The sequence below is a fragment of the Streptomyces sp. NPDC050658 genome (genome assembly GCF_044457025.1).
Lineage (GTDB): Bacteria > Actinomycetota > Actinomycetes > Streptomycetales > Streptomycetaceae > Streptomyces.
The window spans coordinates 160,411-216,314 of sequence record NZ_JBITGM010000008.1; the positions used below are offsets into that span (position 1 = coordinate 160,411).

A 55,904-nucleotide genomic window follows, 5' to 3' on the forward strand; every position below is an offset into this window, starting at 1 on the left:
ACGGCCCGGATCCCGTCGTAGCCGATGGCGCCCCAGCGCTCCCACAGCCCCAGGAACGTGGACGAGTCACCGGCGATCTTCGAGGCCAGCGGATAGAGCTTGCCCAGGGCGTCGTCGTGCCGCGAGTAGCAGGACACCAGCGGTCCGTCGATCCGCTTCTGTACGCCGTGCAGCGCGCCGCCCCTTCGCGGGTCGTGCGGCAGCCGCTCGGCGAACGCGTAGTGCGAGAAGGCCCCTTGGAGCAGCGTCGTCGACTTCACCCCGCGCACCGAGGCGGGCATCCCGCGCAGCGCGAACGACACGAGCCGCGCGCCGAAGCTGTGCCCGATGAGATGCACCCGCAGCTCGGGCGCCTCCCGCGCAAGGAGGCCGACCGTGGGGCCGAGGCCGAGCTGCCCCACCGAGCCCGCCCTGCGCTTCATCCCGTAATAGCTTGCCTGGCGCAGGAGTTCATGGGCCCCGTTCCACAGCCGTTTGCGCAGGCTCCCGAAGAGTTCCTGCTGCCCCGTGCCCTCCATCGCCGCGGCCAGCAGCTCGCACACCTCGACCGCGTCGTCGGTCAGCATGGCGGGCTCACCGCCCCAGATGTCGTCCGCGAACCGCCGGGCGGGGCTGCCTTCGCGTACGGCCACGAGATCGCGGACGAGGCGGCCGTACTCGTAGAGCCGGGACCGCACGGCGGAGCGCTCGGCCAACAGGGCGCCGATGCGGTCGAGTTCGGCGTCGTGGCCGGGGAACGTGCGGCCCAGCAGCCGCCGGGTCGGATCGTCGAGCAGAGGTCCGGCGCCCGCGCCCGCGACGGTGACCGAAGGCTCGAAGTCCGGGATGCGCTCGTCGGGGAAGCGGATCGCGGGCCAGATCACGCCCACGTATCCCATGCGCACGCCCCGGCCCGCCAGTTCCCGGCAGGGCGCGAAGAACCGCCGGTAGAGGGCGGTCGCCATGTCCTGGTCGTTGTTCCAGCCGTGCGCGAGGACGAGCAGATCGGTGACGCGCTCGCGGGACACCTCGCCGAGGAGGCGGTCGCGCTGCGCGGTGTCGACGTCGCCGTCGGCGTCGAAGGTCAGTTCCCAGTAGGGCTCCACGCGGGCATCGTCCTGCGGGCCGGGGGAGCTGACCAGATGTCCGGCGCCGCGCACCTGCCGTCCGTACGCGATGGGGCAGGTGCCCGTCCCCCGACGGGCACCTGCCCCATGCGGTCACCGGCCGTCGGCTAGCCGGTGGCCTTGCGCCCCCGCGCGAAACGGTTGACCGGCGGCAGCCAGCACAACACGATCGCCGCGACGGCCGTCAGGAGGGCGACGAGGCTCGTCATGACCACCGCGTCGGGCTCGTAGTCGCCCATGATCAGGATGTGCGGGAAGACCGCGATCACGGCCGACACCGTGATCAGGACACGGGCCCAGGTGGCGGCGCCCTTGCGGGCGGCGAGCGCGAAGATCAGCAGGCAGACCGCGGTGAATATCGCGAAGCCCGCGCGCGCCGACAGTGTGCCGGCCCGGTCGCTGACCATCTCGTCCCAGAGCGGACCGGACAGCGCCTTGATGTCCGCCGCGGTCGTCCCCGAGGGCAGCCCGACGATGTCCGGGTGGTCGTGGATGACGTCGTTGATGTTGTCCTCGGCCATGTCCTCGCCGCCGGCGAAGACCATGACCGCGCCGATGATGGCGGCGACCGCGGAGAGGACCGTTGTCCACACCAGGGCGGTGAGGGTGCCGGGTCGCCTGACCGCGCGGCCCGCACGGCCCTGCGGGCCCGCGGGGTGGGGGCCGGGGTGCGCGGGTGCGGCCTGGTATTGGCTCACGAGCGTAAGTCTCCTTGCAGAGATGTCGGGGTGATCGGGATTGGCTCGACCATTCCACGGGTACCGGGAACGCATCCAGGTTTTTCTGGAAGAAATCGCCAGATAATTTGGGGTGTTCTCCGGATCAGTTTCCGCGGCGGCTATGCTGCAATGCCGTAAAACACAAAGGAGTCGGAGAGCGAGTCGCCGAGCATGGCCTTATCCGGTCCGCAGCAGTACCCCACGGAGCTGCTGGACACCACGATGGATCAATTACGTACGCTGCTCGCCGTGCACGAGACGGGCACGGCACTCGCCGCCGCCCGGCAGCTGGGCCGCGAGCAGTCCAGCGTGCAGAAACAGCTGGACACGATGAACCGCACCTTCGGCGCGCTGTGCGGCGAGGCCCTGGTCCTCAAGCGGGGGCGCGGCAAGGACGTCCTGTTCACCCCCACCGGCGAGACCCTCGTCGACCTGGCGCGGCGCACGCTCGGCCAGTGGACCGACGGTCTGCACGACGCGCGCCGCCGCCTGGGGCGTACCCTCTCGGTCGGCTCCACCCGCTACACGCTGGGGTTTCTCCTCGACGCGGTGGAGCGGGTGAGTGATGCCTACGAACGCCGCGGCGTCGACCTGAAGGTCACCCACGTCCGCACCGGCGATCTCTTCGCCAAGCTGCGGTCCAAGGAACTCGACCTGGTCTGCGGCAGCGTGGTCGTCATCGAGGGCGAGGAGGCGGAGCTCGATCCGTACGAGGTCATCGAGTGGCGGCGCAGCGGACTCTCGCTGCTCACGAACCTGCCGGCCGACCGGCTTCCCGGCCCCGAGGTCGGCGCGAGCGCCCTGCCCGAGCTGCCCCTTGTGGTGTCGGCGGGCGGTCTGATCGGGCGTTTCCTCACCTCCTGGTACGGCGCCGACTACCGCAAGGAGCTGTCCATCGCCGCCGAGATAGAGGCGGCGCACTACGGCTTCGAGCTGCTGCGCTCGGGTGTGGTCAGCGGGGCGATGCTGGTCACGCGGGGGATCGCGGAGGCCGCCGAGAGCGGCAGCCTCCCGGAGGCCGGGGGGCTGCGGCGGCTCGACGTGGTGGGCGACACCGGTCCGCGGACCGAGGTGCTCGTGGGTGTCTTCACCCGGCGCGGCGACCGCGATTCCTGCGAATCCGGACATCCCCTGAACCTGCTCTGGGACGCGCTCGCCAAGGACAATGAACGATGGTGGCTCAGTCCCTGAATTCTCCATTCCGGATATGACCGGAGTATGTGGTCTAGACGTGTGGAGAATTCATGTCCCGAGCCCTTCGTATTGTCTTTATTCGGTTATGCAAGGTCCCGTTCACGGGTTTCCGGCAGCGCGAGTACACACAGCACGGACACAACGGCCATGGCGCTCACGTACCAGCCGACGGACGAGGAGCCGAAGGCGGACTGCAGCCGCGTCGCCACCAGCGGCGAGACCGCACCGCCGAGGACCCCGCCCAGGTTGTACGCGAGCGAGGCGCCCGAGTAGCGCACGTTCGTGCCGAACAGCTCCGGCAGATAGGCGCCCATCGGCCCGTAGACCACGCCCATGCAGAAGAGCGCGCCGCCGATGGCCAGCGCCATGAGCACCGGCTGCTCGGTGTCCAGGAGCGGGAAGAGCACCAGGCCCCACACCACCGCGAGCCCACTGCCCGCGAGGATCAGCTTGCGGCGCCCGGCGCCGTCGGAGCGGGTCGCGGCGAGCCAGGTGCCGGCCGCGAGGAAGAGACAGGCGACCAGCGAGAGGCCGAGCATGGTGTTGCGGGAGACGCCCAGATTGCCGGTGGCGTAGGAGAGGCAGTACGTCGTCGCCGTATAGAAGAGCCCGTACGCGACGATCATCCCGCCCGCGCCGAGCAGCAGTTCGCGCGGATGGCGGCGCAGCACGTCGAGCGCGGGGACCTTGCTGGCCTCCTGGGCGTCCATGACCTTCGCGAAGACCGGCGTCTCGCTGATCCGCAGGCGCACGAAGAGCCCGACGCCGACGAGCAGGAAGGAGAGCAGGAACGGCACACGCCAGCCCCAGGTGCGGAACGCGTCGTCGGAGAGCACGGCGGACAGCAGCCAGAAGACCCCGGTCGCCGCGAAGAACCCGACGGACGGGCCGAGTTGTGGGAAGGCGGCGTACAGTCCACGCTTCTTCTTCGGCGCGTGCTCCACCGCGAGCAGCGCGGCCCCGCCCCACTCGCCGCCGAGCCCGATGCCCTGCAGGAAGCGCAGCAGGATCAGCAGCAGCGGCGCCCAGATGCCCAACGTGTCGTAGCCGGGCAGGAGTCCGACGAGCGCGGTCGAAAGCCCCATGAGCAGCAGCGAGGCCACGAGCACGGACTTGCGCCCGACCCGGTCGCCGAAGTGCCCGAAGACGACCGACCCGATGGGCCGCGCCGCGAACGCCACCGCGTATGTGGAGAAGGAGGCGAGCGTGGCGTTGACCGGGTCCAGGGTCGGGAAGAACGCCTGGTTCAGGACGAGGGCGGCCGCCGTGCCGTAGATGTAGAAGTCGTAGAACTCGATGGCCGTCCCGATGAAGGAGGCGACGGCCACGCGGCGCAGGCTCTCGGGACTGCCGTCCTGCTCGGGCCCGGCGTCCTGCTTGGGCCCGGCGTCCTGCGGAGTCTTCTCCGGTGAGATGTCGTCTGGTGAGATTTCGCTGTGCACGAGCGGCACTCTCACGTTGGATGTATGGGCCAGTCAATAGGTGGGACGGCGCGTCTCGATCACTGAGACTGGCGGTGAGCTGCGGTGACCCGGTTCAGATGGATGAGGATGTCGTGCGAGGGCGCGAGCCGGATCTGGTACGGCCCGTCGGGCCACCCGGAGCCGATGCTGCGGGTCACCCGGGCCCTGCTCAGCCAGGCGCGGGAGGGTCCCGGCAGGGCGCGCATGTCGACGAAGTAGTCGTCGAAGCGGACCCTGTCGAGCGTGTGCTCGTTCATGCCGCGCGTGGCCGGGCCCACCGAGACGGACTTCCACGGGCCGTTGTCGGGACCCTGTGCCATGAACGCCCCCCGGCCGAACGTGAACCCCATGCTGACGTACCGCCTCCCGAACTGCTCACGCAGGAAGGCGCCCTGCATCTTCGGGTAGCGCGGGTCATAACTCTCGTACGCCACATGGGCGTTGTGCGCCGAGAGGAGCACCTTGTCGCCGGTGAACCGCTGCCACCAGGCGGTGTTCGCCGCCATGATGCGATCGCGGTACAGCATGGCGTCCTTCGATCCCTCGGGGGTGTCCAGGGCGAAGGCGTAGAGGTCGGCGGTCTGGGAGACGGAGCGAGCGTGCTGGAGCACGAACTGCCCGTCCTTGCCTGAGGGGTGACGCTTCTTCAGGAGCCGGTACGCCTCCTGCGCCCGCGCGGCCAGCTCGCGCCGCTCCTTCAGCGGCCGGGCCATGTAGGTGTCCCCGTCCGCGAGGCGGCGGATCGGGGCGTACAGCTTCGTGAGGCGGGGGAGCAGATCGGGTTCGTGCGCGCGGGCGTAGTCCGCGATCCCGTCGAACAACTCCCCGCCCAGCTCGGGGTAGTTGAGATCATTGCCCATGAAGCGGAGCTGCCGGTCGGGGTGCCGGTCGTTGTACGCGCGCATCCAGCGCAGCAGCTCGACGTGCTCCTCGGTGTCCCAGGGCGTCTTGGCGAGCTCGTCGTGCACGAGCCCGCGCACATCGCCCTTCCCGCCGCGTACGTACGCGTCGAAACGCAGGCCCGTGGTCCAGCTCACCTCCTGGGCGAAGGTGGTGAAGCCCTTCTCCTTCACGAGGTGGCGGAATACGCGGTCCTTCATGGTGAAGAACTCGTGCGAGCCGTGCGTCGCCTCTCCGAGGCCCACCACCGTCGCGTCGCCGACCATGTGGTTCAGCGGTCGCAGGTCGCGGGTGTCGCCGCCGGGATCCGTGGAGCGCAGGGGGTGGGCGGCGCGCTCGATCGCCGGGACGGGGTCCGTCGCCGCGACGGCCTGCGGGGCGACCAGCGCCGCCGCTCCGGCCAGCAGCAGGGGGACCGCCGCCCTGCGCGTCATGGGTGCCATGCGGAACTCCTCAACTCCGGTGGGACGAGCCGAGGATCATGTTCTCCGCCGGCCGGGCGGGGGCGCCATCCGGTGGGCACCCCTCTCCCCGGTAGGGCCTGCACCCCCTCAGCGGTACTGCAGATACCGCCTGCGCACCTCACGGAACCGCGTCAGATCGTCCTGCCAGGCGGCGGTCACCTCGTCCGTGCTCGCGCCCGCGTCGATCAGCGTGCGGACGCTCGTCGAGCCCGTCAGTTTGTCGATCCAGTTGTCGGAGCGCCAGGCGAAGCCGCTCCAGGTCTTCTTGGCGGTCACGAGCAGCGCGATGCCGGTGCGTACCGGGTCGTACGACTCCCGGTCGTGGACGTGGAGTTGGACGCCGCCGATGGTCTTGCCCTGGAACTTGGAGAACGTCGGCGCGAAGTAGGCCTCTCTGAAGTGCACGCCGGGCAGCCTCAGTTCGTTCGCGGCCGCCGCCCACCTGCGGTCGATGCCCTCCGCGCCGAGCAGTTCGAAGGGGCGGGTCGTGCCGCGCCCCTCGGAGAGGTTCGTGCCCTCGAACAGGCAGGTGCCGCTGTACACCAGGGCGGTGTCGGGGGTCGGCATGTTCGGGCTCGGCGGCACCCACGGCAGCTCGGACGCGTCGTGGAAGTCCCCGCGCTTCCACCCCGTCATCCGCACCGTCTCCAGCTCGACGGGCCGCTCCAGGAACTCGCCGTTGAAGAGCAGCGCGAGCTCCGTCACCGTCATCCCGTGCGCCTGCGAGATCGGCTGCCGCCCGACGAACGTCGCGAACTCCTTGTGCAGGACGGGCCCGTGGGCGCCGCGCCCCGTCACCGGATTGGGCCGGTCGAGCACCACGAACCGCTTGCCCGCCAGCTCCGCCGACTGCATGCAGTCGAAGAGCGTCCAGATGTACGTGTAGAAGCGCGCCCCCACGTCCTGGATGTCGAAGACGATCGTGTCGACGCGCGCGGCCGTGAAGATGTCGGCGAGCGCCTGACCGCTCTTCTGGTACGTGTCGTAGACGGGAAGGCCGGTCGCCGGGTCGTCGTGGCGCCCTTCTGAACCCCCGGCCTGCGCCGTCCCCCGGAAGCCGTGCTCGGGGCCGAACACGGCGACCAGGTCCACGCGCTCGTCGGCGTGCATCACGTCGACGATGTGGCGTACGTCTCTGGTCACGCCGGTGGGGTTGGTGACGACACCCACCCGCTCGCCGTCCAGAAGCGCGTATCCGTCGGCGGCGAGCCGCTCGAAGCCGGTCCGCAGCGGCCGCCCGTGGCCGGAGCCGCCGCCGGCCGCGGAGGCCGGGGCGGCCGAGGTGAGGGCGGCGGTGGTCGTGGCGGCCAGCAGGCCGCGTCTGGACAGACTGCGTCGGGACAGGTTCATGCAGAGACCTCCGTGAGCGCGGTGGCTGTCATGGCCACGCACGCTAGCGCGCGGGCCCCCGACGGGGAACGAACCGGGCTGAGCGGCCCCCTTCCGTCACGGCATACCGACTGGTTAGTCTGCGATCACCGCGGAGCCGCAGTCGAAGGAGACCCATCGTGGAGACCCTGCAGGACAAGGGAGTTGTCGTCACCGGCGCCGGAGGCGGGATCGGGGCCGCGCTGGCCCGCCGTTTCGCCGCGGCGGGGGCGCGCGTCGTGGTGAACGACCTGGACGCCGGCAAGGCGAAGACGGTGGCCGGCGAGATCGGTGCCGTCGCCGTGCCGGGGGACGCGTCCACGATCGTGCCTGCGGCGATGGAGGCCCTTGGCGGCACCGTCGACGTGTACTGCGCCAACGCGGGCCTCGGCTCCGGGGGATCGGAGGGCGCGCCGGAGGAGGTCTGGGCGGCGGCCTGGGACGTCAATGTCATGGCCCACGTCCGCGCGGCGCACGCGCTGCTCCCCGACTGGCTGGAGCGCGGCAGCGGCCGGTTCGTCTCCACCGTCTCGGCCGCCGGGCTGCTCACCATGATCGGCGCCGCGCCCTACAGTGTCACCAAGCACGGCGCGTACGCCTTCGCGGAATGGCTCTCGCTCACGTACCGCCACCGGGGCATCAAGGTCCACGCGATCTGCCCGCAGGGCGTCCGCACGGACATGCTGGCCGCCACCGGCAGCGCGGGCGACCTGGTCCTCACCCCCACCGCGATCGAGCCGGACGACGTCGCGGACGCCCTGTTCACCGGTATGGCGGAGGACCGCTTCCTGATCCTGCCGCACCCCGAGGTCGCCGAGTACTACCGCGTCCGCGCCGCCGAGCCCGACACATGGCTGACGGGAATGAACCACATCCAGCAGAAGTGGGAGGCGAGCGAGCGATGACCGACACGACCCCCGCCCCCGCCCCCACCCCCTCCATCTACGCCGCCAAACCCTGGCTCCCCCGCCTCAGCGCGGCCCAGCGCGGCCCCGTCCGGCCCGCCGACTCCGTGGTGCACGCCTTCCGTGCCGCGGTCGGCCGGGCGGGCGAGCACACCGCCCTCGCCTACTTCGACGGGCGGCTCAGCTACCGCGAGGCCGACGCCCTCACCGACTCCGTCGCCGGGTATCTCGCCGCCCACGGGGTCGCGCGCGGGGACCGGGTCGCGATCCTGCTGCAGAACACGCCGCACTTCGTCATCGCCCTGCTCGGCGCCTGGAAGGCCGGGGCCACCGTCGTGCCGGTCAACCCCATGTACAAGTCGGCCGAGGTCGCCCACGTCCTCGCGGACGCCGACGTGACCGCGCTGGTCTGCTCGGACCGTGCGTGGGAGACGTATCTGCGCGAGACGGCCGCCCCCTCTCCCGTACGCGTCGTGCTCACCGCATGCCAGCTGGACCTGCAGACGCGCGGCGACACCCGCGTCCTCGACTTCGAGCGGCTGCCGCAGGCCGCCGACGCGGAGGACCTGGTGGCCGTCGCCCGGCAGGGGCTGCCCGCCCCCGAAGGCCGTGAACTCGGGCCCGGCGACGTCGCGTTGATCAGCTACACCTCCGGCACGAGCGGCACCCCCAAGGGCGCCATGAACACCCACGGCAACATCACCTACAACGCCGAGCGGCAGCGCACCGGCTCCGGCATCCCCGAAGGCGCCTGCTACTTCGCGATGGCGCCGCTCTTCCACATCACCGGCATGGTCGCCCAGATCGCCGGCTGCATCGCCAACGCCGGCACCCTCGCGCTCGCCTACCGCTTCGACGCGGGAGTCGTCCTCGACGCCTTCGCCGAGCACAAACCCGCGTACACCGTCGGCCCCTCCACCGCCTTCATGGCCCTGGCCGCCCACCCCGCCGTCACCCGCGAGCACTTCGACTCCTTCGTGATGATCTCCTCCGGCGGCGCGCCGCTGCCGCCCGCGCTGGTGGAGAAGTTCCGCGCGGGCTTCGGGCCCTACCTCCACAACGGCTACGGCCTCACCGAGTGCACCGCGCCCTGCGCCGCCGTACCGCCGGGACTCCAAGCCCCGGTGGACCCGGCGTCCGGCACCCTCGCCGTCGGCGTCCCCGGCCCCGAGACCGTCGTACGCATCGTCGGCGACGACGGCGAGGACGTCCCCTTCGGCGAGCACGGCGAGATCGCCGTCCGCGGCCCGCAGGTCGTCCCCGGCTACTGGAAGCGGCCCGACGCCACCGCCGAGGCCTTCCCGGAGGGCGAGCTGCGCACCGGCGACATCGGCTTCATGGACCCCGACGGCTGGCTCTACGTCGTGGACCGCAAGAAGGACATGATCAACGCCTCCGGCTTCAAGGTCTGGCCCCGAGAGGTCGAGGACGTGCTCTACACCCACCCGGCGGTCCGCGAGGCCGCCGTGATCGGCGTGCCCGACAGCTACCGCGGGGAGACGGTCAAGGCGTACGTCAGCCTGCGCCCCGGCGCCGAGGCCGCACCGGAGGAGCTCGCCGCGTACTGCAAGGAGCGGCTGGCGGCGTACAAGTATCCGCGCGCCGTCGAGATCCTGCCGGAGCTCCCGAAGACGACAAGTGGGAAGATCCTCCGGCGGGAACTGCGTTCCGGTACAACCAACGGCAAGTGACATTCGGAAGGAAGGTGGCGGCAGTGGCCAGGACGACGGACGGTGACGGTACGCCCGTCCCTCAGCGGCTGCTCGCCGCCGCCACGCGGCTCTTCGCCGAGCGCGGCTACGACCGCACGTCGGTGCAGGAGATCGTGGAGTCGGCAGGCGTCACCAAGGGCGCGCTCTACCACTACTTCGGCTCCAAGGACGATCTCCTGCACGAGGTGTACGCGCGTGTGCTCCGCGTCCAGCAGGAGCGCCTCGACGCCTTCGCGGACGCGGACGCGCCGATCGAGCAGCGGGTGCGGGAAGCGGCGGCGGACGTGGTCGTCACGACCATCGACAACCTCGACGACGCCTCGATCTTCTTCCGCTCCATGCACCACCTCAGCCCGGAGAAGAACAAGCAGGTGCGGGCCGAGCGGCGCCGCTACCACGAACGCTTCCGCGCGCTGATCGAGGAGGGTCAGCAGTCCGGCGTCTTCTCCACGGCGACCCCGGCGGACCTGGTGGTGGACTACCACTTCGGTTCGGTCCACCACCTGTCCACCTGGTACCGCCCGGACGGCCCGCTCACCCCGCAGCAGGTCGCCGATCACCTGGCGGACCTGCTGCTGAGGGCGCTGCGGCCCTAGGGCCTACAGGTACTTCTTCAGCTCCCGCCGCGCCAGCGACCGCTGGTGCACCTCATCCGGCCCATCGGCCAAGCGCAGCGTCCGCGCCGCCGCCCACAGCTCCGCCAGCGGGAAGTCCTGGCTGACGCCGCCCGCACCGTGCAGCTGGACGGCCTGGTCGAGGATGCCGACGACCGTCCGCGGCGTCGCGATCTTGATGGACTGGATCTCCGTGTGCGCGCCCTTGTTGCCGACGGTGTCCATCAGCCAGGCGGTCTTCAGGACGAGCAGCCGCAGCTGCTCCACCGCGACCCGCGCGTCCGCGATCCACTCCTGTACGACGCCCTGCTGGGCGAGCGGCTTCCCGAAGGCCGTCCGCGCCACGGCCCGCCGGCACATCAGCTCGATGCCCCGCTCGGCCATGCCGATCAGCCGCATGCAGTGGTGGATGCGCCCCGGACCGAGCCGCGCCTGGGCGATGGCGAAGCCGCCGCCCTCCTCGCCGACCAGGTTCGCGACGGGGACGCGTACGCGGTCGAAGACGACCTCCGCGTGACCGCCGTGGTAGTGGTCCTCGTACCCGTACACCCGCATGGCGCGCCGCACTTCGAGGCCGGGAGTGTCGCGCGGCACGATCACCATCGACTGCTGGCGGCGGATGTCGGCGCCGTCCGGGTCGGTCTTGCCCATCACGATGAAGACCTGGCAGTCCGGGTTCATCGCCCCGGAGATGTACCACTTGCGGCCCGTGATGACGTACTCGGAGCCGTCTGCGGACCGCTCGATGAGCGTGGTGATGTTCGTGGCGTCGGACGAGGCCACCTCCGGCTCGGTCATCGCGAACGCCGAGCGGATCTCACCGGCCAGCAGCGGCTGAAGCCACCGCTTCTTCTGCTCCTCGGTGCCGAACTGGCTCAGCACCTCCATGTTGCCGGTGTCCGGCGCCGCGCAGTTCAGCGCGGTGGGCGCCAGCTGCGGGGAGCGGCCGGTGATCTCGGCGAGCGGCGCGTACTGGAGGTTGGTGAGCCCGGCCCCGTGCTCGGCGTCCGGGAGGCTGTGCTGGTCTACAAAGAAGAGATTCCACAGGCCCTGCCTGCGGGCCTCGGCCTTCAGCTCCTCCACGACCGCGGGCGTCTCCCACGGCGAGGCCAGCCCGGCCCGCTGTTCGTCGGCGACCGCCTCGGCCGGGTAGACGTACTCGTCCATGAAGGCGAGCAGCTTGGCACGCAGTTCCTCGGTGTGCGCGTCGTAGGCGAAGTCCATGGCCGGCTCAGCCTTCCTTGTGGTTCCGGAGCGTGGTCAGGCCGTGCTCGATGAAGACGGGGACCAGCTCCCCGATCCGGTCGAAGCCCGCGCCGACCGTCTGGCCGAGCGTGTAGCGGTAGTGGATGCCCTCCAGGATCACGGCGAGCTTGAACCAGGCGAACGCCGTGTACCAGTCGACCGCCGACACGTCGCGCCCCGAGCGCGCGGCGTACCGCTCCACGAGTTCGGCCGCCGCCGGATGCCCCGGAGCACCCGCCGTGGTGCTGATGGGGGAGTCGGGCAGTTCGAGCCGGGTGCTGTACATGACGAGCAGACCCAGGTCGGTGAGCGGATCGCCGAGGGTGGACATCTCCCAGTCGAGGATCGCCCTGATCCTGTCGTCCGGGCCGATCAGGACGTTGTCGAGGCGGTAGTCGCCGTGTACGACGGTGGCCGCGGGGGAGGCGGGCAGCTTGCGGCCGAGCGCCGAGTGCAGCTCGTCGATCCCGGCGAGGTCCCGGTTGCGGGAGGCGTCCAGCTGCTTGCCCCAGCGGCGCAGCTGCCGGTCGAGGAAGCCCTCGGGCCGCCCGAAGTCGCCGAGGCCGACCGCCGCGGGGTCCACCGCGTGCAGGTCGACGAGGGTGTCGACGAGGCCCTCGACGGCGGCGCGGGTGCGCTGGGCGCCCAGCGGCGCCAGCTCGTCGGCCGTGCGGTACGGGGTGCCCTCCACGAACTCCATGACGTAGAAGGGCGCACCGAGGACGGAGTCGTCCTCGCAGAGCAGCACGGGCGTCGGGACCGGTACGTCGGTCGGGTGCAGCGCGCTGATCACCCGGTGCTCGCGCTTCATGTCGTGCGCGGTCGCGAGGACATGCCCGAGCGGCGGGCGCCGCACCACCCAGCGGGCGGTGCCGTCCGTCACGGAGTAGGTGAGGTTCGACCGGCCGCCCTCGATGAGCCGGGCGGTGAGCGGTCCGCCCACGAGCCCCGGCCGTTCGCGGTCCAGATGGCCGCGCAGCCGGTCGAGATCGAGGCCGGGCGGGTGGGCTGAGCTCATCTTCGCTCCTGATCGGACGGTCGACGTCGATTGCTGTACTGGTCCTCATGATGCCGACCAGTCGGTATGCCGTCCAGAGCGCAGCGGGAACGTGATCAGGATCGCGGCGGCGCGGGCCGCCCCGGACATGCCGATCCCCCGCCACAGACTGCCAGTTGGCGTCCGTGCGGGGGAAGGCGGCAGGTCCGTCCGGGGCCGGGTGGGGTCTCGGCGAGCCTCAGTGGTCGTCCCAGTGGCCCTCGTGCGGGGCGTGCCGGTGCCCGTCGTGCAGATAGTCGACGTGGTCGCCGTGCAGCACCGAGGCGTGGCCGCAGCCGTCGCCGTGCCGGTGGTCGTGCCCCTCGTGGATGGCGTGGCCGCTGGGCTCGCACTCGTCGTAGTGCCCGGAGTGCAGACGGTGCAAGTGCCCGTCGTGCGCGTAGTCGACATGGTCGCCATGCGGCACCTCGGGGTGTCCGCAGGCCGGACCGTGGATGTGCTGGTGCACGGGGTGCTCGTGATGCAGCGTGCTCATGACGCGTCCACCTTCTGTGGGAGGGGGTGACCCTCTCAGGCTAGTCCTCGATGCCCGTTTGATGGGGATATGGAACCGTTGTTGATGTTTCCATCACCGCACCACGGCACACCCCGCAAGGGCGATCCACGAAGGCGATCCCATGAAGGCGATCAGCTACCGCTCGTACGGCGGACCCGAAGTCCTCGAGTACGGCGATGTCCGCGACCCGAAGGTCGGTCCCGACTCCGTCCTGGTCAAGGTCCGCGCGGTGTCCGTGAACCCGGTCGACTGGAAGTGCCGCGAGGGCTACCTCGACACGATCATCGACCCCGTCTTCCCGGTGATCCCCGGCTGGGACGTCGCCGGTGTGGTGGTGCAGCCCGGTGCCGCCGTCCCCGAGTACGCGGTGGGGGACGAGGTCATCGGGTACGTCCGCGAGGACTTCCTCTCGCGCGGCACCCTCGCCGAGTACGTCGCCGCCCCCGTGCGCACCCTCGCCCGCAAGCCGCGCAATCTGACCTTCGAGGAGGCGTCGGGGCTGCCGCTCGCCGGGCTCACCGCCTACCAGGTGATCAACAAGGCCCTCGCGGTGACGGAGGGCGACGTCGTCCTCGTGCACGCGGCGGCCGGCGGCGTCGGCTCCATCGCCGTCCAGCTCGCCCGGCACGCGGGCGCCCGCGTCATCGGCACCGCCAGCGAACGCAACCACGACCACCTGCGCGAACTCGGCGCCGAGCCGGTCAGCTACGGGGACGGGCTTGCCGAACGGGTGCGGGCGCTTGTCCCCGAAGGGGTGGACGCCGCCTTCGACACGGTCGGCGGCGAGACCCTCAAGGTCTCCGCCGAACTCCTCGCGCCCGGCGGCCGCCTCGCGTCCGTCGCGGACGGCGCGGTGATCGGCCTGGGCGGCCAGTACTGCTGGGTGCGCCCCGACGCCGACGACCTGCGGCGCCTCTCGCTCCTCGCCGAGCAGGACGTCGTGACGGTCCATGTCTCCGAGACGTTCCCGCTGGAGCGGGCGGCCGACGCCTACCGGCTGAACGCGGAGGGCCGCACGCGCGGCAAGATCGTCGTTACGGTGGACTGGGCGGACCAGGGCGGCGCCGAAGGGACTGCCGGGGCGGACTGAATCCGGCGGTCACCGGGGTTCAGAGCACCATCGCCATCGCGCACACCGCGAGCGCCATCGTGCACAGCGTCGCCGTCGCCGCCGCGCGCGGCGCCAGCGGGCGCGGCCTGTTCGTGGCGGCCAGGGCCGTCAGCCTCCGGTGCGCCACGGCGAGGAACCCCAGCCAGAGCAGCAGACACAGGGCGCAGGCCAGGACGGAGAGCGTGGTCGTGCCGTGGTGCAGGGCGGCCCGTGCGGCGAGGATCGCGGCGACCGTGCAGGACAGCGTCGTACGCCGCCACGCGAGCCGGGTGCGCTCCGGCTGCAGCCCCGGATCGCGTTCCTGCGGCCGCTCGGTCACCCCTCCCACCCGAAGAGCACGACGACGACCATGGCGAGCGCCACGACCGCCACGGCCAGGCTCAGCAGCGTCGGGAAGCGCGACGCGGGCAGATCATCGCCGCGCCGCATGGCCCGCTCGCAGCGCACCCAGTGGTTGACCGCCCGCAGCGAGCAGAGCACGCCCGCGCCGAGCAGCGCGAGGGCGAGCCCGATCCGCCAGCCCCAGCGCAGGTCCGGCAGGAACTGGTCCACCGCGAAACCGCCGCCGATGAGGGCGAGCGCCGTGCGCAGCCACGCCAGGAACGTGCGCTCGTTGGCGAGCGAGAAGCGGTAGTCGGGGGTGTCGCCCTCCTCGCGGATCCGCTCGGGGGCGAACCACAGGCGCAGGCTCTGTACGAAGTTGCTCACGGGCGCACCATAAGCCGTACCGGTCAGGCCGCGCGGAAGGCCCTCAGCCGGTGGTAGGCGTCGAGCCCGTCCGGCACCCACTCCCACTCGTCGAGCCGTCGCTCCAGCTCATCCTCGGTGAGGAAGGTGTGCCAGGCGACCTCTTCGACCTGCGGGCTCACCGGCTCCTCGCAGACGACCTCGTAGAGGTACGACCACCAGGTGTGCCCCGCGCCGTCGTCGTACAGGAACTTGAACAGCGGTGTGGGGCGCGGGAGTCTGCCGACCCCCAGCTCCTCCTGCGCCTCGCGCAGCGCGGCGTCGTCGCAGGCCTCGCCCGCGCCGACGACGCCGCCCACGAACATGTCGTACAGGGAAGGGAAGACCAGCTTCGTCGGCGTGCGGCGGTGCACGAAGTACCGCCCCGCGGTGTCCCGCGCGACGACGAACACACAGCGGTGCCGCAGGCCCCGCGCGTACGCCTCACCGCGCGGGACCTCCCCGACGACCTCGTCGTTCTCGTCGACGATGGTGATGATCTCTTCGCGGGGGTCGGCGGGGCCGTCGGTGGCTTCAGTCATGCCTGCCATCCAACCTCACCCCTCGGTGTGGGAGCTCCTCACTGCCCCATGACGTACTTCACGGTCGGGCCGGCCGTCCAGCCGCCGTCGACGGCGAGCTCGGCGCCCGTCACGTACGAGGCGGCGTCGGAGAGCAGGAACACCATCGCGGCGGCGATCTCGTGCGCCTCGCCGACCCGGCCCATCGGGGTGTTGGGGTACTTGCCCTCGCCCTTCTCGATGCCGACCTGGGCCGTCATCGGGGTGTACGTCATGCCCGGGTGGACGGAGTTGACGCGGATCCGGGCGGTGCCCAGCTCCACGGCGCCGATCTTGGTGAGGCCGCGGACGCCCCACTTGGACGCGCCGTACCCGGCGGTGAGCGCGAGGCCCATCAGACCGGCGGCCGACGAGATGTTGACGATGGAGCCGCCGCCGTTCTCCTTCATGACCGGGACGACGGTCTTCATGCCGATGAAGACGCCGGTGAGGTTGATGTCGAGGACCTTGCGGAAGTGCTCGACGGACTCCGCCTCCAGGAACTGGCCGGTGGAGATGCCGGCGTTGTTGACCAGGCCGTGTATCCCGCCGAACTCGGCGACGGCGAACTCGGCCACGCGCTGCCAGTCCTCCTCGGACGCCACGTCGTGGTGCATGAAGCGGGCCCGCTCGCCGAGTTCGGCGGCGGTCGCCTTGCCGTCCTCGTCGAGCACGTCCGTCAGGACGACGTTGGCACCCGCCTCGATCGCCTGCCGGGCGGCGTCGGCGCCGAGGCCGCGGGCCGCGCCGGTGATGACGACGGTCTTGCCGGTGAGGTCGTGCAGTTCGCTCATGGTTCTCTCCGCGGGGTGGGGGCCCCAAGCAGGGCCGTGGTGGTCTCGACGAGATCCGCGAGGAAGAGCGGCTCGTCGGTCAGGGGGGTGGTGCCGGCCAGGTACTGGCTCGCGCGGTCGCCCATCGCGGCGCCGATCAGGGTGAGGGCGAGGTCGAGCCGCTCAAGCCGGAGGGGCTCGGGGAGCCGGTCGGTCAGCCTGTCCTCGACGCGGCCGATCAGCTCCCAGTAGACGGTGCCGTCGATGGTGGGGTGCGGGGTCCGGGTGCGTACGCCGCTCTCGTGGCTGAGCTGGGCGGAGATGCGCAGACAGCGGCGGCCCCGGTCCGAGCGCAGCTCGCTGGCCTCCGCGTCCACCAGGGCGGTGAGGAGGCCGTGCAGGGTGTCCGGGGCCTCGGCGAGCTCCGCCGCGAGCACCTTCTCCGTCCGCTGCTGGCGGGCGGCCATCACCGCGTCGAGGAGTCCGGCCCGCGAGCCGAAGTGGTACTGGACCGCGGAGGGGTTGCTCTGCCCCGCGATCCGCACGATGTCCCGCAGCTGGGCCCCGTCCACGCCTTGCGCGGCGAAGACCTCCTCGCCGGCGCGGATCAGTTTCTCCCGGGTCTCGGGTCCTGAGGTCCTGGCCATACGACGATTGTAATGCTGGCCATTATTAAAAGCGAGGGCCGAAAGTCCTCGCCGACGATGTCGAGAACCCGTGACCGGCTCCGTCCCAGGGGTGAACGCGGCCACAATGGGTCGCACGAGCACCAAGGAGAGACGTCATGGCCAAGTACCTGCTGCTCAAGCACTACCGCGGCGCTCCGGCGGCGGTGAACGACGTACCCATGGACCAGTGGACGCCCGAGGAGATCTCGGCGCACATGCAGTACATGCGGGACTTCGCGGACCGGCTCGAGAAGACGGGCGAGTTCGTCGACGGTCAGGCGCTCGCCCCCGAGGGGACCTTCGTCCGCTACGACGGCGAGGGGCGCCCGCCGGTCACCGACGGCCCGTTCGCCGAGACCAAGGACCTCATCGCGGGCTGGATGGTGATCGACGTCGACAGCTATGACCGTGCCGTCGAGCTGGCCGGAGAGCTGTCCGCGGCGCCGGGGGCCGGCGGCAAGCCGATCCACGAGTGGCTGGAGCTGCGCCCGTTCCTGGGCGAGGCGCCCACCATCACGGACTGACGCCCGGGTGCCCCGGATGGACGAGTCCCTGCTCCGGAGCCTCACGCCCGGAGTGCTCGCCGTCCTCGTCCGCCGCGGAGCCGACTTCGCGGCGGCCGAGGACGCGGTGCAGGACGCGCTGGTGGAGGCGGTCCGCGGCTGGCCGGACGGGCAGCCGCGGGACCCCAAGGGCTGGCTGGTGACCGTCGCGTGGCGGAAGTTCCTCGACGCGGCGCGGTCGGACGCGGCCCGCCGCCGGCGCGAGGACCTGGTCGAGGAGGAACCCGCGCCCGGTCCGGCACCGGCGGCCGACGACACGCTCCAGCTGTACTTCCTGTGCGCCCACCCCTCGCTGACCCCGTCGTCGGCGGTGGCGCTCACCCTGCGCGCCGTGGGCGGCCTGACGACCCGCCAGATCGCGCGGGCCTATCTGGTGCCCGAGGCGACGATGGCGCAGCGCATCAGCAGGGCGAAGCGCACGGTCTCCGGGGTGCGCCTGGACCGGGCGGCCGACGTCTCCACGGTGCTGCGCGTCCTGTACCTGGTCTTCAACGAGGGCTACTCGGGCGACGTGGACCTGGCGGCCGAGGCCATCCGCCTGACGCGGCAGCTGGCCGCGGAGATCGACCACCCCGAGGTGGCCGGACTGCTGTCCCTGATGCTGCTGCACCACGCCCGCCGCGCGAGCCGCACGGCCCCGGACGGCGGTCTGATCGCCCTGCCCGACCAGGACCGGGCCCGCTGGGACACCCGCATGATCGCCGAGGGGGTGCACATCCTCCAGTCGGCCCTGGCCCGCGACCGCCTGGGCGAGTTCCAGGCGCAGGCGGCCGTCGCGGCGCTGCACGCCGACGCGCGTACGGCGCAGGAGACGGACTGGGTCCAGATCGTCGAGTGGTACGACGAGCTGCTGTGCCTCACGGACAGCCCGGTGGTCCGGCTCAACCGCGCGGTGGCGGTGGGCGAGGCGGACGGTCCCCGCGCGGGCCTGGCGGCCCTGTCCGGCCTCGACCCCGCCCTGCCCCGCCACACGGCGGCAGTCGCGTACCTCACGGAACGCATGGGCGACGCGGAGACGGCGGCGCGCCTCTACGCGGAGGCGGCCCAACAATCGCCCACCCTCAAGGAACGCGACTACTTGACCCGGCAGGCGGCCCGTCTGAACGCGACCCTGAGGCCGCCCTCGGGGGCGGGGTGAGACGTCGGAGCGAGGCGAGACGTCGGAGACGTCACCCGTGTTGCAGCTGCCCGACCTCTAAGCGCGCCCCGGCCCTCGGCATCGCCGGGTGCAGCCCGAGCAGGACGATGCCGCCGACGATGGCCGTAAGCCCCAGCGCCTGCCAGGTCAGGGCCACCGCGTCGGTCCGCAGCTGGTCGCCGAGGAAGCCGACGCCGCAGGCGATCCCCGCGAGGGGCTGGGCGGCGGTCAGCGCCGGGAGCGACATCCGCAGCGGCGCCGTCTCGAAGGCGCTCTGGACCAGGAGCAGCCCCGTCACGCCGAGCACCAGCACGGCGTACGGCTGCCATCCCGTCAGGAGATGCGACCAGCCGCCGTCGGAGAACCGCCCGCCGCTGACCCGTGTCAACGCGTCCTGCACCCCGTAGAGCAGCCCCGCCGCCACACCGAGCAGCACGGGACCGGCGGTGAAGCGGTGCCGCGACCCCTTCGCGTAGACGGTGAGCAGCATCGCCGTACCCACCATCACGCCCATGATCAGCCACTGCCGCAGCGGATCGGACTCCGCGCTGCCGCCGCGCGGTTCACCCGCCACGATGAACGCCGTGACCCCGCCCGCGAGCAGCGCGAGCCCCGACCAGCCCTGCCGGCCGAGGGGCTGTTTGGTGCGGTAGCGGGAGAGCGTCAGCGCGAACAGCAGGTTCGTCGCGAGCAGCGGCTCCACCAGGGAGATCTCGCCCTTGCCCAGCGCGAGCGCGCCGAGCACCATCCCGCACACCATGAGGCCGATCCCGCCCAGCCACTCCGGCACCCGCACCAGGTCCAGGAGGAGCCGCGGCGAGAGGAAGTCGCTCAGCGGCGCGCGCTGCGCCGCGTCCTGCTGGAAGACGAAGCCGAAGCCCAGGCAGCAGGCGGCCGATACGCCGAGGACGAGGACCAGGACCGACACGTCGTACCTCGAGACGGAGCGGGACCCAAGTGGGGAGAAGGCCGACGATAGTCCGCTTCTCTGTGCCCCGCCCCACGAGTGACCCGAACCGGGTAGTTGACGCCAGTCGTTCGCGTACCCAGGATCTGACCAGGATCTGACTCACCGGTATCCAGGAGGAACGACCCCTATGGCGTACGACGCAGATGTGATCGTGATCGGCGCGGGTCTCGCCGGGCTCGCGGCTACGGCCGAACTCGTCGACGCAGGGCGCCGGGTCATCCTCCTCGACCAGGAACCCGAGCAGTCCATCGGCGGCCAGGCGCACTGGTCCTTCGGCGGGCTCTTCTTCGTCGACTCGCCCGAGCAGCGGCGGCTGCGGATCAAGGACTCGCACGCGCTCGCCCTCCAGGACTGGATGGGCACCGCCGCTTTCGACCGTCCCGAGGACCACTGGCCGCGCAAATGGGCCGAGGCGTACGTGGACTTCGCGGCCGGCGAGAAGCGGCCCTGGCTGCACGGCATGGGGGTGCGCTGGTTTCCCGTCGTGGGCTGGGCCGAGCGCGGCGGCTACGACGCGCAGGGGCACGGCAACTCGGTGCCGCGCTTCCACATCACCTGGGGGACCGGGCCCGGCCTGGTCGCCCCCTTCGAGCGGCGGGTCCGCGAGGGTGTCGCCCGCGGCCTGGTGCAGCTGAAGTTCCGCCACCGGGTCACCGGGCTCTCCCGCAGCGCGGGCGACCTCGACACCGTCACCGGCGAGGTCCTTGAGCCCTCGGACATCGAGCGGGGCAAGGCCAGCAGTCGCGAGGTCACCGGGTCCTTCGAGTTCCGGGCCCAGGCGGTGATCGTGACGTCCGGCGGCATCGGCGGCAACCACGACCTCGTACGCGCCAACTGGCCCGAGCGGCTGGGCAGTCCGCCCGAGCGGATGGTCGCGGGCGTGCCCGCGCACGTCGACGGCAAGATGCTCGGCATCGCCGAGGCGGCGGGCGCCCGGCTGATCAACCGCGACCGGATGTGGCACTACACCGAGGGCATCCAGAACTGGAACCCCATCTGGGAGAACCACGGCATCCGCATCCTGCCGGGCCCCTCCTCGATCTGGCTCGACGCGCGCGGCGACCGCCTGCCGGTGCCGCTCTTCCCGGGCTTCGACACCCTGGGCACGCTGGAACACATCATGAAGTCCGGCTACGAGTACACCTGGTTCGTGCTCAACCAGCGCATCATCGGCAAGGAGTTCACACTCAGCGGCTCCGAGCAGAACCCCGACCTGACCGGCAAGTCCGTGCGCGGCGTCATCGACCGCGCGCGTGCCGATGTGGCCGCCCCGGTCAAGGCGTTCATGGACCACGGCGCCGACTTCGTGGTGGAGAAGGACCTCGGCGCGCTCGTGCGCGGCATGAACGCGCTCACCAAGGAGCCGCTCATCGACGAGGCGTCGCTGCGCCGCACGCTCCAGGCGCGCGACCGCGAGATCGTCAACCCGTTCACCAAGGACCTCCAGATCACCGCGATCCGTGGCGCCCGCAAGTTCGTCGGCGAGCGGCTCATCAGGGCGGCTCCGCTGCACCCGGTGCTCGACCCGAAGGCGGGCCCGCTGATCGCGGTGCGGCTCAACATCCTCACCCGCAAGACGCTCGGCGGTCTGGAGACCGACCTCTCCTCACGCGTCCTGACGGAAGGCGGGGCTCCGCTCCCCGGTGTGTACGCCGCCGGTGAGGCCGCCGGTTTCGGCGGCGGGGGAGTGCACGGCTACCGCTCGCTCGAAGGGACCTTCCTCGGCGGCTGCCTCTTCTCGGGCCGGACGGCGGGCCGCGCCGCCGCCAAGTCGGTTGGCTGAGACGCCGGTCGGCGTGATCGGTGCCTGCTTGTCCGAATCGTGTCCTTGCGGGCAACCCCGCAGGTCGGGGGTGAAGTCTGGGGAATTTGAAACGAGTTGGTGAAGAGGGGTGGGCAGGGCCGACCTTGACTGGAGCGCTGCCTACCGCTTTGCTGTGCGTGATCATCCGTAAGCGAGCCGCGCCGGGGAGGAAGTCCCGCGGTGTCACCACCCCCGCCCCCCTTGGGCCGTTCCCGCAAGCGAGCGGCGCACACCTTCGACTCCGCGCTCGACGACACCGAACTCGTGGCAGCCCGCGCCGCGTTGGCCCAGGGTCGTTGGACCGAGGTCCGTGCGCTGTTCGCCGCGACCGGCGACGAATGGGACCGCAGGGGCCACCGGTTCGACGTACTCGCGCAGGAGCACTCCACCACCGCCTGGACCCGTGACTGGCGGCTCGCCGAGCCCGAGTCCGCCGACGCCGCCGTGCTGCTCGCCTACGCCGCCGTCCATCTCGCGCTGCGCGGCAAGGGCCGCTCGGAGAAGGCGCGGGAGGCCTGCCGCGAGGCGGCGGCGCTCGTCCCCGCCGATCCCACGCCCTGGCTCGCACTGCTCGCCCTCGAACGCACCCTGGGCCGCGAGGAGGACGTCGTCCGCCTCTTCGACGAGGTCCGCCACCGCCACCCCGAGCACCACCACGCCCACCATCTGATGGTCGCCAGGCTCGCCGAGCGGCGCCCCGCCGCGGGCCAGGACCCGCTGCACGAGGTGTACGACTTCGCCGCCTGGGCCGCCGAACAGGCGCCCGCGGACTCGCCGTTGGCGGTGCTTCCCGTCGTCGCGCACGCCGAGCGCTACCGCGTCCTCGCCACCATCGGCAGCGAGCCCGCCGACCCGGTGGCCTCCGGGCACTGGACCGGACGCAGGGCCCGCCAGGTCATGAAGTCCGCCTTCGACTGGTGGCTGGAGTGGGAGATGCCCGAGGGCAGGGCCCATCCGCGCGGCCGCGTCGACCTCAACTTCCTCGCGCACGCCAAGTCCTGCGAGGGCCGGGCCGCCGAGGCGGCCGCGCTCTTCCACCGCATCGGGCGGCACGCCACCAAAGACCCCTGGTCGTACCCGGACCGGGACCCGTACCAGGCGTTCACCGCCGCGCGCGCCGCCGCGCTCGGCGCCGCCTGACCCGGCCCACCAGCAGGACCCGACCAGCAGGAACCCACCAACAGGACCCACCAGTAGGAACCCACCAACAGGACCCCTCGGAAAGGACCAGCGCGCCATGGCGACGGGAAGTTCGAGCAGTGCGAGCGGCACCAGAGCCGTCGGCGGATCCGCTCCGGGGGCCGCCGGCTCCGACAGCGGGATCAGCACCTATGTGGGCGAGGAGCGGGCGCTGCGCGCGGGTCGCCTCGGCACCGCGGGACTGCTGCTCTCCGTGCTCGCCGCGACCGGCCCCCTGATGGTCGTCGCGGGTGTCATGCCCACGACGTACGGCGTGATGGGTATCGTCGGACAGCCGCTGCTCTTCCTCATCCTCGGCGTGGTCCTCGGCCTCTTCAGCTTCGGGTACGCAGAGATGAGCCGCCACGTCCACAACGCGGGCGCCTTCTACGCGTACATCTCGCGCGGCCTCGGCGGCACCGCGGGCGCCGGTGCCTCGCTGGTCGCCCTCGTCGCCTACAGCGCGCTGCAGATCGGCCTCTACGGCATGCTCGGCTTCGAGATCTCCGGGCTGCTCAACACCTACTTCGAGGTCGAGGTCGCCTGGTGGATACCGGCAATCGTCGCCGTCGTCGCCGTCGCCGTGCTCGCCTGGCTGAAGATCGACCTGAACGCGCGCGTCCTCGGCGTCCTGCTGCTCATCGAGGTCGCGCTCGTCGTCATCTTCGACATCGCGGCCGTCGCCGACCCGGCCAAGGAAGGCCTCTCGCTGCACGCCTTCAACCCGGACACCCTCTCCGGCGCGGGCCTCGGCACCGCCCTCTGCTTCTGCATCGCCGCGTTCCTCGGCTTCGAACAGGCGCCGGTGTACGCCGAGGAGACCAGCCGCCCGCAGGTGGTCGTCGCCCGCGTGATGTTCTTCGCCGTCGGCTTCGTCGCCGTCTTCTTCGCGATCAGCTCCTGGGCCCTCACGGTCGCCGCGGGGCCCTCCGGCATCGTGCCCGCCGCGCAGGAACAGAGCGCGGGACTGCTCTTCGGGCTCACCGAGTCCCGGCTCGGCGCCACCTTCACCGACGTACTCCATGTCCTGTTCGTGACGGGCATGTTCGCGGCGCTGCTCTCCTTCCACAACGTGGTCGCGCGGTACGCCTTCGCCATGGGCCGCGAGGGTCTGCTGCCCGCCGCGTTCGGCCGCACCAACACCGCCACCGGCGCTCCCGGCACCGGCTCGCTGCTCCAGACGGTCCTCTCCGTGCTGGTCGTGGTGGCCTTCGCGGTCACCGACGACGGGGCCTTCGGCGACCCGACCGCGCCGGTCCTGCACCTGTTCACCTGGCTCGGCAACATCGGCGCCCTCGGCGTCATCCTCCTGATGGCAACGGCCTCCGTCGCGGTCATCGTCTTCTTCGTACGCCGTGGCGCGGGCCGCGCCCAGGCCTGGCGCATCGTCGCCTCCGCGCTCGCCGCGGCCGGACTGCTCACCATCGCGGTCTACACGGTCAAGGACTTCGACGTGCTCGTCGGGGCGGGCCCCGGCTCGGCGCTCAGCTGGGTGCTGCCCGGCATCGTCCTGCTGGCCGCCGCGACCGGCGTCGTCTACGGCCTGGTCCTGCGCGCCACCAAGCCGGACGCGCACGCCCGGATCGGCCTCGGCAACGAGGCGTTCCAGCTGGAGAAGGCGGCGGAGCGGCCCTGACGGCCGGCCGGAACCTTACGGAACGCTGACGGACACCCGCGGCCCCTGTACCCCGGGGACCGCGGGTGCTCGAATCGAAGGGTGACAACTCCCCTTCCGCACCCGCCAGAAGAGGCCGACGGCGAGGTCGGCGGCGAGGCCGGCGGTGCGCCGGTCGGCCGCCGTCTGGTCCTTGGGATGCTCGGCCTCGGCGTCGTGGGCGTGGCCGCGGCGCCGCCGCTCCAGCGCGGCCTGGAGTCCTTCCTCGGCGCCGCGTCCGACAAGGACCCCACCGGCCTCACGGACCTGCTGCCCAACGGCGGCGGCTTCCGCTACTACTCGGTGGCGTCGTCCGTCCCGCACCGCGACGCGTCGTCCTACCGCCTGAAGATCGACGGCCTGGTGGAGCGCCCCCGGACCTATGCGCTGGGGGACCTGCGTGCGCTGCCGCAGACCCGGCTCGTCCGCGACGTCCAGTGCGTGACGGGCTGGCGGGTGCCGGGCACGCCCTTCGAGGGAGTACGGCTCTCGCGGCTCCTGGACGCGGCTGGGGTACGGCCCACCGCCCGCGCGGTCCGCTTCACCTGCTTCGACGGGGCGTACAGCGAGAGCCTGACGCTGCGGCAGGCGCGGCGGGCGGACGTCCTGGTGGCGCTGCGCATGCAGGACAAGGACCTGGGCCACTCGCACGGCGGCCCCGCGCGTCTCTACGTCGCCCCGATGTACTTCTACAAGTCCGCGAAATGGCTCTCCGGAATCACCCTCACGGACGAGGTGGTGCCGGGTTACTGGGAGCGGCGGGGCTACGACGTGGACGCCTGGGTGGGTGATTCGAATGGCCGCGACGACGAGCCCACGGAGGTCTGACGTCGCACGCTTCACCCCGCTTCAGCGCTGGGTGCACCGCCTGACGGCGCTCCTGATGGGCGTGTGCGTGGGGACGGCGGCCTGCCTGTATCTGCCGTTCCTCGCCGAACTGGTGGGGCGCCGGGCGCTGGTCGTGACCCTCCACGAGTGGTCCGGGCTGCTGATCCCGGCACCCTTCCTGGCGGGCCTGGCCTCCCGCGCCTTCCGCGGCGACCTGCGGCTCCTGAACCGCTTCGGGCCGCACGACAGGGTGTGGCTCCGCTCGGCGCTGCGGCGCCGGGCCGCGCCGCGCCCGGCGGGGAAGTTCAACGCGGGCCAGAAGCTGTACGCCGGCTGGATCGGCGGGGCGGTCCTGGTGATGCTGGGCACGGGCCTGCTGATGTGGTTCACACACCTGACCCCGCTGAGATGGCGCACGGGAAGCACATTCGTCCACGACTGGCTGGCCCTGGCCATCGGCGTGGTCCTTGCCGGGCACGTGGGGATGGCACTGGGGGACCCGGAGGCGCGGCGGGGGATGCGGTCGGGGTCGGTGGACTCGGGGTGGGCGGAGCGGGAGCACTCGTTGTGGCGCAGGTAGGGCCTGTGGCGGTGCCTCCCCCGCTCCTCGAACGCCGGAGGGGCTGAAGACCAGCCCCTCCGGCGTTCGACGACCGACCCCGCGGCTAAATCACCAGCGACAGCAGCAGCACGAAGCCGCCCGCGACCACCGAGATGATCGTCTCCATGACCGACCAGGTCTTGATCGTCTGGCCGACGTTCAGCCCGAAGTACTCCTTCACCAGCCAGAACCCGGCGTCGTTCACATGCGAGAAGAACAGCGAACCGGCACCGATCGCCAGCACGAGCAGCGCCGTGTGCGAGTCGGACATGTCAGCCGCCAGCGGAGCCACGAGCCCCGCCGCCGAGATCGTCGCCACCGTCGCCGACCCCGTGGCGAGCCGGATCACCACGGCGATCAGCCAGGCAAGCAGCAGCGCCGGAATCGACCAGTCCTTGGAGATGTCGAGGACCATCTGACCGACACCCGAGTCGATCAGCGTCTGCTTGAAGCCACCACCCGCGCCCACGATCATCAGCACACCGGCGATCGGCGCGAGCGACTTCTCGACCGTCGTCGAGAGCTGCCCCTTGGTGAACCCGGCCGCACGCCCCAGCGTGAACATGCCCACGATGACCGCGGCGAGCAGGGCGATCAGCGGCGAACCGATGACGTCGAAGACCCGCTGCACGGTGTGCTCGGGGTTGTCGACGATGATGTCGACCAGCGCCTTGGCCAGCATCATGACGACCGGAAGCAGGATCGTCGCGACGGAGGCGCCGAAGCTCGGGCGCTTGTCGAGGTTGTCCGAGGTGCGCTCGGGGATCATCCGGTCGGGCACCGGCACGTCCACCCAGCGGGCGGCGTACTTCGAGAAGACCGGACCCGCGATGATCACCGTCGGGATGGCGACCAGCACGCCGAGCGCCAGCGTGATGCCCAGGTTCGCGCCCACCGCGTCGATCGCGACCAGCGGACCGGGGTGCGGCGGGATGAGGCCGTGCATCACGGAGAGACCGGCCAGGGCCGGGATGCCGATCCGCATCAGCGAGTAGTTGCCCCGCTTGGCGACCATCAGGACCACCGGGATCAGCAGCACGATGCCGACCTCGAAGAAGAGCGGAAGACCGATCACCGAGGCGATGAGTACCATCGCCCACGGCATCGCCTTGCCGCCGGACTTGCCCGCCTTGGCCAGGATCGTGTCGACGATCTGGTCCGCGCCGCCGGAGTCCGCGAGCAGCTTGCCGAGGATCGCGCCGAGGGCGATCAGTACGCCCACACCCGCGACGGTCGAGCCGAGGCCCGCCGTGAAGCTGGTGATCGCCTTGTCGAGCGGGGCGCCCGCGAAGGCGCCGAGGGCGAGCGACCCGATGGTCAGGGCCAGGAACGCGTGCAGCTTGAACTTCGTGATGAGCAGGACGATGACGGCGATGCCCGCGAGGACGGCGATGCCCAGCTGGGTGTGGCCAGCGGAGGTGATCGGCTCGACGGTGTCCGCTGCCAGCATCTCAACGCTGAGACTGGTCACGGTGTCTTCCTTGTACGTCAGGGGGGAGGGGACGGTGGTGCGGTGGGACTGGGGAGTGGGGGGTATCCGCCGGCGGCGCTACCCGCCGGCAGGAGCTGTCTGCCGACAGGCGCTATGTGTCGAGGGCGAGCAGCGCCTCGTACGCACGCTCGCTGATCTCTTCCGGACTGCCGGTGACGTCCACGGCGACGCCCGCCTCGTCCGCGCCGAGCGGCTGGAGCGTGGCGAACTGCGAGTCGAGCAGGGCCGTCGGCATGAAGTGGCCCTGCCGGTGGGACATCCGGTCCTCGATGAGTTCACGGCTGCCGGTGAGGTGGACGAAGACGAGACCGGGGGCCTCGGCGCGCAGCCGGTCGCGATAGCTGCGCTTCAGCGCGGAGCTGCTGACCACACCACCGAGCCCGGCACGGCCGTGCGCCCAGGCGCCGATGGCGTCGAGCCACGGCCAGCGGTCGTCGTCGGTCAGCGGGGTCCCGGCCGACATCTTGGCGATGTTCGCCGGGGGGTGGAAGTCGTCGCCCTCGGCGTAGGGAACGCCGAGGTGTGCCGCGAGCAGGGGGCCGATCGTCGTCTTGCCGGTACCTGCCACGCCCATCACCACGACGACGTGGGGAGTGCTCATCGCTGTCCTGCCTCGCTGTCTTCATCGACATCGGTCGTTCACGGGCCGCCGGTCGGGGGAGGCCGACGGCCCGTTCACGTCACTGAAACCCATTAGGTCTGACGAATTCAAGAGTCTGTGACACAAAAGTCTGACTTTTTGTTCCCGGGGGTCCCCTCGTACCCTGACGACATGACCGCACAGGCCCGTGGGCTGCACGCTCGTGTACTGGAAAGCCTCGGGCCCGCCATCACCGGCGGCGACTACCCGCCGGGCAGCGTGTTGCGCACGGATGAACTCGCGCAGCGCTTCGAGGTGTCACGCTCCGTCATCCGCGAGGCCATCCGGGTGCTCGAATCCATGCATCTGGTGGAGTCCCGGCGCCGGGTCGGCGTGACCGTGCGGCCCACCGAGGAGTGGAACGTCTACGACCCGCAGGTCATCCGGTGGCGCCTCGCGGGCGCCGACCGGCCGCGGCAGCTGCGCTCCCTCACCGTCCTGCGCTCGGCGATCGAGCCGGTCGCCGCCGGGCTCGCGGCGCAGCACGCGACACCCGAGCAGTGCGCCGCCCTCACGGAGTGCGCGCTCGGCATGGTCGCCACGTCCCGCGGCCAGCAGCTGGAGGGGTACCTCTTCCACGACGTGAACTTCCACCGGATCGTCCTCAACGCGTCCGGCAACGAGATGTTCGCCCGCCTCGGGGACGTGGTCGCCGAGGTGCTCGCCGGTCGTACGCACCACCAGGTGATGTTCGAGGACCCGGACCCGGCCGCGGTGACGTTGCATGTGCGGGTCGCGGAGGCGGTGCGGGAGGGCGACGCGGTCAAGGCGGAGGCGCTGACCCGGGAGATCGCGGTGGGCGCGCTGCACGAGCTGGACATCCTCGCCCCGTAGCGGGACGTTCCCCGCGCCGTGCAGGGGCGCCCCCTGGTGAACAATGGCCCTATGTCCCGACGCGCCACCCCACCCCCGTCCTCCTGCCCCTGCGGTCACCCCGAGCCGTACGAGAAGTGCTGCGGCCGGCTGCATCGCGGCGAAGCCGTCGCCGCCGTGCCCGAGGAGCTGATGCGGTCCCGGTACTGCGCCTTCGTCAAGCGTGACGCGGCCTATCTGCTGCGCACCTGGCATCCGCGGACCCGGCCGCCCGGCGTCGACTTCGACCCCGGCATACGGTGGGCCGGCCTGGAGATCCTGGCCACCGCCGACGGCACGGCGTTCCACACCACCGGCACGGTCGAGTTCCGGGCGCGGTACACCGACGGCGGCCGCGCCGAGGCGCTGCACGAGCGGAGCCGGTTCGAGCGGGTGGCCGGGGCCTGGGTGTATGTGGACGGCGACTTCATCGAGTAGCACCGGCACGCCGCCGACCCGTCACGGACCGGCCATCGGTGTACACCCGCTTCTGGGGTTGCTGGGGGTGGTGGCCCCAGAGGGACTCCCGGCCGATCACAACCGTCCACGCGCACCCCGCCGACGGGCCCAAACACCCCCGCCCGCCTGCCTGTTCGACCTCGGGCGACACCCCGCACATAGGCGGGAACCCGCGCTGCGCAAGTCCCTCTACGCCACTAGCGTCCTAGGCCCTCCCGTCCCGTACGCCTGCGTGCGAAGGAAGCCCCCATGGCCGACACCGGACAGAACGACCAGAGTTACGAGCGCTACGCAGGCGGCAGCCCGGAGGCCGAGCACCGGCTCTTCCAGCGCCTGGCCCGCGAGTTGATGCGGGTCCAGGCGGAGAACCGGCGCGCGGGCGACGCCGGTTCTCTCGCGCGGACCCTGCACGCGAAGTCCGCGCTCGGCGTGGAGAACGCCCGCCTCAGCTTCCACGAGGACCTGCCCGAGGCGCTGCGCACCGGATTCGTCCGGCCGGGCGCCGAGTACCCGGCGACCGTGCGGCTCTCCAACGCGAGCGGCATCCGGCAGGCCGACGGCGTGGCCGACCTGCGGGGCGTGGCCGTGCGGGTGACCGTGTCGCCCGAGGAGAGCCACGATCTGCTCGCCACCAACTTCCCGGTGTCGCACGCCAAGGACGCCCGCGAGTTCGTCGCCTTCGCCAAGGCCATGGCCGGCGCGACGAACCCCGTCCAGAAGGCCTTCGGACTCCTCGTCAAACTCCCGCTCGCCGTGGGCCTGGCAACCGCGACCCGGATGCGCCGCAACATCCAGGCCGCCACCCGGCACAAGGTCGACAGCCTGGCCAGGGAGACCTACTGGAGCCGCGGCGCGATCCTGTGGGGCGAGGCGGGCCCGGTCCGCTATCTGCTGCGGCCCGTCGTCGGCGGCGCCCCGGAGCCCAAGCCCGAGCGCCGCGACCCCGGCTTCCTGAACCGCGAACTCGCCCACCGCCTGGTCACGGCAGACGTCGCCTTCGAGCTGTGCGTCCAGCGGTACGTCGACGAGCAGCGCACCCCCGTCGAGGACGGCTCCGCCGACTGGAAGGACGCCGTCACCCCGGCCGTGCCCATCGGCCGGCTCACCGTGCCCCGCCAGGACCTGACCACCGCCGAGGCACAGGCCGCGGCCCGGCGCGTCGAGGAACTCGCCTTCAACCCCTGGTACACCACCGACGAGTTCCGCCCCCTCGGCAATCTCAACCGCGCCCGCAAGGCCGCCTACGAGGCCAGCGCCGCCCACCGCCAGGGGCTGCGCTTCAGCACCGAGGAGCCGCTGCGCAACCGGGTGCTCGGCGTACCCGTCGGCGGATTCTTCCGCGTACTGAACCGCTATGTCCCCTGGTACAAGCTGCCGTTGGAGTCGAGCCTGCTCAACGTGGTCTTCCTGCGGAAGGCACTCAGGCGCTTCAACCTCATCGACACCGACGTACCCGAGGCGCCGCCGAAGGCGGGACCCGTGCCGGCGCCCGTCGACGAGCGGCACCGCACCGCCCGCTCGTACGACGGCACGTACAACGACCTGTCCGCGCCGGCCATGGGAGCCGTCGGCGCGACCTTCGGACGCAACATGAAGCCGGACTACCGGCCCGACCTCTTCGACACCCCGAACCCGGTGACGGTCAGCCGCACCCTGCTGCACCGCGACACGTTCGTCCCGGCGACCACCCTGAACGTCCTCGCCGCCGCCTGGATCCAGTTCCAGGTCCACGACTGGGTCAACCACCGCCGCCACCCGTTCGGGAGCAAGTCCGTCGAGGTGCCGCTGCCGCCCGGCAGCACCTGGCACAACACCCCCGACGGGCCGCCCGAGAACGTGATGCGCTTCGCCGAGAACGAGGGCATCGAACTGCCCGGCGACCGCCCCCCGATCCTCTTCGCCAACAGCGCCTCGCACTGGTGGGACGGCTCGGAGGTGTACGGCGCGACCGCGCGCACCGCGCGGTTCCTGCGCGGTCCCGACGGCACCGCCGACCTCCGCCTGGAGGACGGACACCTGCCCCTCACCCAGGAGGGCGGCATCCCGCTCACCGGCTTCAACGAGAGCTGGTGGATGGGCCTCAGCGCGATGCACACCCTCTTCGCCCGTGAGCACAACGCGGTCTGTGCCGCGCTGCGTTCCGAGTACCCCGCGATGAGCGAGGACAGCGTCTATCACACGGCCCGCCTGGTCGTCTCCGCCCTCATCGCCAAGATCCACACGGTGGAGTGGACCCCGGCGATCCTCGCCACCGAGGCCCTCGACGTCGGCATGCACACCAACTGGCAGGGCCCGCCCGACAAATGGCTGTCCAAGCTGGGCCTGTGGCTCCTGGAGGCGCACTCCCTCACCGGCATCCCCAAGACACTGCCCGACCACCACGGAGCGCCGTACTCCCTCACCGAGGAGTTCGTCACCGTCTACCGGATGCATCCGCTGATCCCCGACGACTTCGAGATGCGCGAGCACCACTTCGGGCAGCGCCTGGAGACCCTCGGCTTCAACGACATCCAGGGCGGCGCCGCCGAGGCCGCCATCCGCAAGACGGGCCTCGCCGACACCCTCTACTCCTTCGGCATCGCCCACCCCGGCGCGATCACCCTCAACAACTTCCCGCGCGCGCTGCAGCGCTTCGAGCGGGACGGCGAGATCATCGACCTGTCCGTCGTCGACCTCGTGCGCACCCGCAGGCGGGGCGTGCCGCGCTACAACGACTTCCGCGCGGGCCTGCACAAACCGCGGCTGCGGCGCTTCGAGGACCTGACCCAGGACCCCGAGACCCTCGCCCGCCTCACGGACGTCTACGACTCGGTCGACGAGATCGACACCGTGGTCGGCCTGTTCGCCGAGAATCCGCCCACCGGCTTCGGCTTCAGCGACACCGCCTTCCGCATCTTCATCCTGATGGCGACACGGCGGCTGCAGAGCGACCGCTTCCTGACCGTCGACTACCGCCCCGAGATCTACACGCCGCTCGGCATGGACTGGGTGGAGAAGGGCGGCATGAAGTCCGTGATCCTGCGGCACGCCCCGGACCTCGCGGGTCTGCTGCCCCGCGGCGCGAGCGCGTTCGCGCCGTGGCGCCAGGTGCAGCCGACGCGTGACGGAGGCAGCGGTGCCACCGGGTGACGGCCGGGCCGACCGCCGTCATCCGGGGCTCGACGACCTCTTCGTACGTCCCCTCCTGGAGACGGTGTGGCGGCGCCGCACACACCGGGTGAGCCGGGGCGCCGACGTCCCGGCCGGCTCGATGACCCACACCTCCAAGCACGCCCCGCAGCCGCTGACCGAGCTGGAGGAGGCGGTCCTGATCGCCCTGACCGGCTGCACCGGTCTGACGATGCCGGACCGGCCCTTCGAGGACCCGCGCGACGGCAAACCGATCATGGCGAAGCCGAACCTGACGATGGCGGGCCGCACGGCGGGCAGCCCCGACAACGCGCAGGGCACGCACTTCTTCCTGATCAACGACACGGGCACGTACTACCTGCGCAAGCTCGCCCCGGCCCCGGAGGAGTCCTTCGACGCGCCCACCCTGACGGCCCGCGCGCGGGCGGCGAAGGTCCGCGTCCTCGACCACCGCCTCGACGTGGCGGAGGGCCTGCGCGACTTCCCCGCCTACCTGGACTCGAACCGCTTCCTGTCCAACCTTCCCGGTACGACGCTGCTGTTCCCGGTGGTCGACCTCTCCCACCAGTACATCAACGCGCTGATGTATCTGCTCACCCAGCCGGACGGGGCGCGCCCCACACTGGTGGACGACCGCAACTTCTACCGCCCGGCGGGCGTACGGAAGTGGATCAGGAACGGCTTCCTCAACGAGAAGCTGAAGCTGCCGCTGGGCGCCCTCGGCCCGCTCCGCACCCAGATCGAGGCCGACCTGCTGCTCCAGAACCTGATGCTGGTCGCCGAGGCGATGGGCCTCGGCGCCTGGATCCACGCCTCCATCAACCCCCAAATAGCGCTGGGCGACCCGAAGTTCTCCCGCGTCTACGGCAAGATGCTCGGCTTCACCTTCGTCACTCCGCGCTGGCGCCCCGCGGACATCTGGCGCTGGCACGTCCCGCTGCCCAAGTACGCCACCATCCGCTCCCACCCGGTCGGCCTCAAGGCACCGGACGGCGAGCCGCTGATCGCCGCGATGTGCCCGCCCGCGTTCGCGTCGATGTCCGACGCGGTGGACAAGGTGATCCGCGAGAAGTTCGGCCCCGGCGGCGTGTACGGCGACAAGGACGTGTTCGCCCGCATCTACCGGGAGGACTTCGGCCGCCGCTACCTCGCGGAGGCGAGCGAGTACGACGACCGGGTCATCGACTGCGCCCGCGACATCTGCACCTACATCCTGCGCACCCACCGCCGCTTCCCGGCCCACACGGACGCGATCCACGTCCCCGGGATCTGGCTCCAGACCCACCACGTGGAGACGGAGTACTACGAGCGCTACTTCACCAACGGCTTGACGGGGGCACATCGCAGGCACGGGAGTCTGTGGGACGTCTAGACGGCGGTGCGTATCCAGCCAAGGGCGCACATCCTCCTGGCCGAAGATCACCTACGGTTCGCGCCCGCTAACCCACCGGGTTGATCAACACCGTCCCCAACCAGATAAGCTCCGCTCCAGCGCCGTGAGTTGACGCGATATCAAGCTGTCGCGCCCCACGGCGCCGTCGCGCTGTCGTACGGGGGATCACGCAGGTGTGATCGAGGGGGTGCCGCCGTCCCGGGGTACCGAGATGCGATGGGTGCGACCCCTTGGTTGGGTTGTCCACTCTTCGATCGCGTTGGTTTGAGGATGCAGATGGAACTTGCCACTCCGCCGCCGGCCGCAGCCCGTGCACCGGCGGCCTGGTACAGCTGGTGGCTGCTGCCGACCGGCCTCGGCGCAGGCAGCGTCGGAATGCTGGTCGCCGGCTCCGACCCGGCCCGAATACCCGCCGCACTCACCGGCATCGCCGCCACCGCGGCCGCCTCCGCGTGCGTCCGCCTCCTGCTGCGTACGCGGCAGGGCCTGAGCCGGGCGGCCGACGAGTCGCGCACGGCCCAGCAGAACCACTCCCAGCAGTGGCAGCAGCACGTGGCCGCCCTGGAGCGGAGCTACGAGGACAAGTACGCCGCCCACGAGGCCCAGCTGGTGGACGACGCCAAGGCCTGGCAGTGGCAGCTCGACCGGCAGCAGGCGCTGGTCGCCCGCCTCGCGGAGGAGTTCCTGCCCGCGGCCATCGAGGGCCTGCGCGCCGGCGAGGCCATCGACGACGTCCTGCCCGTCGAACTGGAACAAGAGGCCGATGTCACACCGGAGTTCAGGCTCGAACTCCGCAAGGTCCTGCGCACCGGCCTGATCGCCGTCGAGGAGGAGTTCAACCGCAGCACCTCCGCCGAGCAGGCCGTCATCAGCATCGGCAGCCGGATCCACGTACTGACCGGAAAGATCCGCGGCCGGCTGCACGAGATGCAGGGCGAGCACGGCAGGACCCCGGCCGTCGCCCAGGGCCTGATGGAACTCGACCAGGCGATCGGCCCCGCCGACTGTCTGGCCGCCAGCATCGGCGTGCTCGGCGGCACGGACCGGCCGGGCCGCCAGTGGCAGGAGCCGCAGCGCCTGCTCAGTGTCGTACGCGGCGGCATCGGGCGCATCAAGGACTTCGACCGCGTCCAGCTGCGCCAGCTCCCCGAACTCGGCGTGGACGGCGGTCTGGTGGACCACCTGACGCTGATCTTCGCCCACCTCCTGGACAACGCGGCCCGCTACTCGCCGCCCACCGAGCCGGTCGTCGTGTCCGGCAAGGAGGTGCCCAACGGCGTCGGCATCGAGATCCAGGACGCCGGCAAGGGCCTGACCGACGAGAAGAAGCAGCAGGCGCTGCAGGCGCTCGAGGGCATCGCGGAGGGCCCCGGACTCGGCGGCCTCGCCGAGGACGCCCACCTGGGTCTGCGGGTCGTCGGCACCCTCGCCCGCAAGTACGGCATCCGCGTCACCTTCGCCGACTCGCCCTGGCTCGGCACCTCGGTGGTCGTCGTCGTACCGCACAAATACTTCAGCCCGCTCCCGGCCGCGTCCGTCACGGGACCGGCGGCCGCCCAGGCACCGGCCCCCGTCACGGACGCCGTGCCGCGCAGCGAGCCGGTGGCCGTCCCCGCGCAGCCGGTCGCCGAGGAGGTGGCCGACGCCACCGTCGGGGCGGACGCCGACCTCACGCCGGGCGGTCTGCCCCGGCGCAGGAGCAAGCGCGCCGAGGCCCCCAAGGCGGCCGAGCGGCCGTCGACGGCTCCCGCGCAGCCCGTAGTCCCGCCGGACGCGTCCTTCACGGGCCTCGCGGCCTTCGCGACGGCTGGACGAGAGACCGACGAGCCCCGCACCGAAGAGAGCGACTAGCCACATGACGCAACACGAAACCGACGTGAGCTGGGCGCTCCGCGATCTGACCGAGAGCATCCAGGAGATCCGCTTCGCCCTGGTCGCGTCCAGCGACGGCAAGGCCATCACGTCGTACGGGGCGGACGACCCGGACGACGTCGACCGGTTCGCCGCGGTGGTCGCCGGACTGCAGGCGCTCGCGCAGCCGGTGGCGGACCAATTCCCCAAGTACGGCGGCCAGTTGCGCCTCGCGATGATCGAGGTCGACGGCGGACACCTGTTCGTGGTGCGGGCCGGAGTGGAGACGTACCTCGGAGTCCTCGCGAAGGAAGGGCTCGACCAGGGGCTGCTCGGGCACCAGATGAGGGATCTGTCCCGCAGGATGGGTGAACTCCTCGGCACCACGCCGCGCCAGGAGGAGCAGCCTGGATGAGCGGCCCCCACCGGTCCGGCCCCCCACGGCCCACGGAACCGTCCGGTCTTGAGCGCTACTACGTGCTCACCGGCGGTCGCAGTGGTCCTGGCGGGCCGGCCGCCGGCCTCGACGTGGCGACCCTCATCGTCTCCCGCTCCGCCCCCGCACCCGGAATGCAGCACGAGCACGAGGAGATCGTGCGCTGGTGCCGCGACCCGCTGTCGGTGGCCGAGTTGGGCGCCCATCTCGGACTGCCGTTCAACATTCTCGCGGTGCTCGTGGCCGATCTGCTGGAAGCAGGCCAGGTGGACGCCCGTGACCCCATCCCGGCATCCACACCCGGCCATGGGGCGGACCTCGCGCTCCTTGAGGAGGTACTCAGTGGACTTCAAAGGCTTTGACCGTCCGGACCAGCCGACGGCAGCGGGCGTACTGCCCGCCGAGAGCCGCTCGGTCAAGGTGATGATCGCCGGGGGCTTCGGCACCGGCAAGACCACCATGGTCCGCTCCGTGAGCGACATCAAGCCGCTCACCACCGAGGAGACCCTGACCCAGGCGAGCATCGACGTCGACCACCTCATCGGCGTCGCCGACAAGACCGAGACCACGGTCAGCCTGGACTTCGGGCGGATCGGCCTCAACGAACAGCTGGTCCTCTACCTGTTCGGCACGCCGGGCCAGGAGCGTTTCTGGTTCCTGTGGAACGGCCTGTTCAAGGGCGCGCTCGGCGCGGTGGTCCTGGTGGACACCCGCCGCCTGGCCTCCAGCTTCCGGGCGATCGAGGAGATGGAACGGCAGGGCGTGCCGTTCGTCATCGCCCTGAACGTCTTCCCGGACTCGCAGGAGCACCCGATCGAGGAGATACGCGACGCCCTGGACATCTCCGAGCACACCCCGATCGTCGCCTGCGACGCGCGGGACCGCGGCTCCAGCCGCGACGTCCTCATCGCCCTGATCCGGCATCTCAAGGAACGATCCACTGCCGCTCTGGAGGTCCGATGAACGCTCCGACACCGGCCTCCGGAGGCTGCCCGGTCGCGCACGGCGGGGCCGCCGGAATCGCCCGGCTCTACGGCGAGGACGCGGCCAAGGACCAGCAGGGCATCTACGAACGCCTGCGCAAGCAGTACGGCTCGGTGGCCCCGGTCCTGCTGGAGGGCGACGTCCCGGCCTGGCTGGTGCTCGGCTACCGGGAGAACCGGCGCGTCCTGGAGAACCCGCGCCAGTTCACCCGCGACTCGCGCATCTGGCGGGACTGGAAGGAGGGCCGCGTCGAGAACACGTCTCCCCTGATGCAGATGGTCGGCTGGCGACCCGACTGCGTCTCCCAGGAGGGCGAACCGCACCGGCGGCTGCGCGGCGCGGTCACGGACAATCTGCAGGCACTGGCGGACCGCGGGATCAAGCGGCACGTCACGCACTTCGCCAACAAGCAGATCGACGCGTTCGCCCACGAGGGCCGCGCCGATCTCGTGGCGCAGTACGCCGAGTACCTTCCGATGCTCGTCCTGACCCGGCTCTTCGGGCTTCCCGTGCGCGAGGGCAGGCAGCTCGCCGTCTCCTGTGCCCAGGTCATCAAGGGCGGTGAGGACGCCCTCGCGCACAACGACCGCATCATGGAGATCCTGGACGCGCTCGCCGCCCGCAAGCGCGCCGAGCCCGGGTCCGACTTCACGACGGGACTCCTCGGTCACCAGGCCGAACTGGACGACGACGAGATCCTGGGTCATCTGCGACTCGTCCTGATCACCGCCCACACCACCACCAGCAACCTGCTGGCGCGGGTCCTGCAGTCGGTGCTCACCCACCCCTCGCACATGGCGGGACTGGTCAGCGGCCAGCTGAACATCTCCGCGGTGGTGGAGGAGGTCATGTGGAACACCCCGCCGCTCGCGGTCTGTCCGGGGCGGTTCGCCACGGCCGACCTCGAACTCGGCGGACAGCAGGTCAAGGCGGGCGATCTGCTCGTGCTCGGCCTCGCGGCGGGCAATTTCGACCCGGAGATCCGGCCCGACGCCTCGTCCGACCTGCACGGCAACCAGGCGCACCTCGCGTTCAGCGGCGGCTCCCACGAGTGCCCGGGACAGGGCGTGGGCCAGGCCATCATCGAGACGGCGGTCGACGTGCTGCTGCACCGGCTCTCGGGGCTGCACCTGGCGGTCGCGCCCGAGGAGCTGACGACGACCGCCTCCACGTGGGAGGCCCGTCTGGACAGCCTTCCGGTCGAGTTCCCGGCTCAGGGCGCGGGGGTCTGAGCGAGCGGGGGCCGGACCGCGATCGGCGGCCCGGCCCCCGGCACCGGCTCAGACCGCGGCGAGCAGATCGTCGAGGGAGCCGCGGCCCTGCTCCTCGGCGGCGGCCGCGGGGCTGTCCTTGACCGCCGCGTACCGCCCGGTGACCAGCGCCCACTCGTAGTTGCCGTTGATCCAGTGCCGCGCGGCCTCGACGCCCATCCGCACCTGGTCGCGGTCGTCCGCCGAGAGCTCCAGCTCGTCGCACATGGCGGGCACTTCGTCCTCGTACGCCAGATAGTCCTTCAGCCGCTCCTCGGTCATCCGGATGGCCTCGTCGACGGCCTCCTCCCAGTCGCAGCCTTGCTCGGCGCGCAGCACGACGATGAGGTTGTGGCCGTCCCCTCGGCGCTTCTCGCGCTCGAAGGAGTGGATGTCGTTCATGAACCCGATGGTGTCCGCGGCGGCATCCCGCAGCCCGATCATCACCGGATGCGCCTGCACCTGGGCGGGCACCTCGAAGCGCCGGCTGCGCTCGCCCGCGTCGATGCTGTGGTGGATGCCCACGGTGCGCCGCCGGAAGTCGGTGTACTCCTCTAGCCCGATGGCGGCGCCCTGCGCCGCCAGGTCGACCTCCTCGGTGTGCGCGACCAGGAACCGCCCCCAGGACGCCGCGAACCGGGTCTGCCAGGCCAGGGACATGCCGTCGGAGAGCTGCGCCCACACCTGGGCCCAGGCCAGCGTGATCGGGCAGCTGACCCGCGGCTCGCTGCCGGCGGGCCGCAGGGGGGTCACGATGAGCTCGCGGGCGACCTCCGCGACGCGGTCGGCGCGGTCGGGCTGGGCCGCGTCGAACTGGTCGTCGAAGAGGAAGGCCAGTGAGAACCAGTTCATCAGGACGACCATGTCGTCGGCCGACGCGTGCGGATACGTGCGTATCGCGGCCTGGGGCAGGTCCCAGCTCACGTACTCCTCGAAACCGGCCTGACTTCGCACCAGCCCCATCTCCCTTACCCAGCGCAAGTGCCGCTCGCGCGCGTACGCGAGGTGCTCGCTGACGGGGGTGGTGAAGGGCAGGTCGAAACGGATGTCCTGGGGCATTCACATTCTCCTGAGGGCGTGCGCGCGGAGCCCCCCTACCCCTCACGCGAGCGTATGTTCGATTGATCGATCAACTGCGCTAGCAGACTGCCCAGGCCGCAAACGATCTACTCTGTGACCGAGATCATTCAAAGCGTCAGAAGTGGTCTGTGTGGCTGAGGTTGCGCCGGGGTGAGGCATGGGCAGAGATAGCGCACCCCGATCATCTGAAGGAGCACGACCCACCGTGACCACCGCAGCGCCGCCCCACATACCCACCGCAGCGGGATCCCTCCCGCTGCTGGGCCACGCGATCCCCCTCCTGCGTGACAACCTCGCCTTCGTCGCGTCCCTGCGTGCCCACGGGCCGCTGGTCCGGATCCACCTCCAGCCGCAGCAGCCGACCATCGTCGTCAACGAACCGGCGCTGATCCGCAAGATGCTGGTGGACCTGGCGCCCGGCCTGGACAAGGGGCGCTTCTTCGAGAAGATGGGCCAGGTCCTCGGCGGTGACAGTGTGGTGACCGCGGCGGGAGCGGACCACGTCCGCAAGCGGCGCCAGCTCCAACCCGCCTTCCGGCACCAGGAGATCGCCCGGTACGTCGACCTGATGCGCGACCAGGTGACCGGGACGATCGCCGACTGGAAGCCGGGTCAGGTCCTCGACGTGCGCGAGGCGATGGTCAAGCTGTCCCTCGACATGCTCGCCGCCACGGTCTTCGCCTCCAGCCTCGACGACCAGGCGTTCCTGCGGCTGCGCCGCGACCTCTCGGTGGTCATGAACGGCGTCGGCGCGCGCGTCATGCTCCCCGACTGGGTGGAGAAGCTGCCGCTGCCCGCCAACCGGCGCTTCAACGCCTCGCGGGCCGCCGTGCGCGCCATCATCGGGAACGCGGTCGACGAACTGCGGGCGTCCGGCCACGACACCGGCGACATGCTCTCCATGCTGCTGCGCGCCGAGGACGAGGAGACCGGTCAGCCGATGACCGGGCATCAGATCTGCTCCGAGGTGCTGACCCTCGCCGTCGCCGGCACCGAGACCACGGCGTCCGTCCTCTCCTGGATTCTGTACGAACTCGCCCGCAACCCCGAGGTCGAGCGGCGCCTCCAGGCCGAACTGGACGAAGTGCTCGGCGGCCGTCCCGTCACCTTCGACGACATCCCCAAGCTCCGTTATCTGCGCAACGTCATCACCGAGGCGACGCGCCTGCACCACACCGGCTGGCTGGTTACCCGCCGCACCCTGGACACGATCAAGCTGGGCGAGTACGAGATCCCGCCGGGCACCGAACTGGCGTACTGCCAGCACGCGCTGCACCGCGACCCGGAGTACTTCCCGGACCCGCTGCGCTTCGACCCCGACCGCTGGCTGGACGAGAAGCAGCAGGCCGCCTTGCAGGAAGGCGCGTTCCTTCCCTTCGGTGCGGGCAAGCACAAGTGCATCGGCGACCACTTCGCGATGACCGAGATGGCCACGGCGATCGCGACCATGGCGGGTTCCTGGCGCCTGGAGCCGGTGCCCGGCCAGAACGTGCGTCCTGTGGCACGCGCCACAGTCCGCCCCAGCGCGCTCATGATGACGGCGGGCCCGCGGGCATGACGAAGAGAGCCGGCCAGGATCTCTCCTGGCCGGCTCTCTGTCCTGCTCTGTGTCCGAGGGGGGACTTGAACCCCCACGCCCGATAAAGGGCACTAGCACCTCAAGCTAGCGCGTCTGCCATTCCGCCACCCGGACCGGGTGTCTTTCGCGGTTTCCCGCGGCGACGTGGAAAACAGTACCAAACATTCGGGGCCCTCTGATCACACAGGTCACGCGCGTGAACGGCGTATGACGGCGGGCGCCCGGCCTTGGGCGTCGAGGGGTGGGCGCGGGAGGATGAGGGGGACCACCAGGAGCGACAGCGGGAGGAACAGCGTGAGCGAGTCGAGCAGGGCCGACAGGGCGGGCGAGGCGGACCGGTCGCAGCGCGTCACCGGCGAGGACGAGGTCGTCGATCTCTGCCGCGATCTCATCCGCATCGACACGAGCAACTACGGCGACCACTCGGGGCCGGGCGAGCGCAAGGCCGCCGAGTACGTCGCGGAGAAGCTCGCCGAGGTGGGCCTCGAACCGCAGATCTTCGAGTCGCACCCCGGCCGGGCCTCTACGGTGGCGCGCATCGAGGGCGAGGACCGCTCCCGGCCCGCGCTGCTCATCCACGGCCACACGGACGTCGTACCGGCGAATGCCCAGGACTGGACGCACCACCCCTTCTCCGGAGAGATCGCCGACGGGTGCGTCTGGGGCCGCGGCGCCGTCGACATGAAGGACATGGACGCGATGACCCTCGCGGTGGTGCGCGACCGGATGCGGTCCGGCCGAAAGCCCCCGCGCGACATCGTGCTGTCCTTCATGGCCGACGAGGAGGCGGGCGGCACGTACGGCGCCCGGTACCTCGTCGACAACCACCGGGACCTCTTCGACGGCGTCACCGAGGCCATCAGTGAGGTCGGTGGCTTCTCCTTCCAGGTGAACGAGCAGCTGCGGCTCTATCTGATCGAGACGGCGCAGAAGGGCATGCACTGGATGAAGCTGACCGTGGACGGCACCGCCGGTCACGGTTCGATGATCCACAAGGACAACGCCATCACCGAACTGTCCGAGGCCGTCGGCCGGTTGGGGCGGCACAAGTTCCCGGTGCGGGTCACCAAGACGCTGCGGCACTTCCTGGACGAGCTGGGGGACGCGCTCGGCACCGAGCTCGACCCCGAGAACATGGACGAGACCCTCGCCAAGCTCGGCGGCATCGCCAAGCTCATCGGCGCCTCGCTGCAGAACACCGCCAACCCGACCCAGCTGGGCGCCGGCTACAAGGTCAACGTCATTCCGGGGCAGGCGACGGCGCACGTCGACGGCCGCTTCCTGCCGGGCTACGAGGAGGAGTTCCTCGCCGACCTGGACCGGATCCTCGGCCCGAACGTGAAGCGCGAGGACGTACACGCGGACAAGGCCCTGGAGACCACCTTCGACGGCGCGCTCGTCGACGCCATGCAGACCGCGCTCCAGGCCGAGGACCCGATCGCCCGCGCCGTCCCGTACATGCTCTCCGCGGGCACCGACGCCAAGTCCTTCGACGACCTCGGCATCCGCGGCTTCGGCTTCGCCCCGCTGAAGCTGCCGCCGGAGCTGGACTTCGCCGGAATGTTCCACGGCGTCGACGAGCGGGTGCCCGTGGACGGCCTGAAGTTCGGCGTGCGCGTGCTCGACCGGTTCATCGACGCGTCCTGAACGCCGGTCCGTACGCCCCCGAATGACCGTCAACGACCGCGATGCGCGCTGAATCGAGGCATCGGTAATCGTCAGCGCGTACGCACTTGACTGAAAAGAGTGAATGAGACCATAAGCTCGTAGCCCGATTACTTCCTCCTCGTTACAGGTGGTGCGGTCCGCGGCTGGGATCGCATTGCCAACAAGGAGGAATAATGATCAAGAAGGTCGTCGCTGCTGCGGCTGCCACTGGTGGTCTGGTGCTCGCGGGTGCGGGCATGGCCGTCGCCGACTCCGGTGCCCAGGGTGCCGCCGTGAAGTCTCCCGGTGTGCTTTCGGGCAATGTCGTGCAGGCGCCGATTCACGTTCCCGTGAACGTGTGCGGGAACACGGTCTCCGTGATCGGGCTGCTCAACCCCACCTTCGGCAACACCTGCATCAACAAGTGACGTTGTTGTGCCTCACCCCATGAGGGTCTGAGTCCGAAGGCCCCGGAGTACGCGCCATGCGCTCCGGGGCCTTCGGGCATTCCGCGCACCCTGCCCATGGGCGCGTGCGCATTCCAGAAGGTCATAAGGCAGGTGGAACCAATGCGACAGGTCACGAGGAAAGGCCTGATCACCGTGGCGGCCGCGACCGGCGTGCTCGCCATCAGCGGTGGCTACGCGCAAGCCGACTCGGGCGCCGCCGGAAGCAGTTCGGACTCGCCGGGCGTGCTCTCCGGCAATTCCGTCCAGCTTCCCGTGGACGTTCCGGTCAACGTCTGCGGCAACAGCGTCAATGCCATCGGCGTACTCAATCCGGCCGCGGGCAACGACTGCGCCAACACCTCCGACGGCGGGGGCGACAGCGGTACGAAGCCCTCGGGCGGCGGCGCGCAGGCCGACGGGCACACCAGTGACTCGCCGGGCGTCGCCTCCGGCAACAGCGTCCAGGTGCCGGTCGACGTGCCCGTGAACGTCTGCGGCAACAGCGTCACCATCGGCGGTCTCGGCAACGCGGCCACCGGAAACGACTGCGCCAACGACTCGGGCGAGGCGCCCCCGCCGGGCGGCGAGCAGCCGCCGACGGAGCCGCCGGGCAAGCCGGAGCACCCCGGGGAGCCGGGGCAGCCCCAGCAGCCGGGCAATCCGGAGCACCCGAGCACTCCGGGGGAGCAGCCGCCGGGCGACCGGGGCGCGCCGAACGGGCCGGGGACGCAGCTCGTCACCCCGCCCAAGGGCTCGGACCAGCTCGCCCAGACCGGCGGCTCGCTACCGGTGGGGGTCGCGCTGCCGGTCGGCGCGGGCATGCTGCTCGCGGGCACGGTGCTGTACCGCAGGGCGCGGGCCTCGGGCTGAGCGCTCGGGCCGCCGCGGGACGGCGGCACTGAACGGAGCGGGCCCCGCCTCGGCGGGGCCCGCTCCGTTCAGTCCGTATCAGGTCACTCTCGGCTCACTCCCGGCTCACCAGGTGGCCCGGAGCTGGCGGATGATCCGCCGCTTCAGCCGCACCTTGCGGCTGCCGTCCGAGCGCAGGCTCAGGCGGTCCAACTCCCAGTGTCCGTACTCCGCGTGGTCTGTCAGCAGCCGCGTGGTTTCCTTGCGGGTGACCCCGCGCGGCACATACACGTCGACAAATTCGTATTCCGGCATCGCATCTATTGTGCAAGTACACGCCCGGTACGGATAGCGTCTGCACTATGTCTGATGCTGCGCAGCCCACCGCTGCCGAGGTACGTGCCGCCGCCGAGGCGGTCAAGACCGCGCTCGACCGCCACCTTGCCGCGGTCGAACGCAGGTCGGGGGAGGACGACCCGGCCGTCTACGAGGCGTTCAACGAGCTGGCCGCGGCGGCCGAGACCTATGACGAGCTGCTGTACGACGGCTACGACGAGGTCACGCCCTTCGAGATCCCCGGCGCGGACGGCGAGGTGCCGCCCTACGAGGGTCCCGAGGAGCCGAACGCGCTCAGCGTGCTGATCCGCAGGGACTACACCGTCGCGGAACCGCATCGACTGCTCGCCCAGGCCCAGCGGGTCGCGGACCTCGACGCGGACCAGGCGGCCGGCGAGAGCCCGGCAGCCGCGGCGGCGGGCAGCAGCGCGCACGCCGCGCTCGGCGTGCTGTTCGGCGAGTTCGAACCGGACGAAATCGCCACCCGGCACAAGGAGTTCGGCCTGGAGGAAGGCGACTCCACGCTCTGGGTGACCGCGCTGGACGAGCCCGCGGAGCCCGGCGAGTGGCTGGAGCAGCCCTTCGACCAGGCGGACGCGCACCGGATCGTCTGCCGCTTCGACGTCAGCACGGTCTTCGACGACGAACTGGATGACGACGACAGCCTCGACACCGAGATCACCGCGGCGACGGCACTGGGCAGGCAGGCGGCGGACGAACTCGACGAGGTCGAGGAGATCGACGAGACCGACGAGACCGACGAGGTGGATGTGGTCGACGTCGTGGACGTGGACGACGACCGCAGCCCGTTGGACGCGGATCGCTGACGACGGCTGACCGCTGACTGTCGACGGCTGACGGCTGACCGTCGGGCCGCTGACCGTCGGGCGGGAGTGCGGGGGCCGAGCGGGGTTGCCCGGCCCCGGCTGCTCACGGTGTCGTCGGGACCTGCGGGCGCAGCAGGGTCTGCAGGCGGGTCGTGCGCTCCTTCGGGAGGACTTCCGCCACCGCGCGGGGGAGGGCCTGCTCTGCGCCCTGGACCACCGACAGGTGGCGCTCCGCGCGGCTGAACGCGGTGTAGACCCAGGACCTGGTCAGCGCGGCCGTCGCGTCGCCCGGCAGCACCACGACCACCGCGGGCCAGGTCAGGCCCACCGCCTGGTGCGCGGTGAGCGCCCAGGCGTGCCGCACCGTCTGCTCTACCTTCTCCTTCGGTACGACGACGGGGGTGCCGTCACACTCCAGGTGCAGCCCCTCCGCGTCGGCCCGGACCACCCGGCCCGGAGCCGTCCGCCCCGGCGCGGGGACGTGGGCCACGCGGTCTCCGGGGTCGAAGCCGCCGAACCGGCCGGGGCCGGGGTTCAGCCGCTCCTTCAGGGCGGCGTTCAGCGCGCGCGTGCCCGCCGCGCCGCCGTGCCCCGGAGTGATCACCTGGGTGTCCTGCGGGGGCACCCCGATCGCCCTCGGCACCGAGTCCGCCACGAGCTGCACCGTGCGGTGCACGGCCTCGCCCGCGTCCCGCACGGGGACGATCACGACTTCCTTGCCCGGCGCCTCGACCTGGTTCAGCTCGCCGATGCCGATCCCGGAGACCAGCTCCCCGATGGGCCCCGGATCGGGCGTCCGGGAGACGATCTGCGGGCAGCAGCGCGCCGCTGCGAGGTCCGCGAAGACCCGTCCGGGCCCTGCCGACCACAGCACGCCGGGGTCGCCGCCGAGTACCAGGCGGGCGCCGTCCGGCAGGGACTCCACCAGCATCGCGGCGGTCTCCACGTCCAGTTGGGGCGCGTCGAGGACCACCAGGAGGTCCAGGGCGAGCGCGCCGTCCCGGTCCCTGCCGGGGCCCTCCGTCCCGGAGAGCAGCCCCGCCACGGTCACGGCGGCCGCCTCGTCGGAGTCGATCAGCCCGGCCAGGCGCCGCCGCCCCGCCGCGCTGTGGGTGGCGGCGCAGACCCGCAGGCCGAGCGCCGCCGCGGCGGCGGCCAGGGCGGCGGGCTCGGCGCGTGCCGTCTCGCCGCCGGTGTGCAGGACGAGCCCGTGACCGGCCGCCGCGCGGATCAGCTCGGCGGCGGAACCGGACGCCTCGCCCGCGGCGGACTCCCAGTCGGCGGCCTGCGGGCCCGAACCGTCTTCCTTCGGAAGGGAGTTGATCAGCCGGGCGAGGCCGTCGGCGAGGCTCTCCTCCGCCAGTGCGTACCGCTCGAGGCCCACCAGGACCCGCACCGGGCGCTCGGTCTCCTCGCCCTCCTCGTCGCCGTCCGCCGGCGCGGGGGCGGGTGCGCCCGGCGTCTCGATCGCGTCCTGGAAGACCAGGATGTCGCCCTCCGCGATGGCGTCCTGCACGGCCGCGTCCGGGTCCGGCACGGCCCGCTGCCCGAGCGCGGCGGTGAGCGCCGCCGCGTCCAGCGCCGTGTGCCCGGCGACGGCCGCCTGCTCCAGGAGCCATACGGTGATCGCGCGGCCCCTGCGCTCGTCGTCCGGCCGGCACTCCGCGCCGAGCAGCGCCCGCGCGAAACCGTCGGCCTGCTCGGTGCGCACCCCGCCGACCCGGAGCAACTGCCAGGGGTCGTCCCGCAGTTGGCTGTCCGCGCCCTCGCCGAGGACCGCCGCCGTGCGCTCGGCGAGGGCGGCGGGCGCGCCTCCGTCGGCGAGCACCGAACGGACCGCATCGACGGTCTCCGCGCCGGGTCCCGAAGGCGCCGGCGCGGGCTGGGGGCGCCGCACGGGCTCGGCTGCCGGGGCCTTGCGCGGCGCGGGCTCCGGCTCGCGGAAGGCGCTGGCCACCGGCTGCTCGCCGCTCTCCACCGCGCGGACGGCGGCCAGCAGATCGGCGGCCTTGCCGCTGAGCTTCGCCCCCGCGTCGACCGGCCCCTGCTTGGCGGCCTTCCGCTCCTCGATCCGCTCCCGCAACTCCCGCTGGGCAACAATCTCGGCCTCGACCTCGGAGAGCTCCTTGCCTTCGGCGCCGGTGGCTTCCCCTCTGGCGTCGCCTGCGTCGGTGGCCTCCGCTTCGGCGCCGCCTGCGTCGGTGGCGTCTGCGACGGCGGCGCTCGTTTCCGGGGCACCCGCGCTGGTGGCTTCCGCTTCGGCGTTGCCCGCGTCGCTGGCTTCCGCTGCTTCGGCGCCGCCACCCGCTTCCGTGTCGCTCGCGTCTGTGGCCTTTGCGTCGGCGGCTTTCCCTCCGGCGGCACCTGTGCCGGTGGCCTCCGCTTCGGCGTTGCCCGCGCCGGTGGCTTCCGCTGCGGCGCCACCCGCTTCCGCGTCGCCCGCGTCTGTGGCGCCCGCGCCGGTGGCGCCCGCGCCGGTCGCTTCCGCTGCGTCGGCGTCACCCGCTTCCCTGCCGCCCGCGTCGGCGGCTTCCGCTTCCGCTCCCGTGCAGCCCGCTTCCCCGTCGGCGGCCCCCGCTGCGGCAGCCTCGACCGATGCGGTGGCTGTGACCGGGGGCTTGGGATCGGTGCTCTCGGGGGTGGTGTCCGCCCCGGTCGTTGCGTCGGAACCGTCCGTGGCGGGGGTGGTGTCGGCCGTGCCTGCGGGCTCCGGTGCCTGTGCACCGGTCTCCTCCGCGGCAGCGGTCTCCGCCTTCTCCGCGGCAGTGGCCTCCGGCTCCGTACTCACAGCGTGCTCCAGTCCTGGTCCGGGTAGCGGTGCACGGGCGCCGACACATCGTCGAGCGCCTGGCAGATCTCGTCAGGAAGACTAAGGGTCTCCACTGACAATGCCGCCGTGAGCTGCTGCGCGTTGCGCGCGCCGACGATCGGCGCGGTCACTCCGGGGCGGTCCCGCACCCAGGCGAGGGCGACCTGGAGCGGTGTCGCCGCGAGGCCGTCCGCAGCCGTGGCGACCGCGTCGACGATGCGGCTCGCGGCGTCGTCGAGATAGGGCGCGACGAACGGGGCGAGATGCTCGGAGCCGCCGCGCGAGTCGGCGGGGGTGGAGTGGCGGTACTTGCCCGTGAGTACGCCGCGCCCCAGCGGAGAGGACGGCAGCAGGCCCACGCCCAGGTCGAGCGCCGCGGGCAGCACCTCGCGTTCCACGCCGCGCTGCAGCAGGGAGTACTCCATCTGCGTACTGGCGAGGCGGGTGCGCGTTCCCGGGAGCGCGAGCTGCCAGGTGGCCGCCTTGGCCAGTTGCCAGCCGGAGAAGTTCGAGATACCCGCATAGCGCGCGCGGCCGCTGCTGACGGCGATGTCCAGGGCCTGCAGCGTCTCGTCCAGGGGCGTGGCGGGATCGAAGGCGTGCACCTGCCACAGGTCTACGTGGTCCGTGCCGAGGCGGGCGAGCGACGCGTCGAGCGCGGCGAGCAGATGGCCCCGCGAGCCGTCGAAGCGCCGCTCCGGATCGGGGACGCTGCCCGCCTTGGTCGCGATGACCAGATCGCGGCGCGGCACGAGCCGTTCTATGAGCCGGCCGAGCAGATACTCGGCCTCCCCGTCGCCGTACACGTCCGCCGTGTCGACGAGGCTGCCGCCGGCCTCCCAGAACACCTTCAACAGCTCGGCGGCATCGCTCTCGTCGGTGTGCCCCCACGTGAGCGTGCCGAGTCCGATCCGGGACACGCGAAGGCCGGTACGGCCGAGATGCCTCTGCTCCATGGGCGCTGAGGTTACTGGCCGTGCCCCTGTGGCGGGCGGGCCTGTGGGCAAACCGGCACCTGTGGACAACTCCGCCACCCGTCCGCACGGGAACTCGCCACCCGTCCGCACGGGAACCCGCCACCCCTGACGGCTCCCACCGCCACGCGCTACAGTCCCCGGCACAGGGACGTTACTGCTCAGTAAGGGGATTCGGCCATGCAGCTCGGGATCAACCTCGGCTACTGGGGCGCCGGGATGGACGCGGACAATCTCGCCGTCGCCAAGGAGGCCGACAAGCTCGGCTACGCGGTCTGCTGGGCCGCCGAGGCCTACGGCTCGGACGCCGCGACGGTGCTCTCCTGGGTGGCCGCGCAGACCGAACGCATCGACATCGGCTCCGCGATCTTCCAGATCCCGGCCCGGCAGCCCGCGATGACCGCGATGACCGCCGCCACCCTCGACTCGCTCTCCGGCGGCCGCTTCCGCCTCGGCCTCGGCGTCTCGGGACCGCAGGTCTCCGAGGGCTGGTACGGCATGAAGTTCGACAAGCCGCTCGCCCGCACCCGCGAGTACGTCGAGATCGTCCGCAAGGCGATGTCGCGCGAGCGCCTCTCCTACGAGGGCGAGCACTGGACGCTCCCGCTGCCCGACGGCCCCGGCAAGCCCATCAAGCTCACCGTGCACCCGCAGCGCGAGCACATCCCGCTCTACATCGCCGCGATCGGCCCCAAGAACCTTCAGCAGACCGGCGAGATCGCCGACGGCGCCCTGCTGATCTTCCCCGCCGCCGAGCACCTGGAGGAGACCGCGATCCGGCATCTGCGTGCCGGACGCGAGAAGGCGGGCAAGACGATGGAGGACTTCGACGTCGTCCCGATGCTGCCGCTCGCCGTGGGCGACGACATCAGCGCCCTCGCCGACATGTTCCGCCCCTACACCGCGCTCTACGTGGGCGGCATGGGCAGCCGCAAGCAGAACTTCTACAACCAGCTCGCCCAGCGCATGGGCTACGAGAAGGAAGCCGCCGAGATCCAGGACAAGTACCTGTCCGGCGACAAGGACGGCGCGGCGGCCGCCGTTCCGCAGCAGCTGATCGACTCGACCACCCTGCTCGGCTCCGTGGACCGCATCGCCGAGCGGATGCGGGCCTACGCGGAGGCCGGCGTCACCACGCTCACGCTGGCGCCCGCCGGATTCACGCTGGAGGAGCGGCTCACGGCCCTGCGCGCGGGCACGGAGGCACTGGAGCGCGCCGGACTGGCGTAACGGAGAGGGAGATTTTCTGCGGCCGTGGTGGGGGCTCGGGGGGTCTTCCCCGCCACGGCCGTCACGGGGAACAACGCCCCGTGCGGCCCCCCGGTTACGGCCTCGAGCGGCCTTCCCCGTCCTTCGTTTGGCGGAGCGGTCGCGCACACCTGTTGCCCGGAGGCGTACATCGCACTTGACTCGTTCTTTGCGGAGGTCCGCGCGGAGGGCATGGAGGTGCCACTGATGCTTTCGGCAAAGAGCGTCTTCGAGGAGATCCTCGACAACGACGAGTCGTTCCGGCTCTTCTGTTCCATCGCGGCGAGCGGCGAATCGCAGGGCGGCTGGGAGAACGGCCGCATCGCGGCGCTCATCCCCGCGAGCGAGCGCGCCCTCGCCCCCAAGGTGGTCCGGCACGGCGCCGACGAGGACAAGCACGGACGGATCTTCAACGCGCTGATGCGCAAGCGCGGCCTGGAGCCCGTCGAGGTACCCCACGAGACCGACTACACGATGCTCCTGGAGAGGCACGGCATCGGCCTCGCCCACGAGCAGCTCAAGGCCGACAAGCCGCTCACCGTCCAGGACATCGTCACCTACCTCGCCCACAGCAGGGTCACCGAACAGCGCGCCTCCGAGCAGATGGAGCTGCTGCGCAAGTACTTCGCCGACCACCCCGACATCGGCCGCGCGGTCAGGATGATCTCGAACGACGAGGACAACCACCTCGCCTACTGCCACGAGGAGTTGCTCCGGTTCGCGTACGCCGGACACGGCCGCGCCATCCAGCGCACGCTGCGCGAGTGCGCGCTCGCCGAGATCCGCGTCTACCGCGACGTCAGCCTCGCCGTGATGGACCACATGGGGCGCATCCTGGGCTGGCCGAAGGCCAAGTCGGCGGTGCTCGCCGCGGGCATCCACGGGGTGTACGCGTACGAACGTCTGGTGGGCTGGCGGCGGATGGTGTCCCTGGAGATGCCCGAGCGGCGCGACGCGCTCGGCGGGCCCGCCACCACCGCGGCCGAGTTCGCCTAGCCGGGGGCGTCCGCTACAGCCAGCCGCGGCTCTTGAACATCCGGTAGAGGCAGATCTCCAGCACGGCCATCAGGAGGATCACGGCCGGGTACGCCCACCACCAGTGCAGCTCGGGCATGTGGTCGAAGTTCATGCCGTAGACCCCCGCGATCATCGTCGGGACCGCGGCCATGGCCGCCCACGCCGAGATCTTCCGCATGTCGTCGTTCTGCCGCACGCTCATCTGCGCCAGATGCGCGGAGAGGATGTCCGACACCAGCCGGTCCAGGCTGTCCACCGAGTCGTTCACGCGCGTCAGATGGTCGTTCACGTCCCGGAAGAAGGGCCGCGCCGTGTCCTCCACGAAGGGCACGGCCGGCGCGAAGGGGCCCGCTCCGGAGAGGCGCATCATGGGCATCGCCAACGGTCCCGTGGCCCGGCGGAACTCCACGATCTGGCGCTTGAACGTGTAGATCCGGGACGCCGTGTTGCGCGTACCGCCGCTCTCCGGAGAGAAGACCTCCGCCTCCAGCTCCTCCAGGTCCGTCTGCAGCTCCCCGGCGACGTCCAGGTAGTGGTCCACCGTGGCGTCGGCGATCGCGTACAGGACGGACGTGGGGCCGTGCTTGAGCACCTCGGGCTCGGCCTCCATCCGATGGCGTACGACACCGAGGGGCGAGCCCTCCCCGTGCCGGACCGTCACCACGAACGAGTCGCCGACGAAGACCATGATCTCGTCGGAGGTGACGGCGTCGCTCTCCGGCTCGTACACGACCGGTTTCAGGACCATGAAGAGCGAGTCGTCGAAGACTTCCAGCTTGGGCCGCTGATGTGCCTTCAGCGCGTCCTCCACCGCCAGCGGATGCAGCCCGAACTCCTCGCTGACCTCGTCGAACTCCGCCTCCGTCGGCTCGTACAGGCCGACCCAGACGAACGCGTCACCGCCCGCCCGCGCCTCGTCGAGCGCGTCCGAGTAGTCGGCGGAACACTCGGTCCGCCGCCCGTCCCGGTACATCGCGCAGTCCACGATCACGGAGCGCATTCTTCCGAAGCTCCGCTCGGGGCGCACCCCGTCGGCGGCTTAGGCTGGCCCGCATGCCCACGCTGATCCTCGTCCGGCACGGACGATCCACCGCCAACACCGCGGGCCTGCTCGCCGGGTGGACCCCCGGCGTGGCCCTGGACGAGCGCGGCGCCGCACAGGCCGCCGCGCTCCCCGGGCGCCTCGCACAGCTGCCGCTCGCCGAAGTCGTCACGAGCCCGCTGCAGCGCTGCCAGGAGACCCTCGCGCCGCTCCTCGCGGCCCGCCCGGAGCTGCGGCCGCACACCGACGACCGCATCGGGGAGTGCCACTACGGAGACTGGTCGGGGCGCAAGCTCGCCGAACTGTCCGACGAACCGCTGATGCAGGTCGTCCAGCAGCACCCGTCGGCGGCCGCCTTCCCCGGCGGCGAGTCCATGCGGGCCATGCAGACCCGGGCCGCGGAGGCGGTACGCGAGTGGAACGCGCGCGTGGAGCGCGACCACGGCGCGGATGCCGTCTACCTGATGTGCTCCCACGGCGACATCATCAAGTCCCTTGTCGCCGACGCCATCGGGCTCCATCTCGACCTCTTCCAGCGCATCTCCGTAGAGCCCTGTTCCGTCACGGCCATCCGGTACACACGGCTGCGCCCCTTCCTCGTACGTCTGGGTGACACCGGCGACTTCGGGTCGCTGGCGCCGCGCGAGGAGCCGGCCGGGGACGACGCGGCGGTGGGTGGCGACGCGGGAGCACCGTGATCGTCGGCCGCAGTAGGGTGCAGTGGTCACGCCGCGCCAGCGCAAGTGATCAGCCGTACCACCGCAAGTGATCAATCGCAGTCGAATCCAATGGAGACAGGACGTGTCGCGTCAGGTGTTCCTCTACGACCCGCCGGAGCGCTTCGTCGCCGGAACGGTCGGGCTCCCCGGACGGCGGACCTTCTTCCTCCAGGCCTCGGCCGGAGTCCGGGTGACCAGTGTCGCCCTGGAGAAGACCCAGGTGGCCGCGCTCGCCGAACGCATGGAAGAGCTGCTCGACGAGGTCGTGCGGCGCAGCGGCGGCAACGCTCCGGTGCCCGCCGTCGCCCCCACCGAGGTCAGTGACAGCGCGCCGCTCGACTCGCCCGTCGAGGAGGAGTTCCGGGTCGGCACCATGGCGCTCGCCTGGGACGGCGACGAGGAGCGGATGATCGTCGAGGCGCAGGCCCTGGTCGAGCTGGACGCCGACTCCGACGAGGATCTCGCGGAGGCCGAGGAAAGGCTTCTGCAGGACGAGGAGAACGGTCCGCCGATGCTGCGGGTCCGGCTCACCGGCACGCAGGCCCGTGCCTTCGCCAAGCGCGCCCTGGACGTCGTGAACGCGGGGCGCCCGCCATGCCCGCTGTGCAGCCTGCCGCTCGACCCGGAAGGACACGTATGCCCGCGCCAGAACGGATATCGGCGGGGCGCGTGAGCGCGGCGCCGCCGGATCCGCTGACCCTGCTCGCCGAGGGCGAGCTGACCGTGCGCGGGCGGATCCGTGAGGCCTCGAACGCGGTGCTCTACTGCACTGTTTCGTACGAGGGTGAGTCGGCGGCCTGCGTCTACAAGCCCGTGGCCGGGGAGCGGCCGCTGTGGGACTTTCCCGACGGGACGCTGGCGCAGCGGGAGCTGGCGGCGTACGAGGTCTCCGAGGCGATGGGGTGGGGGCTTGTGCCGCCGACCGTGCTGCGGGACGGGCCGCACGGTGAGGGCATGGTCCAGCTGTGGATCGAGGGCTCTTCCGATGACGCGGACGCGGGGCTGCTGGCGCTCGTGGAGGGCGATGAGCCGGGTGAGGGCTGGAAGGCGGTCGGCTTCGCCGAGGTGGGGGAGGGGCGTACGGCGCTGCTCGTCCACGCGGACGATGCGCGGCTTCGGCGGCTCGCCGTCCTCGACGCGGTGATCAACAACGCGGATCGCAAGGGTGGGCATCTGCTGGTCGGGGCCGGGGAGCGGTTGTACGGGATCGACCACGGGGTCACGTTCAACACCGAGGACAAGCTGCGGACGCTGTTGTGGGGGTGGGCGGGGGAGCGGCTCACCGCTGAGGCGGTGGGTGTCCTTGAGTCCCTGCGGGACGCGGAGCCGCTCGCCGAGAGGCTGGGCAAGCTGATCACGGGGGCGGAGGTGGACGCGTTCCGGGCGAGGGTCGCCGCACTGCTGTCCTCCGGCGTGCACCCCGCGCCCGGCGGCGACTGGCCCCCGATCCCCTGGCCCCCGGTCTAGCCGGGCACCCGGTCCGCCAGATAAACCTTGATCCCCGCTCGTATACGGACGCCCCGTCCGGTTAGGCTCAGGGCATGCATGCCTGGCCCGCTTCTGAGGTCCCCGCCCTTCCCGGCAAGGGCCGCGACCTCCAGATCCACGACACCGCGACCGGTGGTCTCGTCACCCTTGACCCCGGTCCCGTCGCCCGTATCTACGTCTGCGGCATCACTCCGTACGACGCGACCCACATGGGTCACGCGGCGACCTACAACGCGTTCGACCTCGTGCAGCGCGTGTGGCTCGACACCAAGCGGCAGGTTCATTACGTCCAGAACGTGACCGACGTGGACGACCCGCTCCTCGAACGCGCGAACCGCGACGGCAAGGACTGGGTCGAGCTCGCCGAGGGCGAGACCGCGCTGTTCCGCGAGGACATGACCGCGCTGCGGCTCCTGCCGCCGAAGCACTACATCGGGGCCGTCGAGTCGATACCCGGCATCGTGCCGCTCGTCGAACGCCTCCGTGACATGGGCGCCGCCTATGAGCTCGAGGGCGACATCTACTTCTCCGTGGAGTCCGACGCCCACTTCGGGGAGGTGTCCGGGCTCGACCGCGCCGCGATGAAGCTGCTCTCCGCCGAGCGCGGCGGCGACCCGGAGCGCCCCGGCAAGAAGGACCCGCTCGACCCGATGCTCTGGATGGCCGCCCGCGAGGGCGAGCCGAGCTGGGACGGAGCCTCCCTCGGCCGCGGCCGCCCCGGCTGGCACATCGAGTGTGTCGCCATCGCCCTCGACCACCTGGGCATGGGCTTCGACGTACAGGGTGGCGGGTCCGACCTCGCCTTCCCGCACCACGAGATGGGCGCCTCCCACGCGCAGGTCCTGACCGGCGAGCACCCCTTCGCCAAGGCGTACGTGCACGCCGGCATGGTCGCCCTGGACGGCGCGAAGATGTCCAAGTCCAAGGGCAACCTCGTCTTCGTGTCCAAGCTGCGGCGCGACGGCGTCGACCCCGCCGCCATCCGCCTCGCCCTCCTCGCGCACCACTACCGCGCGGACTGGGAGTGGACCGACGACGTGCTGCGGGAGGCCGTCGAGCGGCTCGGGCGCTGGCGCGCCGCCGTGTCCCGTCCCGACGGGCCCGGCGCCGAGGAACTCGTCGAGGAGATCCGCGACGCCCTGGCCAACGACCTGGACGCCCCGACGGCGCTCGCCGCCGTCGACCGCTGGGCCGCCCGCCAGGACGCCGACGGCGGTACGGACGAGGGCGCCCCCGGCGTCGTGTCGCGTGCCGTCGACGCGCTGCTGGGCGTGGCCCTCTAACCACCGGTTCACCGTATGGGCCGCTCCGGAAATCCAGGAGCGGCCCATCAAAGTCCATGGCCCCGGCGCCCGCCCAGGCGCTAGACCTCCGGCCATGAGATCACCGACTCGCTTCAGACGGGCGGCGCTCGCCGCCGCCCTGCTCGGCCTTCTCGCGGCCTTCGCCGGACCCGGCGGCGGTGCCGCGCAGGCCGCGGACGATCCCGCGACCACCGTCGGGGACGTCACGGACTTCGCCGCCGACGGCTCCGTC

At 71.3% G+C, this 55,904-nt stretch carries 54 protein-coding genes and 1 tRNA gene (2 of these 55 only partly in view); 33 read left to right on the forward strand and 22 right to left on the reverse strand.

From position 1 onward, the window contains the following. Positions 1-1,139, reverse strand: the 5' portion of a protein-coding gene (locus ACIBKX_RS26765; protein WP_363274964.1) for a serine-threonine protein kinase. Its footprint begins 175 nt before the window's first position; 1,139 of the gene's 1,314 nt are visible here — the first part of the coding sequence; it begins with the start codon at positions 1,137-1,139; its stop codon lies beyond the left edge, outside the window. Between the two features lie 74 nt (positions 1,140-1,213). Beyond that, positions 1,214-1,804, reverse strand: a complete 591-nt coding sequence (locus tag ACIBKX_RS26770) for a hypothetical protein (protein ID WP_363274962.1) — start codon at positions 1,802-1,804, stop codon at positions 1,214-1,216. Between the two features lie 192 nt (positions 1,805-1,996). Here ACIBKX_RS26770 and ACIBKX_RS26775 point away from each other — a divergent pair, with 192 nt between their 5' ends. Then, the gene (locus ACIBKX_RS26775; RefSeq protein ID WP_363274961.1) at positions 1,997-3,016 is read left to right on the forward strand and encodes a LysR family transcriptional regulator; all 1,020 of its coding nucleotides are present in this window, start codon (positions 1,997-1,999) and stop codon (positions 3,014-3,016) included. Positions 3,017-3,102: 86 nt separating this feature from the next. Here the strand turns inward: ACIBKX_RS26775 and ACIBKX_RS26780 are convergent, their stop codons facing one another. The 3 genes from ACIBKX_RS26780 to ACIBKX_RS26790 form a co-directional block, all read right to left on the reverse strand. Continuing rightward, positions 3,103-4,356 (reverse strand): MFS transporter, encoded by a 1,254-nt coding sequence (locus ACIBKX_RS26780; protein ID WP_363275047.1) that lies wholly within the window; start codon positions 4,354-4,356, stop codon positions 3,103-3,105. 164 nt (positions 4,357-4,520) lie between these two features. Continuing rightward, a complete protein-coding gene (locus tag ACIBKX_RS26785) occupies positions 4,521-5,825 on the reverse strand; it encodes an erythromycin esterase family protein (RefSeq protein WP_363274960.1) in 1,305 nt (434 codons plus the stop codon). Between the two features lie 108 nt (positions 5,826-5,933). Beyond that, complete coding sequence (locus ACIBKX_RS26790; protein WP_363274959.1) at positions 5,934-7,196, reverse strand: DUF1343 domain-containing protein; 1,263 nt, start codon at positions 7,194-7,196, stop codon at positions 5,934-5,936. A gap of 155 nt (positions 7,197-7,351) precedes the next feature. Here ACIBKX_RS26790 and ACIBKX_RS26795 point away from each other — a divergent pair, with 155 nt between their 5' ends. From ACIBKX_RS26795 to ACIBKX_RS26805, 3 genes are read left to right on the forward strand one after another with little or no spacing between them, the layout of a single operon-like run. Continuing rightward, complete coding sequence (locus ACIBKX_RS26795; RefSeq protein WP_363275046.1) at positions 7,352-8,119, forward strand: SDR family oxidoreductase; 768 nt, start codon at positions 7,352-7,354, stop codon at positions 8,117-8,119. Continuing rightward, positions 8,116-9,810 (forward strand): AMP-binding protein, encoded by a 1,695-nt coding sequence (locus ACIBKX_RS26800; protein WP_363274958.1) that lies wholly within the window; start codon positions 8,116-8,118, stop codon positions 9,808-9,810. Before ACIBKX_RS26795 ends, ACIBKX_RS26800 begins: the two co-directional genes overlap by 4 nt. Before the next feature lie 23 nt (positions 9,811-9,833). Beyond that, complete coding sequence (locus ACIBKX_RS26805; protein ID WP_363274957.1) at positions 9,834-10,427, forward strand: TetR/AcrR family transcriptional regulator; 594 nt, start codon at positions 9,834-9,836, stop codon at positions 10,425-10,427. Positions 10,428-10,430: 3 nt separating this feature from the next. Here the strand turns inward: ACIBKX_RS26805 and ACIBKX_RS26810 are convergent, their stop codons facing one another. The 3 genes from ACIBKX_RS26810 to ACIBKX_RS26820 all read right to left on the reverse strand — a co-directional run bounded on the left by ACIBKX_RS26810 (position 10,431) and on the right by ACIBKX_RS26820 (position 13,222). After that, on the reverse strand, positions 10,431-11,669 hold the full coding sequence (locus ACIBKX_RS26810) for an acyl-CoA dehydrogenase family protein (RefSeq protein ID WP_363274956.1): 1,239 nt from the start codon (positions 11,667-11,669) through the stop codon (positions 10,431-10,433). Between the two features lie 7 nt (positions 11,670-11,676). Next, complete coding sequence (locus tag ACIBKX_RS26815) at positions 11,677-12,708, reverse strand: phosphotransferase family protein (RefSeq protein WP_363274955.1); 1,032 nt, start codon at positions 12,706-12,708, stop codon at positions 11,677-11,679. Between the two features lie 217 nt (positions 12,709-12,925). After that, positions 12,926-13,222 carry a hypothetical protein gene (locus tag ACIBKX_RS26820; RefSeq protein WP_363274954.1) on the reverse strand — a complete coding sequence of 99 codons (297 nt, stop codon included), beginning with the start codon at positions 13,220-13,222 and terminating at the stop codon, positions 12,926-12,928. A gap of 142 nt (positions 13,223-13,364) precedes the next feature. Between ACIBKX_RS26820 and ACIBKX_RS26825 the strand changes: the two genes are divergently transcribed. Next, complete coding sequence (locus ACIBKX_RS26825; protein ID WP_363274953.1) at positions 13,365-14,333, forward strand: NADP-dependent oxidoreductase; 969 nt, start codon at positions 13,365-13,367, stop codon at positions 14,331-14,333. A gap of 19 nt (positions 14,334-14,352) precedes the next feature. On the opposite strand, the gene ACIBKX_RS26830 is transcribed toward ACIBKX_RS26825, so the two are convergent. The 5 genes from ACIBKX_RS26830 to ACIBKX_RS26850 are packed head-to-tail and all read right to left on the reverse strand — an operon-like array spanning position 14,353 to position 17,060. Continuing rightward, positions 14,353-14,682: a DUF202 domain-containing protein gene (locus ACIBKX_RS26830; protein WP_399376214.1), complete on the reverse strand. Its 330-nt coding sequence runs from the start codon at positions 14,680-14,682 to the stop codon at positions 14,353-14,355. Beyond that, positions 14,670-15,062 carry a DUF202 domain-containing protein gene (locus ACIBKX_RS26835; RefSeq protein WP_363274951.1) on the reverse strand — a complete coding sequence of 131 codons (393 nt, stop codon included), beginning with the start codon at positions 15,060-15,062 and terminating at the stop codon, positions 14,670-14,672. The genes ACIBKX_RS26830 and ACIBKX_RS26835 overlap by 13 nt, the downstream gene beginning before the upstream one ends. Positions 15,063-15,085: 23 nt before the next feature. After that, the gene (locus ACIBKX_RS26840; RefSeq protein WP_363274950.1) at positions 15,086-15,622 is read right to left on the reverse strand and encodes an NUDIX domain-containing protein; all 537 of its coding nucleotides are present in this window, start codon (positions 15,620-15,622) and stop codon (positions 15,086-15,088) included. A 38-nt stretch (positions 15,623-15,660) separates the two neighbouring features. Next, positions 15,661-16,425 (reverse strand): glucose 1-dehydrogenase, encoded by a 765-nt coding sequence (locus ACIBKX_RS26845; RefSeq protein ID WP_363275045.1) that lies wholly within the window; start codon positions 16,423-16,425, stop codon positions 15,661-15,663. A 5-nt stretch (positions 16,426-16,430) separates the two neighbouring features. After that, a complete protein-coding gene (locus ACIBKX_RS26850; RefSeq protein ID WP_363274949.1) occupies positions 16,431-17,060 on the reverse strand; it encodes a helix-turn-helix domain-containing protein in 630 nt (209 codons plus the stop codon). Positions 17,061-17,197: 137 nt separating this feature from the next. On the opposite strand from ACIBKX_RS26850, the gene ACIBKX_RS26855 reads away from it, so the two are divergent. Both ACIBKX_RS26855 and ACIBKX_RS26860 read left to right on the forward strand, forming a co-directional pair. Beyond that, entirely contained in the window at positions 17,198-17,605 is a 408-nt protein-coding gene (locus tag ACIBKX_RS26855) for a YciI family protein (RefSeq protein ID WP_363274948.1), read from the forward strand. Positions 17,606-17,621: 16 nt separating this feature from the next. Further along, positions 17,622-18,782, forward strand: a complete 1,161-nt coding sequence (locus ACIBKX_RS26860) for a DUF6596 domain-containing protein (RefSeq protein WP_363274947.1) — start codon at positions 17,622-17,624, stop codon at positions 18,780-18,782. 31 nt (positions 18,783-18,813) lie between these two features. On the opposite strand, the gene ACIBKX_RS26865 is transcribed toward ACIBKX_RS26860, so the two are convergent. After that, complete coding sequence (locus tag ACIBKX_RS26865; RefSeq protein WP_363274946.1) at positions 18,814-19,710, reverse strand: DMT family transporter; 897 nt, start codon at positions 19,708-19,710, stop codon at positions 18,814-18,816. A gap of 169 nt (positions 19,711-19,879) precedes the next feature. Between ACIBKX_RS26865 and ACIBKX_RS26870 the strand changes: the two genes are divergently transcribed. The 5 genes from ACIBKX_RS26870 to ACIBKX_RS26890 all read left to right on the forward strand — a co-directional run bounded on the left by ACIBKX_RS26870 (position 19,880) and on the right by ACIBKX_RS26890 (position 25,797). Next, a complete protein-coding gene (locus tag ACIBKX_RS26870) occupies positions 19,880-21,535 on the forward strand; it encodes an FAD-binding dehydrogenase (RefSeq protein WP_363274944.1) in 1,656 nt (551 codons plus the stop codon). Between the two features lie 201 nt (positions 21,536-21,736). Continuing rightward, positions 21,737-22,696, forward strand: a complete 960-nt coding sequence (locus ACIBKX_RS26875) for a hypothetical protein (protein WP_363274943.1) — start codon at positions 21,737-21,739, stop codon at positions 22,694-22,696. A 97-nt stretch (positions 22,697-22,793) separates the two neighbouring features. Further along, the gene (locus tag ACIBKX_RS26880; protein WP_363274942.1) at positions 22,794-24,371 is read left to right on the forward strand and encodes an APC family permease; all 1,578 of its coding nucleotides are present in this window, start codon (positions 22,794-22,796) and stop codon (positions 24,369-24,371) included. A gap of 177 nt (positions 24,372-24,548) precedes the next feature. Further along, a complete protein-coding gene (locus tag ACIBKX_RS26885; RefSeq protein WP_363275044.1) occupies positions 24,549-25,217 on the forward strand; it encodes a molybdopterin-dependent oxidoreductase in 669 nt (222 codons plus the stop codon). Next, the gene (locus tag ACIBKX_RS26890) at positions 25,186-25,797 is read left to right on the forward strand and encodes a cytochrome b/b6 domain-containing protein (RefSeq protein ID WP_363274940.1); all 612 of its coding nucleotides are present in this window, start codon (positions 25,186-25,188) and stop codon (positions 25,795-25,797) included. Before ACIBKX_RS26885 ends, ACIBKX_RS26890 begins: the two co-directional genes overlap by 32 nt. An 85-nt stretch (positions 25,798-25,882) precedes the next feature. Here the strand turns inward: ACIBKX_RS26890 and ACIBKX_RS26895 are convergent, their stop codons facing one another. Both ACIBKX_RS26895 and ACIBKX_RS26900 read right to left on the reverse strand, forming a co-directional pair. Further along, the gene (locus tag ACIBKX_RS26895) at positions 25,883-27,289 is read right to left on the reverse strand and encodes a gluconate:H+ symporter (protein ID WP_363274938.1); all 1,407 of its coding nucleotides are present in this window, start codon (positions 27,287-27,289) and stop codon (positions 25,883-25,885) included. A 112-nt stretch (positions 27,290-27,401) separates the two neighbouring features. Next, the gene (locus ACIBKX_RS26900) at positions 27,402-27,911 is read right to left on the reverse strand and encodes a gluconokinase (protein WP_363274936.1); all 510 of its coding nucleotides are present in this window, start codon (positions 27,909-27,911) and stop codon (positions 27,402-27,404) included. A 171-nt stretch (positions 27,912-28,082) separates the two neighbouring features. Between ACIBKX_RS26900 and ACIBKX_RS26905 the strand changes: the two genes are divergently transcribed. The 9 genes from ACIBKX_RS26905 to ACIBKX_RS26945 all read left to right on the forward strand — a co-directional run bounded on the left by ACIBKX_RS26905 (position 28,083) and on the right by ACIBKX_RS26945 (position 38,286). After that, positions 28,083-28,784, forward strand: a complete 702-nt coding sequence (locus tag ACIBKX_RS26905) for a FadR/GntR family transcriptional regulator (protein WP_363274935.1) — start codon at positions 28,083-28,085, stop codon at positions 28,782-28,784. Between the two features lie 51 nt (positions 28,785-28,835). Next, positions 28,836-29,240, forward strand: coding sequence for a YchJ family protein (locus ACIBKX_RS26910; RefSeq protein ID WP_363274934.1), 405 nt, complete (start codon positions 28,836-28,838; stop codon positions 29,238-29,240). 270 nt (positions 29,241-29,510) lie between these two features. Further along, positions 29,511-32,390 carry a peroxidase family protein gene (locus ACIBKX_RS26915; protein ID WP_363274933.1) on the forward strand — a complete coding sequence of 960 codons (2,880 nt, stop codon included), beginning with the start codon at positions 29,511-29,513 and terminating at the stop codon, positions 32,388-32,390. Then, a complete protein-coding gene (locus ACIBKX_RS26920; protein ID WP_363274932.1) occupies positions 32,362-33,762 on the forward strand; it encodes a hypothetical protein in 1,401 nt (466 codons plus the stop codon). Before ACIBKX_RS26915 ends, ACIBKX_RS26920 begins: the two co-directional genes overlap by 29 nt. Positions 33,763-34,059: 297 nt before the next feature. Beyond that, on the forward strand, positions 34,060-35,634 hold the full coding sequence (locus tag ACIBKX_RS26925) for an ATP-binding protein (RefSeq protein ID WP_363274931.1): 1,575 nt from the start codon (positions 34,060-34,062) through the stop codon (positions 35,632-35,634). Positions 35,635-35,638: 4 nt separating this feature from the next. Then, on the forward strand, positions 35,639-36,049 hold the full coding sequence (locus ACIBKX_RS26930; protein ID WP_363274930.1) for a roadblock/LC7 domain-containing protein: 411 nt from the start codon (positions 35,639-35,641) through the stop codon (positions 36,047-36,049). After that, positions 36,046-36,432 (forward strand): DUF742 domain-containing protein, encoded by a 387-nt coding sequence (locus ACIBKX_RS26935; protein ID WP_363274929.1) that lies wholly within the window; start codon positions 36,046-36,048, stop codon positions 36,430-36,432. The genes ACIBKX_RS26930 and ACIBKX_RS26935 overlap by 4 nt, the downstream gene beginning before the upstream one ends. Then, positions 36,413-37,033 (forward strand): ATP/GTP-binding protein, encoded by a 621-nt coding sequence (locus ACIBKX_RS26940; RefSeq protein ID WP_363274928.1) that lies wholly within the window; start codon positions 36,413-36,415, stop codon positions 37,031-37,033. The genes ACIBKX_RS26935 and ACIBKX_RS26940 overlap by 20 nt, the downstream gene beginning before the upstream one ends. After that, complete coding sequence (locus ACIBKX_RS26945) at positions 37,030-38,286, forward strand: cytochrome P450 (protein ID WP_363274927.1); 1,257 nt, start codon at positions 37,030-37,032, stop codon at positions 38,284-38,286. Before ACIBKX_RS26940 ends, ACIBKX_RS26945 begins: the two co-directional genes overlap by 4 nt. Before the next feature lie 48 nt (positions 38,287-38,334). On the opposite strand, the gene ACIBKX_RS26950 is transcribed toward ACIBKX_RS26945, so the two are convergent. Continuing rightward, positions 38,335-39,363 carry a 7-epi-alpha-eudesmol synthase gene (locus ACIBKX_RS26950; RefSeq protein ID WP_363274926.1) on the reverse strand — a complete coding sequence of 343 codons (1,029 nt, stop codon included), beginning with the start codon at positions 39,361-39,363 and terminating at the stop codon, positions 38,335-38,337. A gap of 226 nt (positions 39,364-39,589) precedes the next feature. Between ACIBKX_RS26950 and ACIBKX_RS26955 the strand changes: the two genes are divergently transcribed. Further along, on the forward strand, positions 39,590-40,942 hold the full coding sequence (locus ACIBKX_RS26955; RefSeq protein ID WP_363274924.1) for a cytochrome P450: 1,353 nt from the start codon (positions 39,590-39,592) through the stop codon (positions 40,940-40,942). Between the two features lie 50 nt (positions 40,943-40,992). Here the strand turns inward: ACIBKX_RS26955 and ACIBKX_RS26960 are convergent. Beyond that, positions 40,993-41,077, reverse strand: a tRNA-Leu gene (locus ACIBKX_RS26960). A gap of 180 nt (positions 41,078-41,257) precedes the next feature. On the opposite strand from ACIBKX_RS26960, the gene ACIBKX_RS26965 reads away from it, so the two are divergent. From ACIBKX_RS26965 to ACIBKX_RS26975, 3 genes are all read left to right on the forward strand, one after another. Beyond that, entirely contained in the window at positions 41,258-42,610 is a 1,353-nt protein-coding gene (locus ACIBKX_RS26965; protein ID WP_363274923.1) for a M20/M25/M40 family metallo-hydrolase, read from the forward strand. 194 nt (positions 42,611-42,804) lie between these two features. Then, positions 42,805-43,038 (forward strand): chaplin ChpH, encoded by a 234-nt coding sequence (gene chpH, locus ACIBKX_RS26970; RefSeq protein ID WP_363274922.1) that lies wholly within the window; start codon positions 42,805-42,807, stop codon positions 43,036-43,038. A gap of 141 nt (positions 43,039-43,179) precedes the next feature. Then, positions 43,180-43,929, forward strand: a complete 750-nt coding sequence (locus ACIBKX_RS26975; protein ID WP_363274921.1) for a chaplin family protein — start codon at positions 43,180-43,182, stop codon at positions 43,927-43,929. Between the two features lie 105 nt (positions 43,930-44,034). Here ACIBKX_RS26975 and ACIBKX_RS26980 read toward each other — a convergent pair whose 3' ends face one another. Continuing rightward, on the reverse strand, positions 44,035-44,223 hold the full coding sequence (locus ACIBKX_RS26980; RefSeq protein WP_363274920.1) for a DUF5703 family protein: 189 nt from the start codon (positions 44,221-44,223) through the stop codon (positions 44,035-44,037). 47 nt (positions 44,224-44,270) lie between these two features. Between ACIBKX_RS26980 and ACIBKX_RS26985 the strand changes: the two genes are divergently transcribed. After that, entirely contained in the window at positions 44,271-45,071 is an 801-nt protein-coding gene (locus ACIBKX_RS26985) for a hypothetical protein (RefSeq protein ID WP_363274919.1), read from the forward strand. Positions 45,072-45,174: 103 nt separating this feature from the next. Here the strand turns inward: ACIBKX_RS26985 and ACIBKX_RS26990 are convergent, their stop codons facing one another. Both ACIBKX_RS26990 and ACIBKX_RS26995 read right to left on the reverse strand, forming a co-directional pair. Beyond that, a complete protein-coding gene (locus ACIBKX_RS26990) occupies positions 45,175-47,859 on the reverse strand; it encodes an ATP-binding domain-containing protein (protein ID WP_363274918.1) in 2,685 nt (894 codons plus the stop codon). Next, positions 47,856-48,836 (reverse strand): aldo/keto reductase, encoded by a 981-nt coding sequence (locus ACIBKX_RS26995; protein ID WP_363274917.1) that lies wholly within the window; start codon positions 48,834-48,836, stop codon positions 47,856-47,858. The genes ACIBKX_RS26990 and ACIBKX_RS26995 overlap by 4 nt, the downstream gene beginning before the upstream one ends. A 198-nt stretch (positions 48,837-49,034) precedes the next feature. Between ACIBKX_RS26995 and ACIBKX_RS27000 the strand changes: the two genes are divergently transcribed. Further along, entirely contained in the window at positions 49,035-50,084 is a 1,050-nt protein-coding gene (locus tag ACIBKX_RS27000; protein ID WP_363274916.1) for an LLM class F420-dependent oxidoreductase, read from the forward strand. A gap of 225 nt (positions 50,085-50,309) precedes the next feature. Next, positions 50,310-51,098 (forward strand): ferritin-like domain-containing protein, encoded by a 789-nt coding sequence (locus ACIBKX_RS27005; RefSeq protein ID WP_363274915.1) that lies wholly within the window; start codon positions 50,310-50,312, stop codon positions 51,096-51,098. A gap of 13 nt (positions 51,099-51,111) precedes the next feature. Here ACIBKX_RS27005 and corA read toward each other — a convergent pair whose 3' ends face one another. Further along, positions 51,112-52,119, reverse strand: a complete 1,008-nt coding sequence (gene corA, locus ACIBKX_RS27010) for a magnesium/cobalt transporter CorA (RefSeq protein WP_363274913.1) — start codon at positions 52,117-52,119, stop codon at positions 51,112-51,114. 53 nt (positions 52,120-52,172) lie between these two features. Between corA and ACIBKX_RS27015 the strand changes: the two genes are divergently transcribed. From ACIBKX_RS27015 to ACIBKX_RS27035, 5 genes are all read left to right on the forward strand, one after another. Further along, a complete protein-coding gene (locus ACIBKX_RS27015) occupies positions 52,173-52,859 on the forward strand; it encodes a histidine phosphatase family protein (RefSeq protein ID WP_363274912.1) in 687 nt (228 codons plus the stop codon). A 103-nt stretch (positions 52,860-52,962) separates the two neighbouring features. Continuing rightward, on the forward strand, positions 52,963-53,553 hold the full coding sequence (locus ACIBKX_RS27020; protein WP_363274911.1) for a DUF3090 domain-containing protein: 591 nt from the start codon (positions 52,963-52,965) through the stop codon (positions 53,551-53,553). Next, positions 53,517-54,347: an SCO1664 family protein gene (locus ACIBKX_RS27025; RefSeq protein WP_363274910.1), complete on the forward strand. Its 831-nt coding sequence runs from the start codon at positions 53,517-53,519 to the stop codon at positions 54,345-54,347. The genes ACIBKX_RS27020 and ACIBKX_RS27025 overlap by 37 nt, the downstream gene beginning before the upstream one ends. Positions 54,348-54,421: 74 nt before the next feature. Continuing rightward, positions 54,422-55,651: a cysteine--1-D-myo-inosityl 2-amino-2-deoxy-alpha-D-glucopyranoside ligase gene (gene mshC, locus ACIBKX_RS27030; RefSeq protein ID WP_363274908.1), complete on the forward strand. Its 1,230-nt coding sequence runs from the start codon at positions 54,422-54,424 to the stop codon at positions 55,649-55,651. A gap of 94 nt (positions 55,652-55,745) precedes the next feature. Next, positions 55,746-55,904, forward strand: partial view of an NPCBM/NEW2 domain-containing protein gene (locus ACIBKX_RS27035; protein ID WP_363274907.1) — the start only. It continues 2,904 nt past the right edge of the window; the window shows 159 of its 3,063 coding nt (coding positions 1-159); the start codon lies at positions 55,746-55,748; its stop codon lies beyond the right edge, outside the window.

Coding starts and splice junctions, on each gene's coding strand:
- ACIBKX_RS26890 (WP_363274940.1), top strand. CDS start 25,186: ATGGCCGCGACGACGAGCCCACGGAGGTCTGACGTCGCACGCTTCACC.
- ACIBKX_RS26985 (WP_363274919.1), top strand. CDS start 44,271: ATGTCTGATGCTGCGCAGCCCACCGCTGCCGAGGTACGTGCCGCCGCC.
- ACIBKX_RS26790 (WP_363274959.1), bottom strand. CDS start 7,196: ATGAACCTGTCCCGACGCAGTCTGTCCAGACGCGGCCTGCTGGCCGCC.
- ACIBKX_RS26980 (WP_363274920.1), bottom strand. CDS start 44,223: ATGCCGGAATACGAATTTGTCGACGTGTATGTGCCGCGCGGGGTCACC.
- corA (WP_363274913.1), bottom strand. CDS start 52,119: ATGCGCTCCGTGATCGTGGACTGCGCGATGTACCGGGACGGGCGGCGG.
- ACIBKX_RS26950 (WP_363274926.1), bottom strand. CDS start 39,363: ATGCCCCAGGACATCCGTTTCGACCTGCCCTTCACCACCCCCGTCAGC.
- ACIBKX_RS26870 (WP_363274944.1), top strand. CDS start 19,880: ATGGCGTACGACGCAGATGTGATCGTGATCGGCGCGGGTCTCGCCGGG.
- ACIBKX_RS26945 (WP_363274927.1), top strand. CDS start 37,030: ATGAACGCTCCGACACCGGCCTCCGGAGGCTGCCCGGTCGCGCACGGC.
- ACIBKX_RS26900 (WP_363274936.1), bottom strand. CDS start 27,911: ATGAGCACTCCCCACGTCGTCGTGGTGATGGGCGTGGCAGGTACCGGC.
- ACIBKX_RS26930 (WP_363274930.1), top strand. CDS start 35,639: ATGACGCAACACGAAACCGACGTGAGCTGGGCGCTCCGCGATCTGACC.
- chpH (WP_363274922.1), top strand. CDS start 42,805: ATGATCAAGAAGGTCGTCGCTGCTGCGGCTGCCACTGGTGGTCTGGTG.
- ACIBKX_RS26825 (WP_363274953.1), top strand. CDS start 13,365: ATGAAGGCGATCAGCTACCGCTCGTACGGCGGACCCGAAGTCCTCGAG.
- ACIBKX_RS26820 (WP_363274954.1), bottom strand. CDS start 13,222: ATGAGCACGCTGCATCACGAGCACCCCGTGCACCAGCACATCCACGGT.
- ACIBKX_RS26995 (WP_363274917.1), bottom strand. CDS start 48,836: ATGGAGCAGAGGCATCTCGGCCGTACCGGCCTTCGCGTGTCCCGGATC.
- ACIBKX_RS26855 (WP_363274948.1), top strand. CDS start 17,198: ATGGCCAAGTACCTGCTGCTCAAGCACTACCGCGGCGCTCCGGCGGCG.
- ACIBKX_RS26935 (WP_363274929.1), top strand. CDS start 36,046: ATGAGCGGCCCCCACCGGTCCGGCCCCCCACGGCCCACGGAACCGTCC.
- ACIBKX_RS26785 (WP_363274960.1), bottom strand. CDS start 5,825: ATGGCACCCATGACGCGCAGGGCGGCGGTCCCCCTGCTGCTGGCCGGA.
- ACIBKX_RS26800 (WP_363274958.1), top strand. CDS start 8,116: ATGACCGACACGACCCCCGCCCCCGCCCCCACCCCCTCCATCTACGCC.
- ACIBKX_RS26925 (WP_363274931.1), top strand. CDS start 34,060: ATGGAACTTGCCACTCCGCCGCCGGCCGCAGCCCGTGCACCGGCGGCC.
- ACIBKX_RS26885 (WP_363275044.1), top strand. CDS start 24,549: ATGCTCGGCCTCGGCGTCGTGGGCGTGGCCGCGGCGCCGCCGCTCCAG.
- ACIBKX_RS26915 (WP_363274933.1), top strand. CDS start 29,511: ATGGCCGACACCGGACAGAACGACCAGAGTTACGAGCGCTACGCAGGC.
- ACIBKX_RS26775 (WP_363274961.1), top strand. CDS start 1,997: ATGGCCTTATCCGGTCCGCAGCAGTACCCCACGGAGCTGCTGGACACC.
- ACIBKX_RS27000 (WP_363274916.1), top strand. CDS start 49,035: ATGCAGCTCGGGATCAACCTCGGCTACTGGGGCGCCGGGATGGACGCG.
- ACIBKX_RS27025 (WP_363274910.1), top strand. CDS start 53,517: ATGCCCGCGCCAGAACGGATATCGGCGGGGCGCGTGAGCGCGGCGCCG.
- ACIBKX_RS27015 (WP_363274912.1), top strand. CDS start 52,173: ATGCCCACGCTGATCCTCGTCCGGCACGGACGATCCACCGCCAACACC.
- ACIBKX_RS26975 (WP_363274921.1), top strand. CDS start 43,180: ATGCGACAGGTCACGAGGAAAGGCCTGATCACCGTGGCGGCCGCGACC.
- ACIBKX_RS26850 (WP_363274949.1), bottom strand. CDS start 17,060: ATGGCCAGGACCTCAGGACCCGAGACCCGGGAGAAACTGATCCGCGCC.
- ACIBKX_RS26905 (WP_363274935.1), top strand. CDS start 28,083: ATGACCGCACAGGCCCGTGGGCTGCACGCTCGTGTACTGGAAAGCCTC.
- ACIBKX_RS26840 (WP_363274950.1), bottom strand. CDS start 15,622: ATGACTGAAGCCACCGACGGCCCCGCCGACCCCCGCGAAGAGATCATC.
- ACIBKX_RS26860 (WP_363274947.1), top strand. CDS start 17,622: ATGGACGAGTCCCTGCTCCGGAGCCTCACGCCCGGAGTGCTCGCCGTC.
- ACIBKX_RS26815 (WP_363274955.1), bottom strand. CDS start 12,708: ATGAGCTCAGCCCACCCGCCCGGCCTCGATCTCGACCGGCTGCGCGGC.
- mshC (WP_363274908.1), top strand. CDS start 54,422: ATGCATGCCTGGCCCGCTTCTGAGGTCCCCGCCCTTCCCGGCAAGGGC.
- ACIBKX_RS26810 (WP_363274956.1), bottom strand. CDS start 11,669: ATGGACTTCGCCTACGACGCGCACACCGAGGAACTGCGTGCCAAGCTG.
- ACIBKX_RS27005 (WP_363274915.1), top strand. CDS start 50,310: ATGCTTTCGGCAAAGAGCGTCTTCGAGGAGATCCTCGACAACGACGAG.
- ACIBKX_RS26880 (WP_363274942.1), top strand. CDS start 22,794: ATGGCGACGGGAAGTTCGAGCAGTGCGAGCGGCACCAGAGCCGTCGGC.
- ACIBKX_RS26910 (WP_363274934.1), top strand. CDS start 28,836: ATGTCCCGACGCGCCACCCCACCCCCGTCCTCCTGCCCCTGCGGTCAC.